Raw genomic sequence first — 57,671 nt, forward strand, 5'->3', positions numbered from 1 at the left:
CGAAACCCGTCAGGTGCAGGAAATCTCCGCCAAGGACATCGTCACGCTGACGCCGGGCACCAATCCGCTGAAAGCGATTGAAAAGCTGCCCAGCGTCAATTTCCAGTCGGCCGACCCGTTCGGCAATTATGAATGGTCGCAGCGCGTGACCATCCGCAGCTTCAACCAGAACCAGCTCGGCTTCACCTTCGACGGCATTCCGCTGGGCGACATGAGCTATGGCAACCATAACGGCCTGCACATCACCCGCGCCATCAGCAGCGAGAATATCGGCAGCGTGCGCGTGTCGCAGGGCGCCGGCTCGCTTGGTACGCAGGCCACCGGCAATCTGGGCGGCACGGTCGAAACGTTCTCGATGGACCCCACCGGCGAGTTCGGCGCGCAGGGCAACCTGACCTATGGCAGCGACGACACCTGGCGCGCCTTTGGCCGCGTCAATCTGGGCAGTGCAGACGGCATCCGCGGCTATGTGTCCTATGGCTATGGCTCGACCGACAAATATAAGGGTGAGGGCGTCCAGGACCAGCATATGGGCAACGCCAAGGTCGTGATCCCGGTCGGCGACGCCAAGATTGACGGCTGGCTGAGCTATTCGGACCGGCGCGAGCAGGATTATCAGGACATGTCGATGGGCATGATCCGCCGCCTCGGTTGGGACTGGGACAACACCTATCCCGACTATGCCCGCGCGATCGACTATGCCGACCGCCTGAACGACGTCGACAAGGTCAGCAACAGCGGGGGCTCGCCCTTTCCCGACGGCCTGTACGACTATAGCGGCGCGCCCGTCGCCACCGGCCAGACCTATCCGGGCAATGTCACCAGCGCCGACGACGCTTATTATGACGCCGCCGGCTTGCGCAAGGACTGGCTGGGTGCGGTGGGGCTGACCACGCCGATCGGCGATGCCGCGACCTTCAAGGTCAAGGGCTATTATCACAATAATAGCGGCATGGGCCTGTGGGCGACCCCCTATACGCCAAGCCCCAACGGCGTGCCGATGTCGGTGCGCACCACCGAATATGACATGGACCGGATCGGCGCGTTCGGCAGTGTCGACTACACGCTCGGCATCCAGAATTTCAGCGTCGGCGCCTGGTATGAAAATAACCAGTTCCATCAGGCGCGGCGCTTCTACGCCTTCGCCAGCCGCACCGAGCCGGGCCTGTCGTTCCGCGACTATCCCAAGAACCCGTTCGCGACCCAGTGGGAATTCGACTTCACCACCAATACCTTCCAATATCATGTCCAGGACAAGATCGACCTCGGCATGGTGACGATCAACCTGGGCTGGAAGGGCTTCAAGGTCACCAACAAGGCCGAGGCCATCGTCCAGGCGAGCTTCCCGCAGGGCAAGATCAAGGTCGAGGACTGGTTTCAGCCTCATGCCGGCTTCGCGGTGGAGCTAAGCCCCGAAGCGGAAATCTTCGGTGGCTTCACCCAGGTGACCCGCGCCTTCGCCAGCGCCACGACCACTGGTCCCTTCTCCACCAACCAGGCCGGTTTCGACGCGATCAAGGATGATCTGAAGCCGGAGACGTCGGACACGTTCGAACTGGGCCTGCGCTACAATACGCCGGTCTTCAACGGCACGCTCGGCGCCTATCTGGTCAACTTCAAGAACCGCTTGCTCGCGGTGCAGGTGGGCAGTCCGATCCAGGGTCTGGCCTCCGCCCTCCAGAATGTCGGCGGCGTGCGCGCGGTCGGTGTCGAGGCGGCGGGCGACCTGAAGCTCGGCCATGGCTTCGGCGTCTATGCCAGCTACAGCTACACCGACGCCACCTATCGCGACAATGTGTTCAACAGCAGCGACGGCACGCTGGTCGCCGCGATCAAGGACAAGACCGTGGTCGACAGCCCCAAACATATGCTGCGCGGGGAGGTGAATTACGACCAGGGCCCGATCTTCGGCCGGATCGGCGCCAATTACATGTCGCGCCGCTATTACAGCTACACCAACGACGTGTCGGTCCCCGGCCGGTTGATCGTGGACGCCTCGCTGGGCTATCGCTTCACCGACAAGATCGAATTGCAGCTCAACGCCACCAACCTGTTCGACAAGAAATATGTAGGCACGATCGGGTCGGGCGGCTTCGGCAACAGCGGCGACGCGCAGACTTTGCTGGTCGGCGCGCCGCAGCAATTCTTCATCACCGCCAAGGCGGGGTTCTAAGCACTGGTTCACCCCTCCCCTTCAGGGGAGGGGCCGGGGGTGGGGGATGTCGATCAGGCGCAGCCACAGGGGCAAGCCCCCACCCCAACCTCTCCCCTGAAGGGGCGGGGCTTAGGAAAGACAAACGATCCTCATGAAAAAGACCGCGCTCTTCACCACCGCTCTCGCCATCCTCCTCCCCTCAACGGCGCTGGCGGAACCGCTGCTCCTGATCTCGATCGACGGGTTGCGCCCCGGCGACGTGCTGGAGGCGCAAAAGCGCGGCCTTTCCCTACCCAATCTGCGCCGCTTCCTGACCGAGGGCGCCCATGCGTCGGGCGTCACCGGGGTTGCGCCGACATTGACCTATCCCAGCCACACGACGCTGATGACCGGCGTGTCGCCGGCCAAACATGGCGTCGTCGCCAATAACAGTTTCGATCCGACCGGAATCAACCAGGGCGGCTGGTACTGGTATGCACAGGATATCAAGGTGCCGACCCTGTGGGAGGCGGCCACGAAAGCGGGCCTGTCCACCGGCAATATCCATTGGCCCGTCAGCGTCGCTGCCAAGGGCGTGACCTGGAACCTGCCGCAAATCTGGCGCACCGGCCATGCCGATGATGCCAAGCTTCTGGATGCGCTGGCGACGCCGGGGCTGAAGGCCGATCTGGAGGCGAAGGTCGGCCATCCCTACGCCATGGGCATCGATGAAAGCCTGTCCGGCGACCAGAATAGGGGGCGTTTCGCCACCGCGCTGATCGCCGCGCACAAGCCGGATTTCATGACCGTCTATCTTACTGCGCTCGACCATGAGCAGCATGAAAAGGGGCCGGACACGCCTGCCGCCAAGGCAGTGCTGGAAAAGATCGACGCGATCGTCGGCGACCTCATCGCCGCCGAGCGCAGGGCGCATCCCGATGCGGCGATCGCACTGGTCAGCGACCATGGGTTCGAAGCGACGCACACCGGCCTCAACCTCTTCCGCGCCTTCATCGACGAAGGCCTCATCACGCTGGATAAGGACGGCAAGGTCGCGTCCTGGCAGGCGATGCCCTGGATAGCGGGCGGGTCGGCCGCGATCATGCTCGCGCGGCCGGAGGACGCCGCCATCGCCGACCGCACGAAACAACTGCTCGACCGGCTCGCCGCCAACCCGGCGAACGGCATTGCGGCGGTGCTGGACAAGGCGGCGATCGCCAGGGTCGGCGGCAATCCGCAAGCGGCCTATTATGTCAATCTGAAGCCCGGTTTCGTCACCGACATCTTCCGCGGCGCGGGTGCGCCGCTGGTGGCGCGCACGCCGGTCAAGGGGATGCACGGCTATCTGCCCGGCCCCGCCCATCTGGAGGCGACCTTCATGGCTATGGGCAAAGGCATCGCCGCGGGCAAGGATCTGGGCCGGATCGACATGCGTGCGATCGCGCCGACGCTAGCCACGATCATGGGCGGCACGCTGCCCGATGCGGAAACGCCGCCGATCGACCTGCGGTAACAAAACTGCGCACAAAGCGTCATCGGATTGACCGGTGGCCTTCATGTCGCTGCAACCGCGCCGTAAGCGGCGCGTCATTTGCCGGCTGTAATCTGGCGCAATGACAGCGATACATCCCCGCCAGATCCGCATCCCGGCTGCCGACAAGGCGCGGTTGCATATCCTCTTCCTCGCCAAGCATGCCCGCGCCGGCGGCCGGCCCGATGCGCAGGACGGCAATCATGCCGTCTATCATCATGAGATGCGCACGACGCTGGAGGCGATCGGCCTGCATGTCGATGTCGCCGACAGTTACGACGCGCTGTTCGATCGGCCCGACGCCGACTTCGTCGTCACCCTGCTGAACCGCGGCGGCTTCCAGAATAGCGAGATGCTGGCGCCACTGCTGCTGAGCCGGCACGCCATGCCTCATCTGGGCGCCAGTCCGATCGTGCGCGGCCTGTCCGACGACAAATATCTCAGCAAGCTGATCGCGCGGGCGCGCGGCGTGCCGACGATGAACGCGCAACTCTTCCGCCGCGGCGGCCTGTTCGACGCCCCCGCTTTCCACGCCGACCGGTTGGTGGTGAAGCCTAATGCCTCCTCCGCCTCCTGGGGCGTGAAGATGGTTGATGACTGGGCGGCGGCGCAGGATCATGCCGACAGCCTGTTCGCGCTGGGCCATGACGTCCTGGTGGAACAATGGGCGCCGCTGCTGGACGTTGCGGTGCCGGTGGTCGGCGGCAGCGGCGGCCAGCCCTGGATCTTGCCGCCCATGATGTATGTGCCCGCCGATCCCCATCGCGAGCGCAGCTATGAGGAAAAGCGCGGCCTGATCGACGCGGGCGACGATCCGCTGGTGCTGGTCGAGGACGTGGACCTGCGCGCCCGGCTGGAGGCGATGACCGCCGCGCTGCTGCCCGAACTCTGGCCGTTCGATTATGGCCGGTTCGAATTTCGTTACGACCCGGCGAGTGGGCAATTGCTGTTCATGGAAGTGAACCTGTCATGCAACCTGTGGTCGAAAAAGACGATCTCGCGCTCCGCCGCCTCGATCGGCGTCGATCATGCGGCGCTGGTCGAAACGATCGTCGGCCATAGCCTGGCGCGGCAGGGGTTGCTGAGCGACGCCATCGTGCGGGTGGCGGCATGAGGACCGGCGGCACGACGGCGATCCTGCTCGCCGGGCGGCGCGATGGCACGACCGATCCGCTGGCGCAGGCGGCCGGTGTCACCCATAAATGCCTGGTGCCGGTCGCGGGCCAGCCGATGCTGCTCCATGTGATCGAGGCGCTGGTCGCCAATCGCCGGATCGGGCAAGTGCGCGTGGTGATCGAAGATCCGGCGTTGCTGGCCGGCCTGCCGCCGATCCGCGGCTTGCTGCATAGCGGCCGGGTGGTTGGCGTGGCAGCGCAGCCCAATCTGGTCGATAGCGTGCTGGCGGGTGCGGACGGCGCGGCCTTCCCGCTGCTCATCACTACCGCCGACAATGTGATGCTGACGCCGGAGGCGGTGGACGAGATGCTGGATGGGTGCGCGGCGCAGGGGTCGGACGCCGCCGTCGCCTTCACCCGCCGTACCTCCGTCCTGGCCGCCCATCCGCAAGGGCAGCGCAAATTCTACAATTTTGCCGATGACAGCTATTCCAACTGCAACACTTACTGGTTGCGGGACCGCGCCGCATTGAAAGCGGCGGAGACGTTCCGGTCGGGCGGCCAGTTCGTGAAGCATCCCGCGCGCATCATCGGCGCCTTCGGCCTGCTTAACCTCCTCCGCTTCCGTTTCGGCATCGGCACGCTGGACCAGGCCTTCGCCCGCTTTTCGCGCCGCTTCCGTCTGACCATCAGCCCTGTGATCCTGACCGATGGCGCTGTGGCGATCGACGTCGACCATGCGCGTTCGCACGCCGTGGCGGAACAGATGCTGGCCGGGCGCAGCACGCTGGCCGTGGCGGCGGAGTAAGGCTTGCTCACGCTCCGGGCGCTGCCGGTCCGGCGGGACGGCGGCAACAGCCTGATCGCCGCCTATCATGATGGGCTGGCGCGCCACTGGTCGCCGGCGCGGCGGCTGGCGGGGTACGGCCTGTCGGCGATCGGTTGCGGCGGCTGGTCGCCCGCCGAGCGGCTTTATCTGGGCGAAGCCGTACGGATGCAGGGCCTGAGCATGAAGGATCGCAAGGGCCTGCATCGCCTGCTCAACCCCGGCGCCTTCCCGCTGTCAAATAACATATTGAAAAATAAGCAATTATTTGCAATAATGGCCGCCGGCCTGCCGCTGCCGGATGCCTGTGATCCCGATGCGACGGATCTCGAAGCCTGGCTGGTCGGGCAAGACGACGTCATCGCAAAGCCCAGCTATCGTTCCAAGGGGCAGGGGGTGGCGCGTTTCGTCCGCCACGGCGACGGTTGGCGCAACGGCGATTCGGCCCTCACAACTGTCCAACTCGCTGTTTTGCTGCGCGCACTGTGGCGCAAGGGCGGCGTCATTCAGCAACGCCTGCCGACCCATTCGGCGCTGGCCGATCTCTCGCCGGGGGCGCTGCCGACGTTGCGCATCGTCACCTGCCTGAACGAGTCGGGCGTGCCGGAAATCTGCGACACGGCGCTGCGCCTGTCGGCGGGCGGCCCGCGGCCGGTCGATAATTTCAACGCGGGCAATCTGGTGCTGGCGGTCGATGCGGGGGGGCGTTGCGGCGCGGCCTGGCGCAGCGGCGGCAAGCGTGCGCCGTCCCGCCACAGCCGTCACCCCGTCACCGGCATGGCGATCGAAGGCATGGTGCTGCACGACCATGATGCGGCGTGCGCGCTCGCCCTTCAGGCGCATGAGCGGTTCCGGCAGGGCTTCACCCTGATTGGATGGGACATCGGCCTGACGACGCGAGGACCGGTGCTGATCGAAGGCAACTGGAATCCCGGCACTGACATCGTGCAACTGGTGAACGGCCGGGGCGTGGCGGACAGTCGGCTGGGCGCGCTGTATCGCCACGCGCTCGATCGATTGACGGACGCCGACTGGCGTGCAGCGCGGGCGGTGCAGCGGGACCGGCGGTGAAGATCGCGCTTTATGTCCATGCGCTCGCTGCGACCGGCGTCGTCCGCAACGTGCGCCTGCTGGCCAGTGACTTCCGCGCGCGGGGTCATGACGTGACGCTGGTGACGGCGCTGCCCGGCGGGGAAGGTGTGGCGGGCGTGCCGCATCATGCGCTGCTGGCGGGAGCGGGTGGATCGCGGATGCTGCAGAAATGGCGGGCAATGCCGCGGCTCCAGGCCTATCTGCGCCGGACGCGACCCGATCTACTGCTGTCGGCCGGCAATCACGGCCATTTGACGGCGCTGCTGGGCAGCCGGTGGGTGCCGGGACTGCGACGGATCTATCGGGTCAGCAACGACCTGCGCCGTGCCGCGGCCGGCGCGCCCGGAGGCATGGCCGGGGCGGTGGGGCGATGCCTGATGGTGCGCCTGCTGGCGGCGGATGCCGACCGGCTGGTGCTGGTATCGCCAACGCTGGCAGTCGGCGGCTTCGCCCGCGCGCTTGCCGAAGGCCGGGCGCAGGTGATCGAAAATGCGATCGATCCCGCCATTGCTTGCGCCCGCGCGGCAGGGCCTTCGCCCCATGGCTGTTATGACGGTGGCGTGCCGGTCATCGTCGCGATCGGCCGACTGGCGCCGCAGAAGAATTTCGGCACCCTGCTGGCGGCCTTTGCGGAATTGCGTCGGGCCGGCATAGCGGCACGGCTCGTCATATTGGGCGAAAGCCGCGACCGTTCCCGGCAGGCATTGCGAGACCGTGCCGACGCGCTCGGCGTCGGCACGGACCTGTTGCTGCCCGGCGCGGTCGACAATGTCTTCCCCTGGCTCGCACGCGCCGGGGCCTTCGTGCTGCCGTCCTGGTGGGAGGGATCGGCCAATGTGCTGTTGGAGGCAATGGCGCTGGACGTGCCGGTCGTCGCCTCGCGCAGCGCCGGCAATGCAGCGTCGCTCTTGGGGCAGGGAAGCCATGGGCTGCTGGTCGATCCGTCGGACCCGGCAGCCATGGCGCAGGCGATGGCGCGCCAGATCGATCCGGGGCGCGCCGTGCGGCCGGGCGATCGGATCGAAGCCTATCGGCTGGACGCGATGCTGGAACGGTGGGCCGGGCTGCTTGCGTCCGTCGCGCCGTCCCGTAAGACAGGCTGACCGTTTTTCTTCGACGCAGCCCGATAACTGGATTCATGCCGATGAACCCGTCCGCCAGTCCCGAACTCCATCCCATCACCCATGCGCGGTTCCTTGCCGACGTGGCGTTGCTCGGCCGCCGGATCGAGGCGGATGCATGGATGCCCGATATCCTTGTCGGAATCGGGCGGGGCGGCCTCGTTCCGGCGGTCTATCTGTCGCATCGTCTGAACCGACCGATGCTGTCGATCGACTATAGCAGCAACCTGCTCGCCCTCGCCGACCCCGCGCTCGCCGGCATCGCGGCCAAAAGCGCGGCCGGTGTCCGCTGCCTGCTCATCGACGACATCAACGACAGCGGCGGGACGATCGGCCAGCTTCGCCGCCTTCTGCGCGACCAGGGCAGTGATCTGCGTCATGTGCGCTTTGCGGTGTTGCTCAATAATGACAGTTCCGGCGAGACGGTCGATTATTGCGCGGATAATATCGACCGCAAAATCGACAAGCGCTGGTTCGTCTTTCCCTGGGAAGCACTTGCGGCGGAAGAGGCGATCGTGGAGGAAGCGCTGTCCTTGCCAGATCGACTGGCCTGAACCAACTCGTCGGGATGACAGGATAAAGATCAAGGCCGGGATAGGGGTAACGATATCGAGATGGTTGACGGCAAATTTATTTGGCAGACCATCCTATCGCATTGAATTGATCGGGCGTTCATTTCGTCGAACATTACAATCTATGTAAGTTGCCTGCGCACCCGTTCTCGGGCATGTTGAGAATCGCCAGATGGCCGCAAAACTTTTGTTGAGTATTGCGGAGATTTGGAGGGGGTATACGCGCGGCCGGGGCACTGTGCTTTGTTACATCGCAGGATAGGAAGAGGGGGGGCAGACCTCCGCGCCGCCGGGTGCGCCGCAATCGCGTTCGGCATGGCCTTGTGCATTCAGGGCCAGGATGCGCACGCCGCCAATGCGACGCGCAAGCTCCTTCAGGCGCCCAATCCCCGGCCCTTCAGCGCGCCGACAGAATCTGACCCGCTGCTCGAACTGGCTAAACCGGCCGTCGCCGACCCGCTGTTCCGATCGGAAATCGAAACGGCCATCCGTAACAATCCGCTGCTCGACGAAGCGCGGGCGAGTGAACGTGAGGCACGCGCGGCGCGGACACAGGCCCGATCGCTGCTCTTTCCTTCGATAGACCTGTCGATTGATGCCAATCGATCGGTCGCCCGCAATTTCTCCAACGATCCCGGTAACATCATCGAACGGTCGCGACCCGAAGGACGGACCGACGCGACGGCCTCCGTGCGACAGCGGTTGCTCGATTTCGGCGCCGCTTCGAACCGGATCGACGCGGGCAACGCGCGCGTGGATGCAGCGCAGCAGGGCATATTGGGCTATGGCGAGGAAGTGGGGCTGCGAACCATCACCGCCTGGTATTCGGTGTTCTCGCAGCGGTTGATGGCGCAGGCAGCACAGGAATATATAGTGCGCCAGCTGCAGTTGCGCGAGGGTTTGCAACGCCGCATCGATCAGGGCTTTTCGGCACAGGGCGATCTGCCGCGGGTCGACAGTTCGATCGCCAATGTCCGGTCCCGGCTTGCCGGCATCCGTCGTGACCTGGCGGGTGCGGAGGCGCAATATCGTGCGCTGACCGGCCACGAGCCGCCGCCTGCGCTGACCCGAGCCGTCCTGCCGCCCGAAGCGGTCGATGACATGGAAATGCTGGATGCGATCGTGCTGCGATCGCCGGTTGTCCGCAAGGCGGAGGCGGAGGCGCGGGCAGCGCGGCAGGAAGCGCGTGCGACCCGATCGGAGAGATTGCCTACCATCGCCGCAGGCGTGGATGCGGGGCGCTACGGCGTGTTCGAAAGCCCCGGCGACTATGATGTGCGCGGCCGCATCATCGTGCGAGCGCAGCTTGGCGCCGGTTTCAACGCCAAGGCCGACCAGGCGACCGCGCGTGCGGACGCTGCGGACGCCTATGCCGACCGCGTCCGGCAGGAAGCGGTGCGTGACGCACAGATCGCGCTCACCGATATCAGGGCGCTGGACGATCAACTCGCCGCGGCGGAGGCGAGCTATATCGCCAATCGCAATACCCGCGACGTCATCGCCACGCGCTTCGAAGCCTCACAGGGTACGCTTTACGACCTGCTCTATGTCGAGGACAACTACTTCTATTCCATTGCAAGCTATGTGCAGACCCTGGCCGAACGGGATGTGTCGCGCTTTGCCCTGCTGGGCCGGACAGGGCGATTATTGCCCAGCCTCTCGATCGCAGTCACTCCTTCGGACCGGATGGAAACGCCATGACCGACCAGCCCCTGATCGCCGCCGCCCGGCAACGCTTCGCACCCTGGCTGATCGAACCCATGCTGCGCAATCGCGGCACCTACATCAAGGTCGCGGCCGCCGCTGCCATGATCAATCTGTTTGCGATGGTCTCTTCCCTGTTCACGATGACCGTCTATGATCGGGTCATACCCAATGATGCGTCCTCCTCGCTGGTGGGACTGAGCATCGGGCTTGCCATCGTGGTCATATTCGATTTCGTGTTGCGGCTGCTGCGCGTCTATTTCGTCGACATCGCCGGTGCCAATATCGACTATGAGGTGGGCGATACGCTGTTCGCCAAGCTGCTGTCGATGCGACTCGACCGCCGCCCCGGGTCCACCGGCACGCTCACCGGCCTGATGCGTGAACTGGAGACTCTGCGGGACTTCTTCGCGTCCGCCACGCTGACGGCGATCATCGACGTGCCCTTCATCATCATCACGCTGGCGGTCATGGCGATGCTGGGCGGGATATTGGTGCTGCCGCCGCTGGCGATGATCCCCGTCGTGGTCGTCGCCGGCTTGATAACCAACCCGGCGCTCGACCGCTTGTCGGCGGCCAGTCTGGGCGACGGATTGCGCAAACAGTCGGTGCTGGTGGAAACCGTCGGCAGCCTGGAAACGGTGAAGGCGATCGGCGCGGGCGGGATGCTGGGCGCGCGGTGGCGGTCGGCGCTCAAAAGCCATGCGCAAAGTTCGCTGAGCCAGCGACTGACGGCATCGATCGCGATGACGGTGGCCAATAGCGCGAACATCATCGCCTATTGCGGCATCATCATTCTGGGCGTGGGGCTGATCCGCGACAATAGCATCACGACCGGTGCGCTGCTGGCCTGCTCCATCCTGTGCGGACGCGCGATCGCTCCGCTCGCGCAGATCGCCAACCTGCTGGCGCGCCTGTCCGCCACCCGCATCGCCTGCCGCCAGATCAACACCTTGATGGACACGCCCAGCGAAGGGCCGGCGGGCGAGCCGCTGCAACCCGCGCAGCTGCTGGGTGCGATCGAGTTGCGCAATGTCGCCTTCCGCTACCCGCGCGCCGCCGAAAAGGCGCTGGATCAGATCAGCCTGTCTATCGCGCCGGGCGAGCGCGTCGGTTTTCTGGGCCGCGTGGGGTCGGGCAAGTCGACCCTGGCGCGGCTGATCCTGGGCCTGTACGAACCACAGGAGGGCGTGGTCATGATTGACGGCACCGACGTGCGTCAGTTCGATCCCGGTCGATTGCGCCGGTTCATCGGCGCTGCGATGCAGGATAATGTGCTGATCGCCGGATCGGTGCGGGACAATATCTGTCTCGACCGTACGGATATCGACCATGACGAGATGATCCGCGTCGCGTCGCTGAGCGGCACCCATGGTTTCATGGGCAAGATCGTCAATGGCTATGACCTGAAGCTGACGGATCGCGGCGAAGGCCTGTCGGGCGGGCAACGGCAGTCCATTTCGCTGGCGCGCGCCCTGGCAGGACGACCGCCCATCATGGTCTTCGACGAGCCAAGCAGCGCGATGGACATCCAGACCGAAACCGACCTGATCGACCGCCTGCAACCGGAAGTGGAGGGGCGCACCATATTGCTGATCACCCATCGGCCCTCGCTGCTACGGCTGGTCGATCGGATCGTCGTGATGGAACAGGGGCGGATCGCCGCCGACGGGCCGCGCGATGTCATCCTGCAGCGGCTGACGCGGGGCAAGGCGGCATGAGCGGCGAGGCGCAATTGCCGGGTGACGCGCATATCCGGCCCGCCGTCCCCGCGAACATCTTTTTATGGGCGATCGCGGCTTTCCTGCTGATCTTCCTGCTATGGGCGGGATTGACCGAAATCGACCGGACCGTGCGCGCCAATGGCCGGGTCATTCCCAGTTCGCAGTTGCAGGTGATTTCCAACCTGGAAGGCGGCGTGGTGGACACGATCCTCGTGCGGACCGGACAGGACGTGAAAGCTGGCGCCCCTTTGATTCGCCTCAGCCCGATCCAGCCTGGCGCCGAGTTGGCGAGCAATCGGGCCAGCGGCGATGCGTTGAGCCTGAAGATATTGCGGCTGGAGGCGGAGATTTCGGGGCGCAACCCGGTCTTTCCGGCCGCCCGCAATGCCAGCATGGCCAGCCAGATCGCGGTGGAGCAGAGCCTGTATCGCGCGCGCATGGCCGAATTGGCCAGCCTGGCCAATGTCGGGTCCGCCCGCGTCACCCAGGCACAACGCGGGATCGGTGAGGCCGCTGCGGTTCAGGCCGCCCGCATTTCCGCGCGCGATACGGCGCGTACCGACCTCGACCTGATGCGTCCGCTGGTGCGCGAAGGGATAGAGCCACGCCGGTCGCTGCTACAGGCGGAAAATGCCTATAGCGTCGCGACCAGCGAAGCGGCCGGGTCCGGGGCCGCGCTCAGCCGCGCCCATTATATCCTGGCGGAGGCGCAGGCCAGCGCGATGCAGCAGAGGCGCGACTGGATCGCGCGTGCGGGGGATGAACTCACTGCCGCGCGCGCCGAAATGTCCGTGCGCGACGCGACGATGCCGGCCTATGAATATAAGCTCGACCGCACCATCGTGCGCGCGCCGCTGGACGGCCGCGTCAACCGCGTCTTCGTGACGACGGTGGGCGGCAGCGTGCGTGCGGGCGATCCTTTGCTGGAAATGGTGCCGGCGCGCGACAACCTGCTGGTCGAGGCGATGGTGGCCGCCAAGGATATCGCATCGGTCCGGCTGGGCCAGCGGGCCAAGGTCGAAATATCGGCCTATGACAGCGCGATCTATGGGTCGATGCAGGGACAGGTCGTCGCCCTTTCTCCCGATGCGGTTGTGAATGAACGGACCGGCGAGAGCCATTATCTGGTCCGGGTGCGCACGAGTAGCGATGCCATCCTGGACAAGGAAGGACATCGGCTTCGCATCGGGCCGGGCATGGGGGCCAATGTCAGCTTGCTTGGCGATAAGCGCACGATACTGGCCTATATTCTGACCCCGCTGACGCGCCTCAAGGAAACGGCCTTCCGCGAATGAGCGGGCTTCCTGGCGATCCAGCGGCGGAGACACAGGTGCCGGTCTATCATATATCCATCGCATGATTCGCCGCTTGTTACCCGTGGATTGGCCATTCGCTGACCGGTTCGGCCTCATCACCCGTGCTTTCTCATGGCGCATTCCTTTCGCGCGATAGCAGTGATTGCCGCGGATGACGTTCCGCCCTGATCTTACCGCCGCAACATCGCCAATTGGGTTCGATCCAAAAAAAAAGGGCCACCCGACAGGATCGGGTGGCCCTATTCACAATATCTGGGTCACGTTTACACGATGACGAATTCGGACGCGACCATGCTCAATCCCGTGCCGATCGTCGCGAATTGAACCGCCGCGATCGCTCCGGTGCCATCCGCGTCGAACAACAGCGCGCCGGTTGCACTGTTGTAGATGATCCGGTCCGCAGCATCATTGGCGGCCGATCCGATCTGGAACTGAGCAGCCGACAGCGTACCCAGCGCCAACCCGGTAAATATGGCGTCGTCCAACTGGATCGTATCATCGGCCACGACATAGCTGGCCATCGTATCGACATTGCCGCCGCCCAACGTGGAGTTGAACAGGAAGATGTCGGCGCCGGTGCCGCCCATCAGCGTGTCCGCACCAAGTCCGCCGTTGAGCACATCGTTGCCGCCAAGGCCGCTCAAAATGTTATTGCCGCTATTGCCGGTAATGGTCTGGCCCAGGTCATTGCCGGTGGCGTTGATGTTGGCCGCCCCGGTCAGGATCAGTTTTTCAATGTGGCGACCGGCCAGCGAATAGGTAACCGACGAGAAAATCTGGTCGTCCGTACCGCCGGACGAGAAGCTTTCCACGACATTATCGCCGACATTGTCGACATAATAGATGTCGCTGGACGTGCCACCGTCCATGGTGTCGGCGCCAGCGCCACCGTTGATGGTGTCGCTGCCCGACCCGCCAGTAATCACATTGGCGGCGCCATTGCCGGTCAATATGTCATTGAAGGTTGTGCCGGACAGGTTTTCGATACCGACCAGCGTGTCGGTGCCGGCGTTTACCGTATTCTGCGCACCGGCGATCGCCAGACTGACGGTCACGCCGGCTGCCGCACCGGCATAGTTGGCGGTGTCGACACCTGCGCCGCCGTCGATCATATCGTTACCCAGGCCGCCGTTGAGTATGTCGTTGCCGCCAAGGCCGCTCAAGCTGTTATTGCCGCTGTTGCCGGTAATGGTCTGGGCTAGGTCATTGCCAGTGCCGTCGATGTTGGCCGATCCGAGCAGGGTCAGTCGTTCGATATGGCGCCCGGCCAGCGAATAGGTCACTGACGAGAAGATTTGATCGTCCGTGCCGCCGGAGGAGAAGCTTTCCACGACATTGTCGCCGACATTATCGACATAATAGAGGTCGTTGGATGTGCCGCCATCCATGATGTCTGCGCCCGCGCCGCCGTCGAGGATGTCGAGGCCAGCGCCACCGATCAACACATTGGCGCCGCCATTGCCGATCAGCCCGTCATCAAAGGATGTTCCGGTCAGGTTTTCGATGCCGACCAGCGTATCGGTGCCGGCGCTGACCGTATCCTGCGCGCCCGCGATCGCTAGGCTGACGATCACTCCCTCTGCTATGCCGGCATAGGAAGCGGTGTCGTTGCCGGCGCCGCCGTCTATCATATCGTTGCCCAGGCCGCCGTTGAGCACGTCTTTGCCGCCAAGGCCGCTCAGGCTGTTATTGCCGCTGTTGCCGGTGATCGTCTGGGCCAGGTCATTGCCGGTGGCGTTGATGTTGGCCGATCCCGTCAAGGTCAGTTTTTCGATATGGCGCCCCGACAGCGAATAGGTCACGGACGAGAAAATCTGATCGTCCGTGCCGCCGGTGGAGAAGCTTTCCACGACATTGTCGCCGACATTGTCGACATAATAGATGTCGCTGGACGTGCCGCCATCCATGGTGTCGGCGCCAGCACCGCCATCAAGCGTATCGCTGCCAGCACCGCCGGTAAGCACATTGGCGCCGCCATTGCCGGTGAGCACGTCGTTGAAGGATGTGCCGGCCAGATTTTCGATACCGACCAGCGTGTCTGTGCCGGCGCCGATCGTGTTCTGCGCGCCTGCGATCGCGAGGCTGACGGTTACGCCGGCAGCCATGCCGGCATAGGTGACAGTGTCGACATCCGCACCGCCATCAAGCGTATCATCGCCCAGGCCGCCATTCAGCCGGTCGTTACCCGTCCCGCCTTGCAGCACATCATTGCCGTCCAGACCATTCAGCGTATCGGTACCGGCATTGCCGATCAGCCGATTGGCCTCCGCCGAACCGGTCAGCGTATCGTTGCCCGACCCGGTCGTCGCATTTTCCACGCTGGCGAGCGCGATCAGGCCAGAACCGCCGCTGATCGCGAATTCGCCGTCGGAAAGATTGACCACATAGTCGGAGGACAGCGCGGAGCCGTCGATCGTATCGACGCCGGCGCCGCCAGAGAACAACTCTCCATAGCCGCCATTCCAGCCAGCAATGACCTTGTAGATATCGTCGCCCGCTTCGCCATAGGCAGTGTCGACGCCCGATCCGCCATCGAATATGTCATTGCCGGTGCCGCCGATCATCTGGTCGTCGCCGCTGCCACCACTGATGGTGTCGTTGCCGGCGCCCCCGCTGAGGACGTCGTCGCCGCCATTGCCGTTCAGCACATTATTGGCGCTGTTGCCGGTCAGGGTGTCGGCGAGTTGGGTGCCGTCGACATCCTCGACCCCGGTGATGGTGTAGGGGCCGCCGAAGCTCGGATTGAAGTCCCAACTTCCCGCTGCCAGATCTACCGTGGCGCCATAGGTCGCAGTATAGTCACTCAGGTCGAGCCGATCCGTGCCGCTGCCGCCGTCGACATTGTCGCCAAACTCGCCCTGCAGCACCTGGAAGACATCGTTGCCCGCTTCACCATAGACAAAATCGGTCCCGAAGCCGCCCTGGATGATGTCGTTGCCGTCACCGCCATAGATGGTGTCCTGACCGATGCCGCCCTTCAGCGTGTCGTTACCGCCATTGCCGTCGATGACATTGTTGTTGCCGTCGCCGATGATGGTGTCGGCAAGCTGGGTGCCGTCGACATTTTCGACCCCGGTGATGGTGTAGGGGCCGCCGAAGCTGGGATTGAAGTCCCAGGTGCCAGCGCTGAGATCAACGGTTGCCCCATAAGTGGCGGTGTAATCGCTCAGGTCGAGCCGGTCGGTGCCGATGCCCCCGTTGATATTGTCGCCAAACTCGCCCTGCAGCACCTGGAAGACGTCGTCGCCAGCCTCGCCATAAACGGTGTCGGCCCCGAAGCCGCCCTGGATGATGTCGTTGCCGTCACCGCCATAGATGGTGTCCTGACCGATGCCGCCCTTCAGCGTGTCGTTACCGCCATTGCCATTGAGGACATTGTTGTTGCTGTCGCCGGTGATGGTGTCGGCAAGCTGGGTGCCGTCGACATTTTCAACCCCGGTAATGGTGTAGGGGCCGCCGAAGCTGGGATTGAAGTCCCAGGTGCCAGCGCTGAGATCGACGGTTGCGCCGTAGGTTGTGGTATAGTTGCTGAGATCCAGTCGATCCGTGCCGATACCACCATCGATATTGTCGCCAAATTCGCCTTGCAGTACCTGGAAGACGTCGTCGCCAGCCTCGCCATAGACGAAGTCTGCATTGAAGCCGCCCTGGATGACGTCGTTGCCGTCACCGCCATAGATGGTGTCGGTGCCACCGCCGCCCTTGAGCAGGTTGCCTACGGCATTGCCGGTAATCGTGTCGCCGCCCGACCCGCCCGTGGCGTTCTCGATCAGCGAAGCGTTGCTGCCACCGAAGGTGAGGGCGTTGAAGATGTTGCCGCGGGCGTAATTGCCTCCGCCCAGATAGGCCTGCTGCGTTCCGCTGAACAGCGAATAGCCGCCGGGCGTCAGATCGATGGTGACGCCGCTGCTATAGGCCGACAGGTCATATGTATCGACGCCGCCGCCGTCCCAGATGGTTGCGAAAATACGGTTGTCGCCGGGCTGGATGGCGATGTCGCCATTGATATAGGTGATGCCGGTAGACGGATTCCAACTATAGGTCGTGTTTTCCGCATGAACCGTATAATCCGCACCATACATTGTCTGGAGCGCGGCGATGTCGAGCATCATATATGTTTGCGGCGCGCCGAACTCTTCATAGCTGTACCCGCTGAGCGGCGCCCCGACATAGCTGCGATAGGTCATGACCGAAAATTCGATCGAGTCCCAGGCGGTAGGGAGCGCCACGTTGCTGACGCCGCCCGTTTCCTGCCCATGTTTCAGGCCGAGCGAATGGCCTAGTTCATGGAGCATCGTATGCCAGGCATAGTTGCCTGCCACGGGGTTCTTCAGGGAATTGGACGTGCCGTCATAGGCGTTGCCGAAGAAGGTATCGCCGCCATAGATGTTGTTGGCCGGATAATAGGCATAGGCGGTCGGCGCATCGCTGGAATTGGCGCCGCGGATGGTGGCGGTGCCGAGCCCTGCACCGGCATAGTCGATGGTCAGGTTAGTGAATCCCTCGATCGAAAAGCCGTAGGCGCCGGCAAGCTGGGTATAGGTCGCCGCGTTGAGCGCGGAATGCATCGCCAGCAATTGCTGCGCCGTGAATTGGGAAAAGCCCTCATTCTGCGCGCTGGTGCCGTCGCCGTCGCTATCGGAAAAATAGCCAGACTGATAGTCGGCTGTCGAGTCCACGTCCGAATAGGTGATGCCTCCGGACCAGGCGACTCCGCGCAGGATGCCATCAATGCGGGCGTCGCCCGTGGCGCCCACCGTTACCGTCGTGGAAGCACTGCCATTTTCCGCCAGATCACCGGAACTGGGCGTGGTGGCAGGGGGTGTCGGTGCATCCATCGGATAGAGCAGCCGGACTTCGCTGCGCACCTGCGCTTCGCGCGCCAGCGACCATGTGCCGGTAAATTCCGGCCTCGATCCGCTAGCATCCGAAGTCGAGGGAAGGGAATAATCGGGAGTTAACTTGACCTTGACGGGCCCAGAGCCAGTGACCTTGAACATACATCCTCCTAAAGAGAAGAGAGGCTGACACGTTCACTGTGTCGATTGGCGACCGTTTGTTGCGGGCTTTAATGGCACTATTCACTGTTCATGCCAAGCTTTACATTTGTCCTGTAAATCAACGGCATAGTCATCATCGAAAAATAGACTATTGTATTGTTTGGGTTTTTGGAAAAGCGACTCTGCGCAAAATCAGGATGGTGGATCGCATTTGCGCGAGGCGCCATTCAGACAAGGTGTCGGATCGAGGCGGCGCGGTGCTTTTGCATTCAGAGTTGCGGCGCGTCGCTTGGCTTCGCGAGCAAGAGAGTGGCCGGGATGGCGTTGCGCGAACATGTCATAGGCCGACGCCGAATCCTTTTGTTCTACCGCTGTAAATTCGGACCGGATCGCGGCTTCGGGATCGGGGGGAGGCGTCATGATGCCGCCAGTGCCGGGCAGCCTGCGAACTTTTGTCGGCGGAGGCGTGCCGTCTGCTGGCGCATCGTCCATTCCGCCGCCTGCAAGCAAACCGAGGCATATCAAAAACGCAGGATTCGTCATGAGTCCCTCACCATTGGTGTTGATGCAGGATATCGGCCGCTCCGGTTCGTCGACATACGCATATGGAAACTGGCTATAGGGCGCGTCAGCCGCGACCTTATCATGCGTGAGGAGTTCCGACAATGCGGCTGGCCTGATGCCGGCCTACCATCGTCGGGGCTTCGGCCGACGGCACATCCCGTCGTTGCGCATCCGAATGGATCGCCGCGCGTTGTGTCCGATATGACCGATAGTTTCGCGATATTGCCCCATTTGCTCGCGCTTTCGATCGCCTATGGACTGGCCCTGCCGATCGGCTGGAATCGGGAGCAGGCGGAACGCAGCGCGGGCATCAGGACGTTTCCGTTGGTCGCGGTCGCAAGCTGTGGCTTCGTACAGGCGGTCGAGACGATGATGGCGCATGATCCTGCCGCCATCGCCCGCGTATTGGAAGGCGTGATCGCTGGTATCGGCTTCCTGGGCGGGGGCGCCATTCTGCAGCAGAAGAACAGCGTTCGGGGAACGGCGACGGCGGCCAGCCTGTGGGTGACCGGGGCGGTCGGCGTGGCCGCGGGATTGGGCAGCTATGACGTCGCCGTCGTGCTGACCGCGTTCACCTTATTGACCTTCTGGGTGCTGGCGCCGCTCAAGCCGGCGGAGAATGAGCGCGACGAGGACGACGCAGGCTGACGATCAAAGGGAGCGGCGGCGGGCGAGGAAGAAGGTCGCCATCGCTCGCGATGCGTCCGGGCCTTTGGGGTCGGTGTGGCTGCCGCCTGCGTAGCCGCCTGACCAGGCATGGCCGCTGCCATGCACCGTCCATTCCTCCAGCATGACCGGCCCGCGACCATAGCGATAGAAGCTGCGGGTGAAGGCCCGTCCGCCCGGTGCGACGCCCGCTTCCGACTGGACGCTGAGTGCGCGCGTGCTCGACCGCTGCAACTGGCTGACGAAGCCGCTGGCGTTGGATGGGTGGACCACCCGGTCGCTGTCGCCGTGGAACAGGATCATCGGCAGCGGCGGCGTGGTCTTGCCGATGGGTGGAACGGCCTGCCCTCGCATCGCCGCCAACGCTTCGCCGACCGAGCCGATCGCGCCCATCGGCACGCCCGAATGGACGCCGACCGCGACATAGAGCTGGGGATAGGCGGCAGCAATGATCGCGGCCGCTGCTCCGCCGGCGGATATGCCCGCAATGTAGACGCGCCCGGCATGGCCTCTGCACCGGTCCAGGATATGGCGGGTCATGCCGGCGATGACGGCAGCCTCGCCGCTGCCGCGCTTCTGGTGCGACGGGCTGTGCCAGTTCCAGCAACGATTGGGGTTGGCGCGCGGCGATTGTTCGGGATAGAGGACGAGGAAGCCCAGTTCGTCGCCCAGTCGGTTCATCGCCGTGCCGGTCGCAAAATCGGCGGCCGACTGGGTGCAGCCGTGCAGCATGACGATCAGCGGCAGGCGGCGGCGCGTGGAGCCGACTGGCGTGTAGAGGCGATAGCGGAGCGACCCCTGCGCGCAGCTATAATCGCTTTCGATGAAGCTGCCGGGTGCGGGCCGCACGACGCGATCGACCTTTTTGGCCGCGCTTTTGCCTTTGGTCACCCGCGGCGGCTTTGGCAGCGTAGGCATCAGCGCGCGTTGCCACAACAAGGCGGCGGACAGCGGACGACCCTTGCGCGCCATGCGGGCTGCCTTGAGCACGGTCGGGAAAGGGTTCTTCACGGGCGCTCCGCGGCCGCACCATGCCGGTCGGCGTGCTGTCGGCATGACATGGGGTTCGGCATCGTGATGTCTTGCTCCCTCTTGCTGCTGTTTTTGTGATGGATGGCACCGTCGGCTGTGCCGATCCGTGCGGTGCTATAATCCCCCGGCAGCGGCATTCGATCCATAGCCTGTCCGGGCGGCGGCGGTTTGCGCGGCCCGTGCCAGCCGCTGCGCCCAGAGATGCTGGCCAGCAGCGTCGCCGATCAGATTCTGGCGTACCTCCATTTCAGCATAAGGAAGGTCGTGCGCGAAGGCGTGACGGGGGACGGTGTGGTCGGTGGCGTCCATCCGATAGGGTTGGTTGTCGCCGACGGCCAGCGCGGCGTCAGTGCGCAGCGCGTTGAGCATCGCCTGCGCGAAATCCGTGCGGCCTAGCCAGTGCAGCACGCCGACTTCCCATGGGCGGGCGACGCCGTCCATCACCGGGGTGAAACTGTGCAGCGATAGCAGGATGGTGGCGCGCCCCGCTGCCTGCCGCGCGGCGATGGTCGCGGTTATGGCCGCCTGATAGGGGGCATGGATCGCCGCGACGCGCGCGGCGCGGGCGGTGGCGTCCAGCCCTTCATTGCCGCTGATCCGGCTGCCGTCCGACACGGCTGGTATCGCCGCCAATTGTTCCGGGTCGCGATTGCAGTCGATGACGAGGCGCGAATAATATTGATGCAGGAACGGCGCGTCGAGCAGTGTGGCGAGGGCATGGCCGAGGCCATGGACGCCGATGTCGATGGCGATGTGGCGGCCGCGATCCGCGGCGGCGAGGCCGAGGTCGCCGAGCGCAGCCGGCACTCCCGATCCGGCATGGTCGCCGATCAGCAGGAACGGCGAGGGGCCTGCTGCGTTGAACAGCCCGACCGGCGCCGGATCGTCCGCACCCAACAACCCATCCGCCGTGCGCCCGGCCATCAGGACTTTCTCCCATGCCGTTGCTGACGATCCATCATGTGACCAGCTATCGCTATCAGCAGCCGGTGTCGCTGGGTGAACATCGCATCATGATGCGCCCGCGCGAGGCGTTTGACCAGCGGTTGCTGTCCGCCCGGCTCGACATCGATCCGGAGCCGAGCGAACTGCGCTGGCTGCACGACGTGTTCGGCAATTCGGTGGCGATCGCATCGTTCAAGCGGCGGGCCTCGCATCTGGTGGTGACGAGCGAGGCGACGCTGGAACATGCGCCGCTGGCGCAAAGGCAGGTGGATGTGGAGCCTTATGCCCGGCTGTTCCCCTTCACCTACGCCTCGGAAGACATGCCCGACCTGCTGCGGTCGATCGAGCGGCAATATTATGATCCTGAACGGATCGTCGACAATTGGGCGCGCGCCTTCGTCAGCAATCATGGCGATACCGGCACGGTCGACCTGCTGACCCGAATGGCGACCGGCATTCAATGCGACTTCACCTATGTCCCGCGCCACGAGAAGGGCACCCAGTCGCCGATCGAGACGTTGCGCAAGCGACAGGGCACTTGCCGCGACTTCGCAGTGCTGATGATCGAGGCGGTGCGGGCGCTGGGTTTCGCCGCGCGCTTCGTGTCGGGCTATGTGTACAACCCGTCGCGCGCAGAAGATGTCGTGGGCGGCGGCAATACCCATGCCTGGGTGCGCATTTTCCTTCCCGGATCGGGCTGGGTCGAATTCGATCCCACCAACGGTATCATCGGCAATCGTGGGCTGATCCGCGTCGCTGTCGCGCGCGATCCTTATCAGGCGCTACCCTTGTCGGGCACATGGTTCGGCCTGCCGGCCAGCTTCCTGGGGATGGACGTCACCGTCGATGTACGGCGCGCCGATCCCCGCAAATTTCCCGTGTCAGACCATGGGGCCATCAACAGCCGAGCCATCGGCGCTTCAGGAAAGTCACCTTAAGATGCTGATCCGATGCGGATATGACATAAGATTCGAGACCGACAACAGGACCGCGATGATGGCGATGCTGAGCCTGCATCCATCGCGCCATCACGACCTGCGCACGCCGCAGAGGCTGATGGCGGCTCCCGACATCCCGCTCTATCATTTCGAGGACGGGTTCGGGAACGTCGCGACCCGCCTGACCATCCCCGCAGGTGGCGTTACCCTGTCCTGTGACTTCGTGATCGAGGATAGCGGATTGCCTGATGCGCAAGCGCCCGACGGGCCACAGATGGCGGTCGAGGATCTGCCCGATGCGGTCATGCCCTTCCTGCTGGGCAGCCGCTATTGTGAGACGGATAGGCTGATGGCGGTCGCCTGGGCGAATTTTGCGCATTATGGATCGGCGCGGGCGCGGGTGGATGCCATCGTGGATTTCGTCCACAACCATATCGAGTTCGGTTATCATCATGCGCGGCCGGACAAAACTGCCTGGAACGCCTATCAGGAACGGCAGGGCGTGTGCCGCGATTTCGCCCATCTCGCCGTCACCCTTTGCCGCTGCATGAACATCCCCGCGCGTTACTGCACGGGTTATCTGGGCGATATCGGCATTCCGCCGGTGGACGCGCCGATGGATTTCAGCGCCTGGTTCGACGTCTATATCGACGGCGGATGGTATACCCATGACGCCCGCCACAACAGACCGCGGATCGGCCGCATCTTGATGGCGCGCGGGCGCGACGCCACTGATGTCGCCTTGACCACCGCCTTTGGTCCGGCGAATCTGGTGCGGTTCGAAGTCCATACCGACGAGGTCCAATCCATTGACTGATCCACATGCCAATCCCCTGCTGCAATCCTGGGACGGGCCGCTGGGCGCGCCGCCGTTCGACAAGGTGCGGGACGAGGATTTCCTGCCCGCGTTCGAGACCGCGATGGCTTTGCACCGGGACGAGATTTCCGCGATCGCAGGAGATGATGCGCCTGCGACATTCGACACGGTGGTCGCCGCGCTGGAGCGGTCGGGCGAGCCGCTGGCGCGGGTGCGCCGGCTTTTCTGGACCTTGTCCTCGGCGCAGGGGACGCCTGCTATCCGTGCGATCGAGGGGCAGGTTTCGGCGATGCTGAGCGCGCATGGAACGGCGATCAGCCATAATGCCATGCTCGCCGCGAAAGTCGCCACGGTCCATGCCGCACGGCACGATGCTGGATTGACACCCGCACAGATAAGGCTGGTGGAAAGCAGTCATGCCGGCTTCCGGCGCGGTGGGGCGGCGCTGACCCCGGTGCAGAAGGACCGGTTTGCCGCGATCGACGCGCGATTGTCGGCGTTGGCGGTGAAGTTCGGTCATCATGTGCTGGCCGCGACCGCCGACTGGGTTCTGGACCTTGGCCCGGACGATCTTGCGGGTCTGCCGTCGGGTCTGTGCGATGCGGCCGCCGGGCGCGCCGCGGCCAAGGGGCAGGTGGGGCGCTATCATGTGACGCTCGACCGTACCGATTACGAGAGTTTCCTGACTTTTTCGGCGCGACGCGATCTGCGCGAGGCGCTGTGGCGGGCCTTTACCGATCGCTGCGGCGGCGGGGCGCATGACAATTGGCTGGTGATCGCGGAGACGCTGGCGCTCCGGCAGGAGCGGGCGGGACTGCTGGGTTACGCTGACCATGCCCATTATGCGCTGGAAGACAGTATGGCGCATGATCCCGCCGCCGCCGCCGACCTGCTCGCCCAGTTGTGGGAGCCGGGCAAGCGTCGCGCCGCCGAAGAAGCGGCCGAATTACAGGCGCTGATCGATGCGGACGGCGGCGGTTTCGCGCTCGCGCCCTGGGACTGGCGCTTCTATGCCGAAAAGGTGCGCCGCGATCGCTATGCGCTGGACGGCGGGGCGGTGGCTGAACATCTGCGGCTGGACGCTGTGCGGCAGGCGGCGTTCGACAGCGCCGCGCGTCTCTATGGCCTGACCTTCACGCGCCGGGCCGATATCGCCGGCTATCATCCCGATGTCTGGGCGTGGGAAGTCGGCGACGCGACCGGTGCGCCGGTCGGCCTGCTCTTCACCGACTATCTGGCGCGGCCGGAAAAGCATGGCGGCGCCTGGATGGGCAGCCTGCGCGTGCAGGAGGCGATGGACGGCGACGTGCGTCCGGTCGTCTATCTGGTGGCCAATTTCGCCGCCGCGCCACCGCCCGACACCGCCGCCACGCGGCTGTCGATCGACGAGGCACGCACCCTGTTCCACGAGTTCGGCCATGCGCTGCACGGCCTGCTGTCGCGCGTCACCTATCCCAGCCAGTCCGGGACGGCGGTCGCGCGGGATTTCGTGGAATTTCCCAGCAAGTTCATGGAAAACTGGATCGTCAGCCGGGACGTGCTGTCGGGCTTCGGCGTACCCGACGCGCTGATCGATGCGATCCGCCAGGCCGAAGCCTATGGCCAGGGTTTCGCCACGGTGGAACTGATCGGCTGTGCGCTGGTCGACCTGGCCATGCACCGGTCGGTGGGTGCGGCCGCCAATCCGCGCGCTTTTGTCGCGGCGGAACTGGAGCGGCTGGGTATGCCGCCGGAAATCGGGCTTCGGCATCGCATCCCCTATTTCACCCACATCTTCGACGGCGGCTATGCCAGCGCCTATTATAGCTATGCCTGGTCAGAGGCGCTGGATGCCGACGCGTTCGAAGCGTTTCTGGCGACAGGCGACATTTTCGATTCCGCGCTCGCCGCCCGCTTCCGGGCGGAGATATTGGCGGCGGGGGACAGTCGCGATCCGATGGAATCGTTCAGGGCTTTTCTAGGCCGCGCGCCCGACCCGAGCGCCTTGATGCGCGCGCGCCATTTGGTCGATGCCTGACGCTGCCGCGGTTCAGCCGACCAGCGTGCGGACGCTGCCGGCCAAGGTCAGCGGATTGAACGGTTTCAGGATCACGCCCCTGGCGCCCGCTGCATGATAGCTCTGCACGTCCGCTTCGCGGGCGCGGGCGGTAACGAAGACGAAGGGTATGTCCGCAAAGCCTGCCAGCTCGCGCAGCGCGACCATCAGCGTGGGACCATCCATGCGGGGCATCATCACGTCAAGCATGACAAGGTCGGGTCGCCATGCACCGGTCGCGGCGACCTCCAGCGCTTCGGCACCATCGGCGCACAGCCGCAATTCGATCAAGGGGTCGAGGGCGAGCGACAGTTTGACGATGTGGCGGATGTCCTTGTCGTCATCGACATAAAGGATGCGCAAACGGTCGGCTTCGCTCATGCGCCTTCTTCCTCCCCGCCTTCTGCCCGGCCGTGACGGGTCGCCACGACCCGTCGCACCGTCGCCTTGAGATCGGGCAGCGACGTGCGCGATTTGACCAGCACCGCGTCGATCTGGCCGGCGATCTCTATATCGACATCATGCGCGGAATAGATGATGGTCGGGATGGCGACCCCTTGGTCGTCCACCAGATCGGGTAACAGGTCAAGGCCGAGGCCTTCTTCCAGATGGACGTCCAGGATCGCCAGATTAGGCGTTTCCACACGAAGCAGGGCGCGCGCTTCTGCAAGGGTCGTGGCCTTGAGGATGTAGGCGATGCCTTTGAGCGCTGCGGCGGTGATTTCAAGTGTGTCCTGGTCGTCGTCGAGATGAAGAACCGTCGGCCGTTTGATGCCCGAATGGCGGAAGGATGCCGTGATCGCCGCCTTGAGCCGGCCGGGATCGATCGGCTTGTCGATCCAGTCGATCAGGTCCAGCGACAAGGGTGTCGACGCATCGCCGCCCGCAGCGGATACCATGAGGATCGACAGTTTTTCCGGTCCTTCCAGCCGGCGCATTTCGCGCGCAAAATGAAAGGCGTCGGCATCGTCGAGCGCCATGTCGAGCAATAGAAGGCTGAAGCCATCGGCGACGATCGCCGCGCGCGCTGCGCGGGCGTCGGTGACGACGCGGCAGGCATAGCCTTCCTCCGACAATTGCGACTGAAGCAACCGTGCGACGGCGGGATTGCTCTCGCAGATGAGCACATGGGTTTCGCCATGGGGGCGTTCGCGCGGCAGGGCGACCGGCAGCATGACCGGCAGCGAAAAGGCGAAGCGGGTTCCGCCGCCGGGCCGGTCCTCGAACCACAATTCTCCGCCATGCTGCGTGACGATCTCGCGCGCGATGGCCAGCCCCAGACCCGTACCCGGCGCGCCTTCGTCATTTGCGGCGCGCTCGAACCGGCCGAAGATGCGCCCGCGAAATTCCTCGGGGATGCCGGGTCCGTCATCATCGACAAAGACGGTGGCGCGACGCCCGTCGGCGCTGCGCGTGAGGCCGACGGCGATATGATGGCCTTCTGAGGATATCTTGACGGCATTGGACAGGAGGTTGGTGATGACCTGCAACAGCCGTTCCTCGTCGCCCTGAACCATCAAGGTTTCGTCCGCCATGGTGCGGTCGAGCAACGCGCCGGCGGACCGGACCAGGCCGCCATTGTCGTCGCACGCGCGCATCACGACATGATGCAGGTCGATCGGGGCCAACGTCATGCGCAGTTTGCCCGAATCGATGCGGTCGATGTCGAGCATGTCGTTGATGAGGCGGATCAGACGCTGCGCATTATTTTCGGCGATGGTGACGAGGCCTGCTGATTCCGGGTCGAGCCGATTGCCGACATCCAGCCGGAGGAGCGCCAGCGCGCCGACGATCGATGTCAGCGGCGTGCGGAGTTCATGGCTTACGGTGGAGATCAGGTCGTCCTTCAACCGCTCGACCCGCTTGCGTTCGACAATGTCGCGCAGTGACACGACGATATGGTTGCCGTCGGGCAGCGACATGACGCCCAAGGCGATATCGACAGGCAGCAGGCGGCCGCTTTGGTGTCGAACCTGCCGGTCGGTCCAATAGGGGGTGCGTAGTTCGCCATCGACAAGACCGATGCGGTCGAGGAAGCTGCCGACGCCAGGCGCAATGTCGGAAATCAGGTCGAAATCGCGGCGCGCGAGGCTGGTCGCCTCATAGCCCAGCATTTTCGTCGCCGCCTGGTTGATGGTTTCGATGCTGCCGCTGGGATTGACGATGATGATGGGGTCGATCGTGCTGTCGAGGATGGTTTCGTTGCGCCGCGCCGCCTCGAACCCGCGCAGTTCGACAATATATTGCGACACCCGCTGGCGCCACAGGCCGAGCAGCGCGATCGCCAGCGACAGGCTGCTGAGTGCGACGAGTATCCACATGACCCGCTGCAATGTTTCGGTGCGGCTGCGATAGTCGGCGACGCGCGTTTCACCGATCCCCTGTTCTTCGCGGATGACGCGATCCAGTTGCTGCTGCAGCCGGTTCATCAGTCGCTTGCCTTCGCCTTCCGCCACACGCCGGCGCGCCGCTTCCGGCCCGCTGTTCGCATAGATTCGCAACACCGTGTCCATCTCGGCTACCTTGGTCCGGGCGATCCGGCGCAGGCCGTCGAAGCTGGTCTGGTGCGAAGGCGCTTCGCGGTAGAGTGCGTCAGCCTTTTCGAAGCTGCGCTGGATTTCGCCATGCCACTCGCCGTAGCGGGCGCGGAATTCCGGGTCGTTGGTGATAATATAACCGCGCTGGCTGGATTCTGCGGCGCGCAGTTCGGACAATATGTCGATCAGGAGGACGCGCCGCTGGAACGACTGGTCGGCATTCTCGCGCAGGCCGTTCCAGCGGCCATATTCCCCGCCCAGCCAGAAAAGCAGCGCCGCCAGCACCAGCGGAACGACCAGCGCCGCCAGCACGAAGGGTGACGCGCTGGGCGGCTCGGGGGGCGCGCCGTTCATGTTGGGCGGGCCGCCGCCACGTCTCCCAACAGCGGCTGCACCGCGAGCAGCGCCTGCGCGCGGTTGCCGACATCAAGCTTGCGGAAGATCGCCGTCAGATGGGCTTTCACCGTCGCCTCCGATACGGCGAGATCGGCGGCGATCTGTTTGTTGAGACGCCCGTCCGAAAGGGCGATCAACACCCGGAGCTGTGCGCCGGACAAGGTCGCGATGCGATCGCGCAGGTCTGCCGGATTGGCGTCGATATCCACCGCGGGGAAGCTGGTCTGCCCCTCCGCCAGCTTCTTTATGTCGCGCGCCAGGTCATCGAACGGCCGGGTCTTGTACAGGAAGCCCGCGGCGCCCAACGCGCGGGCGCTTTCGACCAGCGTCGCATTCTCATGCGCGGAGATCATCGCGATGGGCGTCCGGCCGGCTTCATGCTGCACCTGCAGGAAGCCGGAAAAGCCGCGCGCGTCGGGCAGGACGAAGTCGAGCAGGATCAGGCGATATTTGGCGTGGCGCTTCAAGGTCGCCAGGGTTTCGCCGATCGTGCCGGCGGTATCGACCGTGACGCCAGGCATCACCGCGCGCGCCGCAAGCGCCAGACCCTCACGGATCAACGGGTGGTCGTCCGCGATCAATACGCGGCCTCCGGTTACGGTCTCCACCATCCTCCAGCCTTATTGTTATCCATTTGTAGAAAATGGGCTAGTCACGGGAAAGGACGCAACAGGATGTAATGCATCTATGGACGGATCGCAAAACACTTTGGCTGTCATCAGTGTTGCCGCGTCGTTAACCTATGTGCATGTTGGCGCCGCAATGCGCCTTGCCGGATGGGAGGTGTTGGAAGCATCATGCGACGATGGCGACGCTGTCGCGGCGGCCAGCATGATCGTTGTGGACGGAATAGGCGAGGTTGCGTCGCTGCGGCGCGATCATATCGTGGCAGCGGTCATGGAAGGCGGGAGGACGCCGTCTTTTCCGGTCGATCTGGTGGTCGATCCGGATCGGGGCGTTGAACGGCTTGCCGCCATTTTCAGTCAGTGGTTGCCGCCGGATACGGCCAGTCTGGCGCGCATGGCGACGATGTTCGGCCGCGACGGCCTGCTGCCTGTGGTGGAGGGCCTTCGCGCGGAACTGGAAAGGGCTATCGAGGGAGCGGAGGGTCATAGCGCCCACCGCATCGCAGGACTGACAGGCACATTGGGCTTCACCGTCGCGAGCGAGAGCTGGCAGGCGGTCGATCTGGGAACGGGCGGGCGAGCGGCGGCATTGCGCGACAGCCGGACCGCCTTGATCGCGATTGATCGCTGGCTGGCGGCGACCGGTTGAGCGGACTCAATCCAATCCGGCGGCATCCAGCATGACGGCCAGCGCGACGCTGCTGATCGGCTGAACAAAGCGGAAGCCGCAGTGGTCGTCGCGCGTCCAGCAGATGGTTCCGGCGACTCCGTGCCGGTCGCCAAGTGTCAGGCCCAGCACGCCTTGCCGGCCGTTCGCCAGCGGTTCGGACAGGACAAGCCGCGCGCCGCCGACAGAAATATTTTCGATCGTGGCAGCGATCGGCATATCGTCGATCAACAATGGCGCGTCGCGGCGCAACGGGAAGCGCGGCTGGCGCGCGATCCGTCCCGACCGGTTGGCGCGGGCCGCGAAAATATCCGCCGGGCAGCAGCGCAGGTCGAAACTGAGGCCGGCTTCATGCCCCACCGCCCAGCGGATGCAGGCAAGGCGGGGGTCGAGACCGCGCATTTCGATCAGGACGCGGGCGCCGGGCGGCGGCGGGGCGGGCAACTGGATGCGCATTCCCCCTTCCGACAGGTCTCTCACCATGCAGGGCAGGCTGCGACCATCGAACGAAATCTTGCCGATGGTAAAGACCGTCGCCGCGCGGGTGTCCCGCCGCCGTTCCATCGCGACAGCCGATGGTCCGGCGATCGAAGGAGCGGCCATCGGCATCATCGCCGCCTGTTCCATTCCGTAGGACATGTCTGACTTCCCCCTTTGGCTAACGCAGCTTGACGCGGAAGCGGACGGTAAATGATCCGCCCGCCTTGAATGTGGTGATCGGCTTGATACGGATGGCGCGGACATTGGAGTCATAGCCGTCGGCATCCGGGATGGGCGTGTAGGCCCAATTCGCCCCGTTGCTGAATTCGATACCGTCGGTTGTGCTGCCAAGGCCGCTGAACGTGTAGGTCAGGCCGCTGTCGCCCACGCCCAGTACGATCGCGCCGTTGGTGAAGACCACCGGGCCGCTGCCGCTGGTCCCCAGATCGCTGACGCGCAGGATTACATTGGCGGGCAACTGGTCCTCGAACGCGACGCCCCGCACTGTCTTGCCCAGGTTGGCGAGCGGGTTGGCGAGGGTCGCGCTGTAGTCGACCACCGCGCCGGGGATGGCGCGCGGGATCAGGTTGCCCATGGGATCGGACACGACGCTCACCGACTTGGTCGCCGTGATCGGATCGGCCAGGGCGGGTGTGGACAGCGCCGCAAGCAGGAGGAAGGTGAACCGGCGCATCAGCGGCCCTTCCCGAGCAGGCCGGCGATGGCGTTGCGGTCGAATTTCATGCGCATCGTCACATAGGGGCCGCGACGGGTGTAGCGGTCATCCTCGAAATCGCGGTCGCGATAACCCGCGATATTATATCCGGCGCTGATCCAGACATTGGGCGCAGGGGATACGCCGGCCGACGGTCCGCCGCTGAACGCCACCGCACCGCGGCTCCAGGCGTGCTGCGCCGACGCTTGCACGCCGATGTCGAAACGCTTGCCCAGGTCCATCCTCAGGTCGACGCCGGTGACGTCGATATAGCCGGTATAGTCGTCCGCGCCATAGCTGCCGCTGACCCATTTGGCGCCATAATAGACGGTCGCCTCGACATTGTGGCGCCCGCCTTCTGCGCCGGCGCGATAGTTGACGGCAAGGTTGTTAATAAGGCGCAGGGTGCGCTGGCCGATGCCGCTGCCGGCCGGTACGCCCAGCACGTTGCCCCCGCCCACGCCCGCATCCGCGCTTTCCTTGCGCAGTTCCAGCCGCTCCAACAGCGACCAGCGGCTGTCGAGCGGTCGCCAGGCGAGCGCGACCGAGGTCGCCAGGCTCTTCGCCTGCGCGCCGCTGACCTGGCTCAGCGTGGCGTAGCGGACGGTGCCGGCAAGCGTCTTGCCCTCGCCCAGCGCGCGGACGACGTTGCTGGTGATATTGAAGCGCTTATTCTGGCCGGACTTGCGATATTCGACCCGGCCGTTCCAGGACCAGAGGTCGGCGCGGTAATTGGCGCCCAGCGTCACCGCGGCATAATCGCCGTCATTGCCATAGATGCTGCCCAGCGCGCCGCCGCCAACGCTGCCCGATCCGCTGGTCTGGAACGGCTGAACGACGCCGCCGGCCGGAATCTTGCCGCTGACGGTCGTGCTGGCGTCGAAGGTCGCGTCGATCGTCCAGCGATCGCCGATCGGCAGCGACTGAACCAGACCGTAATTGGCATAGACGCGCCCGCCATTCTCCCCTGACGTCTGGTTGTTGATGGCGGTGGTGACCTTGGCGCCGGTCCAGGGCTGGACGTCGAAGCCGATTTGCGCGGTATGGGTCGTGTAGTCCTCGCCCTGCGCCACTTCATAGCCACCGATCAGGCGGATGCCCGGCTTGACGCGCCAAGCCGCGATCAACTGGTGGCGGGCGGGGAAATCGACGCTGTCGCGGTCGCCGCCCGGCGCGAACTGGGTCTGGCCGGTAAGGGTCAGCTTGCCGCCCATCAATATCTGGGTGCCGCCCAGCGTCAGCAGGCGGGAGTCGCGATCCTTGCCGTCGATGCCGCGATCCAGCGCGAACTGCGCGCCGGCGAAGATCGTGCCATGGTCGCGCCGATATTCGATGCGCGATTCGCCAACGAAGCGGCTGCCGGCACCGATCAGCTGGTCCTGATACCAGGAGGAGGCCGTAAGCGCCCATTTGTCGGCCAGTTGCACCCGGCCGTCGAAGCCGATGCGGCGCGTGCCCGCCTCGACCAGATTCTGCTGGCCGAGGCCAAACGCGTCGTCCTGCTGTCGTGCATAAGCCAGCACATCGGCCTTCTTGCTGTGATGTTCGACTTCCGCCAGCCAGGCGCGGCCGTCGGTCAGGCCGTCGCGGCTGCCGGCGGCCATTTCGGCGCGCAACTGGGTCGTGTCGCTGATTCGCGCACTGACGTCCGCGCCCAGCAGCAGGCCGTCGCCATGGCTGTTGTCCTTGATCGCCGACACGCCGACCTCGGCCTTGCCCTTGGCGAACTTCATCGCGGCGCGGCCGCCTGCGGTCAGCTTCTTGCCCTTGCCGTAGGTTTCATAGTCGACGACGATGAAGACCGGATTGTTGGCGGCGTCGCGGCCCAGCACCGGCTCGCGGAAGCGGATGGTGCCGATGGTCGCGTCGATATCATAGTCGATATGGCGGGTGAGCGGGGTCGAGGACAGGATGCGCTCGGGGCGCAGCCGGTCGCGTGTTTCGATGCTCAGCTTGTCGCTGTTGGGAACGATGTCACGGCCCGACAGGCGATAGGGGCCGGTCAGGCCATTGCCCTGGATTTCGTCGCGGGCGTGCAGGTCGTCGCTGTTGGCGGCGAAGGCGCTGAAGCTGAGGCGATCGTCGGCATAATCCGCCTTCATGCCGTTGAGGGTCCGGCTGTAGCGGGTCAACTGGGTCTGGGTCATGCCGGTTTCGAAATCGCCGAACAGGGCACTGAAATCCTTGCGCTCCAGCCGCAGATAGAGTTTGCGCGCGGTCGCGGCGTCATGGCCCTGGCGGGTGGCGTCGCCATAGACGGTGTAGTAGCGATCCGGGTCGATCTGGCCCAGCAGGCCGCGCGAGCGGTCATATTTGCGGTCGCTGTCATAGGCGATGGTCATCAGCCAGCTGCCCTTGATCCGGCCCTTGGCATAGAGCGCCAACTGCCCGTCGGTGACCAGGCTGTTGCGGCTGGAGGCAGGCAGGGCGGACGAGCGCCGGCGCAGCGTGTCGAAGCCGATCGTACCCGACCCGAAGCCGACCACGGTCCAGTCGCGCGCCACCGCCGTCAGGCGCGCGCGCAGTTCGATGGCGCGCTGTTGCTTGTCGTCGGTCAGGGTCACGGTCGCCCGCAAGGCGCCGGCCTGGGTGGTGGGTTGCAGCGCGAGATAGGCGATGCCTTCGTCGCCGATCACCAGCGCGGTGCCGCTGGCGCGGCGGCTGGCAGGGACGGTGGTGTCGACCGCGATAGCATAGGGCTGGTCGACCGTGACGGGAACGGTCGTGCCGTCGCGCACCGGGCGGCCGCTGCGATCGGTCAGGCGGAAGGCGAGGACCGGGTTGGTCAGGCCGTCGGCTGCGAGCTTGCTGGCGTCCGGCGCGACGATGGCGTTGGCGGCGGCCCCGGCATAATGGACGGTGCCGTGCAGCGTCTGGGCGATGCTGCCGTCCGCATTCATCACGGTGGCTTCCAGCGCGTTGTCGCCGGGATCGAGGCCGAGGCCGGACCATTTGGCGATGGCGATGTCGCCGTCCGTATCGGTGGCATCATAGGCCAGCGCATCGACCAGCCCGCCGTTGAGGCGTAACGCGACCTTTTGCCCGGCATGATGTTTGATGACGACGCGGGTGGACGGGGAGCGGGGATTATAGCCCTGCATCGGGAACAGCAGGGCGATGCCGGCATCCTGCCCGTCGAACCATTCCCGGTCGCCTGCGGCCTGCGCGGCGTCGGGCGCGGCGGGTAGGGCGTCGGCGACGGCGGCAGCGGCGAGGCCGGTCAGGCGCAGCTGGAAATCGACGCGCTGGAGCAGGCCGCCTGCGCTCTCGACGAAGCGCGACGTTGCGCTGCCGCTGTTGCGCGTGTCGGCGTCGCACAGCAGCGGCGCGTGACTGGCGGGCAGGCTGGCGCCGTCGAGCTGGACGACGTGGCGACCGGGCCGTACGGCTTCGAAATGATAGAGGCCGTCCTTGTCGGTGACGACGAAACTGCCATCCTCCATCAGCAGGCGAATGCCGGCAACGCCCTTGCGCCCCTTGGCCGGGGCGTTGCAGTCGCCCTCGGTGACGCGGCCGACGACGGTGAAGCCGTCGGTGAAAAGCAGCGCGCCGATGCGGACGGAGGCGGCCGCCTCGTTACTGGTGGCGCCGGCAGAGCCGGAGGCGAGCACGCGGTTGAGCGCCTCGCCGCGCGGTGCGCCGGGCGCGACGGAGACGATATAGCGCACTTCCAGCGTCTTACCGGCGGGCAAGGCCGGGATGGTGAAGTCCAGCGTTCGGCCGTCTGTCGCGACCAAGGGTTCGTCCGCCCCTCGGGTCGATCCGCGCTCGTAACGCAGGCCGGGCGGCAGGATGTCGGTCAGATGGATGCCGCTGGCGTCGTCGTCCGAGCGGTTGTCTACGCGGACCAGATATTGGACGAAATCGCCGGGCGAGGCTTCGCGGACCGAGGCGGTCTTGGTGAGTAGCAAATGGGTATCGCCTACGCGATCGAGGGGGATGTCGGCGATGAAGGGTTCCGGATCGCTAAGGGCGAAGACGCCGCCGAACGACGCCTCGTTCAGTATGAAGGGATGGTTCATCGGGCCGCGCAGCGCCTCCAGATCAGCGCGACTGCGGGTCGAGGGCGCGACATAATGGGCCGGCGGCGTGACTTGCAGATGATAACGGCCCGGTGCGGTGAGCGGAAAACGGTAATTGCCCTGGGGAAAATCATAGAGGCGACCGCTGGCGTCGGTGGTGCTGCCCCCGCTGACGACGGTGGAGGGGTAGGCGCTGACGCCGTCGTCGCCGAACACCTTGGCGGGTTGGCCGTCCTCGCCCAGCAGCGTCACCGTCGCGCCATCGACCAGCGCGCCGGTTTCGGAATCGAAGACATAGCCGGTGGGATCGATCAGGATCGAGCTGGTCGATCCGTAGCTATAGGCATCCTCGGTGAAGCTGAGCGTCAATTGCGCGCCGCGATCCAGTGTCGGGTCGCAGGGGGAGGCGGAGCCGTCATTGCCCTGCGGCACGCCGCCGGCGAAGACGCCGGTATCGGGACCTGTCTCCATCATGGGAATGGTGCTGGTCAGATATTGGGTGTGGACGTTGATCCAGGAGGTTTCGCGTAGATTGGGATCATGATTGCCGCCCGGATTGTCCAGCACCAGAATAAGGGGGACATGGGTGTCGATGGATTCGGCCACCGGCGCGCGCGCAAGGTCGGCAGCGTCGATCGGGGCGGGGGTGAAGACGATGGAGGGCGACGTTTCGCATCGCGTGCCTTGCAAGCTGTAACCGACCGGGAGCAGGCGAAAGCTCAACCGGGTCGGGCGCTTGGCGCGGGCTTCGACGTCGAAGGTCACCGTGTTGGAATCGATGCTGACCGGGCCGGTCGGCGCCTGCCAGGTCGCGGTCGCGGTATTGGTGACGCGCGTCTGCCCCTGCGTCGCGACGGGGGTCGCGGCGGCCACGCCGCTCAGGGCGGCAATCAGGTTGGCAAGGGCGCGGACTTTGGCCATAGGGGTCCTGCCGGCGCGCGCGGGTCAAGCGCGCGCCGCCCAGTTATCCTTTGCTTTTCCAGTGATTAGTTGATCGTCACCTTGAAGGCGACGGCCACCGAACCCAGGCCTGCGACGGTGCCGACATTGGCCGTGACGGTGTGCGTACCGCTATTGTAATTGGCGGTGTAGCCGTCGGTTTCGGCTGCGTCGTCGGCATCGTCATCCTCGGTCGTGCCGGCCAGCACGCAGGTACCGCCCGGCAGGCCGACGCTGATCGAACCCGGCACATAGGTCGTGTTCGACGGCACGATGTCGGTCAGCGCCACGCCGTTCGCCCCGGTTAGCGCGGTGCCATTATGGACGAGCAGGCAATATTGCACCGTCGCGCCGGGCAGCGCCTTGGGATTGAGGGTGTTGACGCCATCGGACAGGATGAGGGCCGACTTGGTGACCGTCAGCGCGACATTCTGGGTGCCGATGACATAGGCGGCATAGGCACGGCCCTGGCCGTTGCGGGCGACGTCGCCCAGGTTGAGCGTACCGTCGCTGTCGTCGTCGGCGAACACGATATCGACGACATTGTCGGCATTGCCCAGATTGAGGTCGGTCGCGACGAGCAGGGCGCCCTTCGTTCCCGAAGTGCCGCCGGCGGCAGCGATCACATGCAGCGACACCTGCGCTTCGTGGATGCCCACGGTCGCGGGGATATTGCCGACGATGAACACGGCGACCGAGGCTTCGGGCGCCAGTTCGTCGATATAGGTCTGGGTGTCGACATCGACGTCGTACACGCCGTTGTTATTGCTATCGACATAGACCTTCATGCTCGAGATGTCGAAATCGTCGGTGCCGGTCAGGATGCCGACCGACAGGGTAGTCTGGTCCGGGTCGAGCCAGAAATCCTGGATGCCGTTGGTGTGGTTGGTCACCTTGAACTTGGTGACGGCGGCCTGCTGGCTGAGATTGACCTGGGTGGCGCCGGTCTGGTCGGTGATGACCGTGAAGTCCACCTTGCGGTCGACCACGAACTTGGCGGTGTTGGACGTGGTGGTCTGCGACGCGCCGTTGACGGTATAGGTCACGGTTGCGGTGTTGGCGACTTCCGTGCCAGCGGTGGTAGCGGTCGAGGCGGACTGGGCGTGGGCCGTGCCGGTAGCGGCGATTGCGGCGCCGCTCAGCAGCATCAGCCGCAGGGAGCGAGAGATCATCTTGTGGTTTCCTGTGGTTCGAGCAGCGGGGGTCATTTGAGGACGGCCTTGAAGGCGAGCTGGCCCTGTCCTCCGGCAGGCACGGTCGCGATGCGCCAGCGGATGTGGCGGACATCATTGGATGTGGCTGCGCGGCTGCCGCCGCTGGCCGTGGGCACGCGCAACTGGGCGAGCGCGCCATAGGTCTTGCCGTCGACCGACAGTTCCGGCGCGGCCGATCCGGCCCCGGGCGCGCGATAGGTGATCGCGCCGGGCACGGGGTTGTCGAGGACGATGTCGGACAGCGGCTGCGCGCCGGTGTTGCGATAGGCGAGCACGAAGACGACATGGTCGCCCGGCACGGCACGCGTGGCAGGCGCCAGCGAGGTACTGACCGCGCCGGCCTTGTCCAGCGCGCGCTGTTCGACGAAAATCTTGGAGGCGACCTGCAACGGTCCCTGGGAAGCGGCTGCCGGGGTGACGACGGCCGCGGCGGCGAGAAGAGCGGTGATCAATGTTCGGGCCATGGTTCCAGTCCTTGTTGAGGCACTGGTTCCCTTGGATGATTTCGCGGCTAATGAAGTCTTACCGTTCGGTCCGCAACGATCCGAAGTTCGACCATCGTCTAACGATCGCACGCAATTCGTAGCGGAATATGGATCGGCGCGCGCCGGGCGCGCAAGGCCCTTGCGAGGGAGGATAGTTCGACCCGGCGGGCCTTCAGCGGCATGGAAACAGCGCTTTTACAACAGCGCGACGAGTCAGTCGGCAAGCGCCAGGCTGGCTTTATATGCTTCTGGAACGGGGCTGGTTCAGGCCGCCATGCGATTGCCCGACAGCTTCATCAGCAGCGCGGGAACCTCGCCCGCGGGGATCGGCCGGCTGAACAGATAGCCCTGAATCTGGTTGCAGCCTTCGGATCGCAATATGTCGAGCTGCTCGCTGCTTTCCACGCCCTCGGCCGTCGTCTCGATGCCCAGCGCGTCCGCCAGCGTCGTGATGGCGCGGATGATGGCGGTGGCGCCTTCATTGGCGAGCAGGTCGACGATGAAGCTGCGATCGATCTTGAGCTTGTCGAAGGGAAAGCTGCGCAGATAGCTGAGCGAGGAATAGCCGGTGCCGAAATCGTCGAGTGCCACCCGCACGCCCAGGACTTTCAGGGAGTGCAGCGAGGCAAGCGTCGCCTCCACATTGTCGATGAACAGGCTTTCGGTGATCTCCAGTTCCAGCCGCTGCGGCTCCAGGCCGGACCGCGCCAGCGCCTGGAGCACGATGCTGTTGAGCGTCGAACTGCGGAACTGGACCGGGGACACATTCACCGCGACGCGGATGTCGTCGCCCCATGTGGTGGCGATCCGGCAGGCTTCATGCAGCGCCCATTCGCCGATCGGGATGATCAGACCGGTTTCTTCCGCCAGTGGAATGAAGTCGATCGGCGACACCATGCCGCGCACCGGATGGTTCCAGCGCATCAGCGCCTCGAATGCGGTCACGCGGTTCTGCGACAGGCCGAAGAGCGGCTGGAAATGCAGCTCCAGCTCGCCCTTGCGAAGCGCGTCGTGCAGGTCGACCTCCATCGCGCGTCGCGCCTGCGCTTCGGCATCCATGGCGTTTTCGAAGAATCGGTGGCTGCCCTTGCCGTCATGCTTGGCGCGGTAGAGGGCAAGGTCGGCGTTCTTGAGCAGCGACGTCGCATCCTGCCCGTCCTGCGGCGCCAGTGCGATGCCGACGCTGCCGCCGGTGACGATGCGATGGCCGTTGACGGTGAAGGGACGGGTCAGCGCCTGAACGATCGCGCGGCCGGTCTGGTCGGCGGCGCCATTGCCATCCTGGACGATGATCGCAAATTCGTCGCCGCCCAGCCGGGCGACGAAGCCCTGGGGGCAGGTTTCGGCGAGGCGCGTTGCGACTTCGCACAGCAGCGCGTCGCCGGTCGGATGGCCCAGCGTGTCGTTGACCGACTTGAAATTGTCGAGATCAAGGCAGAACAGCGCGAAATCCACCCCGCCATGGCGGTGCAGCGCCAGCGCGATCTGTTCGCGCAGCAGGGTGCGGTTGGCGAGGCCGGTCAGCGAATCATGAAAGGCCATATGCGCGATCTGGCGCTCGCGCTCCTCGACCGCAGTGACCATGCGGTTGAAACTGCGCGCGAGGCGACCGATCTCATCGCGGGTTTCGACCACCACCTGGGCATGTTCGCCGGCGCTGACTTTGCGCGCGGCGGCTTCCAGCGCGATGATCGGCCGCGCCAGCCGGCGCGAGGCGGCAAAGGCGCCGGCGATCGCCAGCAGCAGGCCGAGCGCGCCGAAGCCGAACAGTGCCCAGAGGATGGGCGCATAGCCCCGCAGCGCGCGGGTCAAGCTATATTCCAGTATCAGTCGTTGCGGCGCGGCCTCCACCAGCGCAGGCACAGGTTGCCCCCAACTGAGAATGCGTTCGCCGCCGCGGTCGATTTCCCGCACCTCGGTGCCCCGCGCCGCAGCGGCGGTGAGCGGCACGAGTTGCGGATGCAGATCGATCGAAGAAAGCTTGGCGAGTTGTTGCAGGTCGACCGGCCCCATGTTGCGCGCGAACACGACCCAGCCCATCAACATCGGCGCGCGCACCGGCGCGGCGGCGACCATATGACTCTGGCCGCGCCAGCGCACGATGCCCCGTTCGCGTCCGGCGTCCAGTGCGTCGAACAATTGCGTCTGCTCCGTGGCCGATAGCCCGTCGGAACCTCCCGCTATCGTGCCATCGATGCCGACGAACATGGCGTCGTCGATCTTGAACCGGCCCTGCAGGCTCTGCAATGCGGAGGCGATCGTCGCCGCGTCGTTGGTGCCGACCGCCGCGCGAAAGCCGAAGTCGCTGGCCAGGACATTGCCGGCCTGCGCCAGTTGATGGAACTGCATTGTGGCGATCCGGTCGAACAGGGCGCTGCCGACTGTCATTTCGCGGCGGATCTGGCTTTCGGCATAGGATTCGATCGCCTTGCGCGTACCGAACAGCGACAGCATCGACACCGCGACGAAAAGCGCTCCATAAAAGAGCGTCATGCGGAAGGTCAGCGTCGACTGGAAGCGCCAGACGGCGCGCCGCCAGAATCGTTTGAGGGCGAGAGCGTGGCTCATTGAGCGTTGCGGAGCGTTAGCGGGACGGTCTTGCTGGCCGCGCCGCTGCCCGGAATGGGGATGTTGACGACGATTTCATTGTCCTTCGCCTTGAGCAACGGATGCCAGATCGTCACCTGCGCTGTGCCGGTCGCCATACCGGCCAGGTGCGCGGTGCCGGCCGCATCGCTCTTGATCGCGAAGGGCGTGTCGACGACCTTGATGAAGCCGCTCATCTGGTCGTGGATGTTGCAACCCAGCGCGACTGCCCCCACCGACGTGAAAGTGTAGCTGCGTGTTTCATCCTGGCCGAACAGCTTGATCTCGAACTTGGCTGGTTTGGAAAAGGAATAGACGTGATGGCGCACCTTGTCCTTGTTGGGAAAGCGCACCGTGGTCCCGACCGGCACCACCAGCACATGCGGGGCGAAGGCGATATTCTGCTGGACCATGGTGGTAGGCCAGGGAAAGCGGATGGGGCCGGGCGGGATGCCGCCCGCTGGACGCACCGTAACGACGGCGTCGGCGACCGGGCGCCCCGCCGCATCCACCAGCTTGAGGTTGAGATCGCCCGCCAGCGCAGGCGCGGCCATGCAGGTCAGGGCGAGGGGGACGAGGCGCAGGCAATACATGATGCCTGCTCCTAATCGCTAAGGTTGAAGAAATGTTTAGTGCGAACCGGACGTATCTTTTGCCATAAAAATCCGCACGGTTGGCCAAAGCGAATATTAACCATGGCGGGCTATCAGCATGGCATGACCCGATATTCCTTCATCGCGCTCGCCGCCCTGGCGGTTGCCCTGCCATCCGGGCAAGCCACGGCCAAACCGCTCCGTAATGGCGGTAAATTGCTGCTGACCAACGGCATCAGCTCGTTGGAGGGCGCGGCTGGCGGTGGCCTGACCCCTTGGGCGGTGATCGCCGGCAATGAGACGGACGAGGGCATCGGCCTGTCCGCCCATGGCACGATCGTTGAGGTCAAGGATTATGATTATCAGAGCGCCGGCGTCGCCATCGGCTTTCGCGACCGGCTGGAACTGAGCTACACCCATCAGGATTTCAACACGAACGAGATCGGCGCCGCGCTGGGACTGGGCAAGGATTATGCCTTTTCGCAGGATATTGTCGGCGCGAAACTGCGCGTGGCGGGCGATCTGGTCTATGATTCGCTGCCGGCGATCGCGGTCGGCGTGCAGTATAAGAAGAACGGGCAGGGCGACGTCGTGCGCGCGATCGGCGCGCGCCATGACGAGGGCGTGGATTATTATGCCACGGTCAGTCGGCTGTTTCTCTCCCGCTCCATCCTGCTGTCGGCGACGGCGCGCCTGACCAAGGCGAACCAGATGGGCCTGCTGGGCTTTGGCGGCGACAAGAATGGCGACTATGGCGTGGAGTTCGAAGGATCGGCTGCGTGGCAATTGTCGCCTGGTCTGGCCATTGGCGGCGAGTTTCGCAGCAAGCCCGACAATCTGGGCATCGCGCGGGAGGATGACTGGTTCGACGCCTTCGCCGCGCTGGCGCTCAGCCGCAACCTGACCGCGACGGTCGCCTATACCGATCTGGGTTCGATCGCGACGGTGAAGGGCCAGCGCGGCGTCTTCCTCTCGCTCCAGGCCGCCTTTTAAGGACTATTGAGATGTCGCTGATCCTTTCCCTGCTCCTGCTTCAGGCAGCGCCCCATGCCATGCCCGGCGAGGCGACTGTCGATCCCTATGTCGCCAGCAACGCCAATGCCGGCGCGACGCCCTTCACGGGCGATGCAATGGCCAGAGCCTTTCACGGTCAGGATGGCATCGGCCGGGTCGTCGACCATATGGTCACGCTGGCCTATGCCGACCCGGTCATCGGTGAGATATTCGTCAGCCATGACAAGGTCCGGCTGAAGCGGACTCTGGTCGAGCAATTCTGCTACATCCTCAACGCCGGCTGTTCCTATAGCGGCCGCGACATGGCCAATGCGCACAAGGATCTGGGCGTGCAGCGCAAGGATATGAACCGCCTGGTCGAACTGCTGCAACAGGCTATGCGCGACGAGAAGATCGATTTCCAGGCGCAGAACCGCTTCCTGTCGAAACTGGCCCCGATGCACCATGATGTGGTGGGACAATAGGGGCGCGGTTCGTCATTCGAACAGAAGCACGGGCTTGATCGCGACGCCGCTTTCGGAGTCGTGGAAGGCGTCGTTGATCGCGTCGAACGGATAGAAACGGATCAGCCGGTCGAATGGGAACCGCCCGGCCTGGTGCAAGGCTATAAGCTGCGGGATGAACCGCTTGGGGTCGGCGTCGCCTTCGACAATGCCCCGGATCGTACGCCCGCCGCTCATCACATGCGAGACGTCGGCCTGAAACAGCGTACCGGGTGCCGCTGCGCCGACAATGCCGCAAGTGCCGCGCAAGCCCAGCATCGCGATCCCCTGCTGGATCACCGCGGGCAGGCCGGTGCAGTCGAGCGCATGATCGACGCCGCCCGGCAGGGTTTCCAGCACGCGCGCGACGGGATCGTCGGTGCGGCCGTCGATCGTCAGGGTCGCGCCCAGTTCCGCCGCCAGCGCCAGCCGCTCCGGGTTCAAGTCCACAGCGACGATGGTCGTCGCACCCACCGCCTTGGCCGCCATGATCGCGGATAGGCCGACCGACCCCGCGCCCAGCACGACCACGCTCTGCTCCGGACGGACCTGAAGCGCGTTCATCACCGCGCCTGCGCCGGTCAATATGCCGCAGCCCAGCGGGCCGGCGATCCGCAGGTCGAAATCCTCAGGCACGACTACCGTGTTGCGGGCGTGACAGATCGCGTGGGTCGCGAAGGAAGATTGGCCGAAGATGTTGGCGAAGACCGGGCTGCCGTCGCTCGTGGCGAGGGCGGTGCTGCCATCGGGACGGGTGCCGAAGAAATTGCGCGGGAAAAATTCATGGCAATAGCTGCTGTGGTTCGAACAGCAAGTTGGACAGCTTCCACAGCTATTATAGCTCATCACCACAGGATCGCCGGGACGGATGTCGGTCACGCCATCGCCCACCTGCTCGACGATGCCGGCGCCCTCATGCCCCAGCACGACCGGCTGGGGTACCGGCACGCCCTGCTGCCACATGGTCGCGTCGGTATGGCACACGCCGGTGGCGACCAGCCGCACCAATATTTCGCCCGCGCGGGGTGGTTCGATGGTCAGCGATCGGATGACCATGGGGCGGTTCGATGCTTCAACGACGGCGGCGCGGATGTCCATTTTCGTCCTCTTCCGATTCCTCTCTAATAGATGGGACCGATATCAAATGCTGCATCGATGGCCAAGCGCTTGATGCATCCTCTACGGATTTTCCCAGGTGGCCTCGTAGAACATGGCGATAAAAAGCCAAATATTCTGCTTACTAGCCATATTTTTGCGGGCAGGGTGAATGTCATTCTTTGGCGCCAAGGGGATTGCCTTGCATAAACATATTCGCTAATGTGACCGATATCACGATAAAGCGGATGGCAGATCCGAGAGTGTTGGGAGGATGAAAATATGAATCTTCATTTGGTGTCTCGCTTCAAATACGGGCTTCTGGGCAGTGCGGCGCTGTGCGCCTTGGCCAATGTCGCGTCGGCGCAGGACGCCGCGCCGCCGCCCCAGCCGACGGAGGTCGATGACGCGGCGGCTGCCGACATCGTCGTCACCGGATCGCGCATCGCCCGATCGGGCTTCAACGCGCCGACGCCCGTTACCGTAGTCGGCGGTGAGCGGCTGGAGCAGCGCGCCATCACCAATGTCGGCGACGCGCTCAACGAACTGCCCTCCTTCCGTCCGCTGGTGACGCCGGCGACGCAGCAGGCGGTGGGTGGGAATATCGGCGCGCGCGTACTCGACCTGCGCGGCCTTGGCGCGACCCGGACGCTGGTGCTGCTCGACGGCAAGCGCTTCGTGCCGTCGACCACGCAGGGCACCATCGACGTCAATTTGATCCCCAGTTCGCTGGTGTCGCGCACCGAAGTCGTGACCGGCGGCGCGTCGGCCGCCTATGGCTCGGACGCGGTGGCGGGTGTCGTCAACTTCATCCTCGATCGCAACCTGACCGGCCTCAAAGGATCGATCCAGGCTGGCATATCCGACCGCGGCGATTATGCCGGGCAGAATGCGCAACTCGCCTGGGGCACGAAGTTCGCGGACGACAAGGGTCATTTCATGATCGCGGGCGAATATGATCGGTCGGACGGGATGGGCGATTGCTACACCCGCGACTGGTGTCCGCGCGAGCAGTTGATCGGCAACAGCCCGGCGGGATCGGGCGGCCTGCCCGCCAGCATCCGCGGCGGCCCGGCCGGCACCGGCACCATCTCGTCCGGCGGACTGATCGTCGCCAATTCCGGGCCGTTGCGCGGGCTGGCGTTCAACCCGGATGGCACGACGCACGCTTATGATTTCGGCACCATCTATGGCACCAATCCGTCGCCGCTGTTCACCAAGGGCGGCGAGGAGTCGGTGCGCAACGGTTTTCTGGACGGCATTCTCCTGATCCCGCCGGTCAAGCGTTTCGTCGGCTACAGCCAGGCATCCTATGAATTTTCCGATGCATTGAAGGCCAGTGTCGACCTGTCCTATGCCCGGTCGCAGGGCATGGTGATCGGATCGGTCGCCCGCACGACGCAGACGATCCAACGCAACAACGCCTATCTGCCCGACGGCGTCGCGGCGATCATGGACGCGAATGCCATCACGGCCTTCACCCTAGGCCGCGCGCTGATGGATCTGGGCGGATCGGTCAATCATAGCGACAACAAGACCTATCGGGCGGTGCTGTCGCTGGAAGGCAAGATCAGCGACAACTGGCGCTGGGACGCCTATTATCAATATGGCCGCAACAAGTTCCGCCAGGATTATAGCGGCAACGTCGTCGGGTCGCGGGTCACCAACGCGGCCAATGCGGTCAATGTGAACGGCCAGGTGGTGTGCGGCATCAATGCCGACGCCAGCAGCGCCAATGACGATCCCAACTGCGTGCCGATCAACCTGTTCGGCTCCGGCAATATCTCGCCGGAGGCCGCCGCCTATATCGCGCCGTCGGGCTATCAGACCACTGACACGACCGAGCATGTGGTCGCTGCCAACATCAACGGATCGCTGTTCGCGCTGCCGGGTGGCGACTTCTCGATCGCGGCGGGTGGCGAATATCGCAGCGACAAGGCGGTCGGCGCCGCCGACGCCCTGTCCACCGCCAACGCCTTCTGGTCGTTCAACGGCAAGGCGGTCAATGGCAGCATCCGCGTCGCCGAAGCCTATCTGGAGGCGCAGGCACCGATCCTGAAGGACGCGCCTTTCGCCCAGACGCTGGAACTGAACGGCGCGGTCCGCCGCACCCATTATCGCCGCTCCAGCCCTGGCCTGGACACCACGACGGTCAATGCCACCACCTGGAAACTGGGCGGCATCTATGCGCCGATCGAGGAAGTGCGTTTCCGCGTTACCCGGTCGCGCGACATTCGGGCGCCCAACCTGACCGAATTGTTCGGGCCGGTCACGCTGGGCCGCACGACGATCGTCGATCCGCTCAACAACGGCGCGCAGATTCAGGTCAACAGCTTCTCGGGCGCCAACCAGCAATTGTCGCCGGAAAAGGCCGATACCTGGACGGCGGGCGTGGTGCTGGCGCCCAAGGGCTTTTTGCGCAACTTCCGCTTCTCGGTCGACTATTATGACATCGACCTGCAGGGTGCGATTTCGACGCTGGGCGCGCAGGTGGTGGTCGATCGCTGCGCGGGCGGGCAGACGGCACTGTGCAACTTCGTCCAGCGCGATGCGTCGGGCACGCTCACCAGCGTCAGCGACGTGCTGCAGAATGTCAGCCAGGTGCGCAATCGCGGCATCGATTTCGAGGCGACTTATCGCACCGACGTCGGGTCGCTGGGCAGCCTGGACTTCCGCCTGCTGGCGACCCGTTATCTCAAGCTGGAGATTGGCGGCATCGACCGGACGGGCCAGACCGGCTATCGTCCGGGCACTACCACCGGCGTTCCCGACTGGATCGTGGACGGCACGGTCCTATGGGATCTGGGCAGCGTCGCATTGAACCTGCACGGCAAATATATACCCAAGGGCGTGTTCGACACGACCCTGGTCGGCCCGGAGGATGATGGCTATGCGCCCGGCCTGCCCAACAGCGTCAACAGCAACCGTGTTGCCGGCCGCTTCTATCTCGACCTTGGCGCGACGGTGAAGGTGAACGACCAGTTCGAACTGTTCGGCGTGGTCAACAACCTGCTCGACAAGGACCCGCCGCTCGCCGCCAGCGCGCAGGGGGCCACCAACCAGGTCTATTTCGATCCGATCGGCCGCTACTTCAAGGTCGGCGCGCGCGTCCGCATGTAATTGGTTCAACAAAGGAAACTGGCAAGCACATGGCAAAGAAGACACTGCAACAATTGCTCGAAACCAGCGACAAGTGCATCGTCGCCCCCTGCGTCTATGACTGTGCGTCGGCGCGGGCGGTGGAGATGGTCGGCTTCGAAGCGATGATGCTGTCGGGCGGCGAAGTGTCGATCGCGATGAACGGCGTGATCGACTATGGTTTCAGCAACCTGACCGATGTGGAATGGATCACCAGCCGCATCAGCCAGACATCGCCCATTCCGCTGGCCGCCGATATCGAGGATGGCTTTGGCGGGCCGCTGGCCGTCTATCGCAGCGCCCGGCGCATGGCGATGGCGGGGGCGACCGCGCTCCAGCTGGAGGATGCCGATGATATGGAGGAATCCACCGGCCTGCTGCCGCGCGAACGCTATCTGGAAAAGGTGCGGGCGGCGCTCGCGGCGCTGGAGGGCACCAACTGCTTCCTGATCGCGCGGACCAATGCCGACCCGGAAACGCAGATGGACGAAGGCTGCGAGCGGATGCGGCTGGCGCATGAACTGGGCGCCAAGATGACCACCGTGGTTAAGATCGGTACGCTGGAACATGCCCAATATGTCTCGTCCAGGGTGCCGGGCTGGAAGATGTTCCCCGACGTGCGCAACATCAACGGCAAGCCCGCGGTGACGGTGGATGACATCTATCCGCTCGGCTTCAACATGATGACGATGCACTATACGCTGAAAGCTGCGATGGACGGGATGCTGGAACATGGCATCAGGAACTTCGCTCAGCAGGGCTGCGACTATACCTGCGAGAAGGTGGACGCGACCGGCATCATGGGCATGAGCGCCACGCCGCTGTTCGATCCGCAAAGCTATATGGAACTGGAGGGCCGTTTCTCCGGTCGCGCCAAGGAATACACGATCGTCGGCAATCAGGTCGAAAGCTTCCCAGACGGCTTCGTCCGCTCCTCGATCGACGACCGCCTTTAAGGCTTGAACCCTCTCCCCTGGAAGCCCGGTCGACTGCACGCGACCGGGCTTTTTTTGTGCGCGTCGTAGGAAGGTCGGCGCTTAACTTCGCACATTTCCCGCTGAATGCGGCATTTTGGAACAAATGTTGGACATTTTATGTGGTGGCGGGTGTGGGGCGCGGACGGTGTGAAAGAGCGGGATTCAGGATAGCAGATTGGGTGGAGGTAGGACAGGATTTCGGGTGGGGTCGTTCATCATGGCTATTTGGAGACTGCCTCTCGACGCTGATATATTACACGAGCGGGAGGGGCGGGCCACGGGAGAGGCTCTGACGTAATCAGAATGCGAATCTCAAGCTGCTCGAAGCTGCTTTGTAGCGCATCCCATTCCGTTCCGAAGTCTTCGATTTCTTCTCGATCTTCGGCATCTTCGTGGGCAAGCACGAACGATATCAGCCATAATTGACCGTTATGATCAAGTGTGACTCGTCGAAGGTTGGGTGATGGCAGGCCAAGCATGGCTTGCACAGCAGTCAGTGATTGCAGATTCCACTCTTGCAGTGCTGGCATGATCGTCATGCAAGATTCTTAGCGTCAGATCGGAGTTATATAAATAGCCGATATCTTTCACCTCCAATCGTCATGCTGAACTTGCTTCAGCATCCATCGTGCCGCCGAGTGCTTCGCTCAATTCGGAAAAATGGACCCTGAAACAAGTCCGGGGTGACGGTGCGTTCTGGCGCTGATGTAAGCGCCTTATCCTTCGATCCCCGCCTGCCTTAGCGCCCTGTACGGCTTTAGCGCCAGCAACAGCAGCACGCACATGATCGGGGCGGCGCAGCCGACGACGATGGCGAGGGAATAGCGGATGTCGGTGGGGGCGGTGAAGAGATGGTCGGTCATGAAGCCGATCACCACCGGGCCGATGCCGATCCCGACCAGCGAGATCACCATGATGTAGAGCGCCGTCACTTGGCCCCGCGCGCGGTTGGGGAGGATGAGTTGCAGCGCGGTGCCGGCGCAGGGGACGGGCATGCAGCTGAGGAACATCGCCGGCGCGATCAGCGCCAGCGCGGCCCAGGCGTTGGGCATCAATGGGGCGAGCGTGCCGAAGATGCCGCAGGCGAGGAAGCCGAAGGCTGCGACGCGCAGATGGGCGTCGACATGACCGGCGCGGGTCAGCCGGTCGCTGAGCCAACCGGCGAAATAGGTGCCGCCCGTGCCGCAGATCATCATGATGAGGCCGAAGCCGATGCCGACCTGCGCCGGGGTCCAGCCATAGACGCGGGCGAACAGCGCCGGCGTCCAGACATTGTACGCGAAGTTCACCACCGTCACCATCGAGAAGCCGGCGAACATCAGGGTGAGTGCGCGGCGGCGGGCGCGGATGACGCCCAGCACTTCGGCTATCGTGAGCGGCGTCGTGCCGCCGGGCCCACGCCGTTCCGGCTCCTTCATGAAGAGCAGCAGTGGTGCGAGCAGCAGGCCGGGTGCGCCGACGATCAGGAAGGCGGCCTGCCAGGGTTCCAGGCCAAAGGGCAGGCCGGTGCCGTGCCAGCGTTCGGTGAGCGACTGGAGCAGCTTGCCCCCGGCCATGAAGGCGAGGCCGATGCCGAACGGGGCGCTCAGGAAAAAGATGCTGACGGCGCGGCCGAGCTTTTCGGGCGGGAACAGGTCGCTGAGCAGCGAAAGGCCGCTGGGCGTGACGCTGGCTTCGCCGCAGCCGACCGCGACGCGCGAGAGGAAAAGTTGCGAGAAGTTGCGGGACAAACCCGACGCCATGGAGGCGAGGCTGAAGAAGAAGAGGCTGATGCCCAGCACGATGCGCCGTTCATAGCGGTCGGCCAGGCGGCCGAGCGGCACCGCGCCCAACGTATAGAAGATGCCGAACGCCACGCCCTGCAACAGCGCGAAGCTGGTGTCGTCCAGGCCGAATTCCGCCTTCACCGGCTCGACGGTCAGGTTGAGGACGACGCGGTCGAACTGCGACGCGATCGAGGCGAGCGACAGCAAAAGCGCGACGGTCCAGGCGCGGCGCGGGTTCGGCCATGGGCGGACATCGGCAGTATCGGGAACTGGGATGTCCGGCTGGGGCATCAGGGCCATGGTCTTCCTCTCGTCTTGCGGGCTGGCGACGGCAGCCTCTTTATGATGGGGGCAGCGCGTCTGCGATCCGGCGGACCTGCTCGGCGACGGGCAGATTGCCGTCGATGACAAGCACGCTTTCGTCCGGGCCGGGCGGCTCCAGCGTGGCAAGCTGGCTGTCGAGCAGGGAGGTCGGCATGAAATGGGCGGGCCGCTGGCTCATGCGCCGTTCCAGATCGGCGCGCGACAGATGGGGCAGGGCGAACAGCACATCGCCCACCTGCTGCCGGATCAGGTCGCGATAGTCGCGCTTGAGCGCGGAGCAGGAGGCGACGGCGCCCTGCCGCGAGGCGGTGAGGGCAGTCGCGACATTGCGCAGAAAGGGCTGGCGCGCCTCGTCGTCGAGCGGAATGCCGGCGGTCATGCGGGCGACATTTTCGGGCGGGTGGCAGAGGTCGCCCTCCACGAAGGTCCAGCCCAGATGCTGCGCCAGCGCCTCCGCCAAAGTGGACTTGCCGCAGCCCGCCACACCCATCACCACGACGGCGCGGGTCATGCCGGCTGCTCGCCGTCCATGTCGAACAGGCGCATATAGGCGACGCTGTCGGCCGGGCCGAGGCCGCCGGCGACGGCCATGCGGTGCAGATCGGCGATCAGCGAGGTGACGGGCAGCGGCGTGCGGGTGGCGAGCGCGGAAGCTTGCACCGTCTCCAGATCCTTGAGCATATTGTCGATCCGGCCGGTCGGCGAATAGTCGCGCCGGGCCATTTTCGCCATATATTCCTGGAGGATACGGCTGTCGGCGCGGCCACCGGCGAGCGCGGCGGGGATCAGGGTGGCATCCACGCCATGCGCCTCGGCAAAGCGGACGGCTTCTGCCACCGCCATGATATAATTGGCGCACAATATCTGGTTGATGAGCTTGACCGTCTGGCCCGCGCCCGGCGCGCCGAAGCGGGTTATGTTGGCGGACAGCAGGTTCAGCACCGGCCGGGCGCGATCGACATCCTCCGTCGCGCCGCCGACCATGAGGGTCAGCTTGCCCCGCGCGGCGGCGGGTGCGCCGCCCGACAGGGGGGCATCGACCCAGCCCATGCCGGTCTCGTCGCGCAGGCGTTGCGCCAGGGCGGCGGTGCGGTCTGCGGCGATGCTGGACATGTCGATCAGCAATTTGCCCACGTCCGCCGCTTGCGCGACGCCATCGGGGCCGAAGATGGCCCGTTCCACGATGGCGGCGCTGTTGAGGCTGATGATGACATGGCTGGCATGAGCTGCGGCATCGCGCGCGCTGGCGGCGGCGGTGGCGCCGCGGGCGACCAAGGGCGCCATCTGCACGGGATCGCGGTCGTAGAGGTGGAGGCCGACCCCGCTATCGAGCAGGCGACCGGCGATCGCCGATCCCATCACGCCCACGCCGATGACCGCAAGCTGCATATTATCTGTCCCTTACCGAAGCGCGCTCGACGATGCGCAGGCCGACATCGAGGGTCGATGGGGCCGGGGTGGCGTCGCTGGCGAGCAGATCGACCAGCATCTTGCCGGTGCGCAGCCCCAGCGCGTGAAAATCGACGTGGATGGTGGTGAGCGCCGGGTTGATTTCCCGGCCGATCTCGAAATCGCCGAAGCCCATGATGGAGATATCGTCGGGGATGCGCAGGTTCATCCGCTGCGCCTCCATCACCGCGCCGACGGCGGACAGGTCCGACACGGCGAAGATCGCCTCTATGTCCGGCTGCCGTTCGACCAGCGCGCGGAAGGCGGCGGCGCCGTGGTGGAAGCTGACCGGGGCGGTGCCGTGGCGCAGCACGCCGTCGGTCGAACGGCGGGCCAGGCGCAGTTCTTCCTCGAAACCGCGCATACGCTCTTCGCCGCGATGGTCGGTCACTTCGCCTTCGGGCGAGGCGGCGATCGCGCCGATCCGGGTGAAGCCGCGATCGAGCAGATAGCGCGCGGCGGTGCGGCCGACCTGATAGTTGGAAAAGCCGATCGCATGTTCGATCGGCTGGCTTGGCAGGTCGGCAATTTCCACCACCGGCACGTCGGCGGCCATCAACATGCGCGACGCATTGCGCCGGTGCATGGCGCCGGTCAGCACGATCGCTTCGGGGCGGCGGGCGAGCAGGTTGAGGAGCTGCCGCTCCTCTTCCGCCATGTCATAGTCGGTATAGGCGATCAGCAGGTGATAATTGGCCTCCCGCAGCGCTTCGGTCAGGCCGTGGGCGACCGCGGCGAAGTTGGCGTTGGTCAGCGTCGGCAGCATCAGCGCAATGAAGCCGGTGCGGCGGCTCGACAGGCTGCCGGCGGTCTTGTCAGGGACATAGCCCAGGTCCGCCACCGCCTTGAGCACCTTGTCGCGCGTGGTGGGCAGCACCAGTTCGGGATCGCTCAGCACCCGCGACACCGTCATGCGCGATACGCCCGCCAGACGCGACACGTCGCGGATGGTCGGTCGCTGCGACGCGCGCCGGCCGGGTTTCGGTTCGGCAGGGGCGGCGGTATCGCGGGGGGGACGGCTCATGAGCGGGGCTTTCCTGATGGCTGCTATCCGTGTCGCATATCAGCGTCAGGCGGTGGCGGCCACTGCGTTGCCGCCGCTGATGGCGTGGTAGAAGCGGCCCTCGAACATCTCCAGCAGCTCCAGCGTCAGGGCGCGTGCCTGGGTGCGGATGGGGGAGGCCAGCGCCTCCTCCAGCGCGGCGAGCGAGGGATAGTCGACCTGCTGCATCATCGCGATCGGCGGCGCGCCGTCATCGACCTGATCCACGAAGAAGAGGCGGACGTTGCTGCCATGGGGGAACTGGCCCCAGAGCGGGGCGAGGCGGGTGCGGACGTCCTCGCGGAAACGGTCCTCGAAACCCGGCTTGATCGTGCCCTCGAAAATGGCGGTGCGTGTGATCACAGGATATCCTCGTTGATGGCGATGTGCAGTTTGACGAAGCGCGAGCGGTCGCCGGCCTGTTCGAAGGCATCGACCGAGCGGTCGAGCGGGAAGGTGCCCGACAGGATCGGGCTGACGTCGATGGCGCCGCTGACGATCAGGTCGACGGCGAGGCGGAATTCGCCATTGGCGCGGAAGGCGCCGACAAATTCGATCTCGCGCGATTGCAGCGGGTTGACCGGGATCGGCGCGGTGCCGGGGGGCAGCATTCCGACCTGGACGATGCGGCCGCCGCGCCGGACGATGGGGAAGAGCGAGAGCAAGGCCGACGGCGCGCCGGAGGCTTCGAAGGCGACGTCGAAATGACCGGCGGGGCTGGCATAGGTGCCGAGTCCGTCCGGGTCGCGCGCGACGTTGATCGTGCCGGTCGCGCCCATATGGTCGCGCGCGACGGCAAGTGCGGCATCCTCGACATCGGTGCAGACCACTTCGATTGCGCCGGCATATAGGGCGCAGCGCGCGGTCAGCAGGCCGATCGGGCCGGAGCCGGTGACGATGACGCGCTTGCCCAGCAGTGGCCCGGCGCGGTTCACGGCGTGGAGACCGACCGACAGGGGTTCGGCGACGGACAAGGCGAGCAGGTCGGTGTCGGCCGGGACGGGAATGATCTGGTCGCCGCGCAGGATCAGCGTCTGCGCGAAGCCGCCCTGGACATGGGGGAAGCGACCCGCGCTGCCCAGGAAGACCATGTCGGTGCAGAGGTTCATGCGGCCGGCGCGGCAATAGTCGCAGGTGAGGCAGGGGCGGCTGGGGTCGAGCGCGGCCTTCATGCCCGGCGCGACATGGGTCACGGCCGATCCGGTTTCGACGACGACGCCTGAAATCTCATGCCCTAACGCCATCGGTTCGCGCACCGCGAAATCGCCCACGGCGCCACGATGATAATAGTGCATGTCCGATCCGCAGATGCCGCCATAGGCGACGCCGACGCGTACCTCGTCAGGCGCCAGGGCGCGCTCCGGGCGGGCCTCCACCCGCAGATCCTTCTTCCCATGACATATTGCAGCCAGCATAACGCTCTCCTTACATGGGACCGATATCATTTGGCACATATGATCGCAATATCCAATATTTGCGACGATATGACAATTTTCAAGATTGCAATGTGACCGGTCACGTAATAGGCAAAAAGCGTGATGGAGGTTTGTGACTATGTCTTTTTTCAGTCTTGATGGCCGCACCGCACTGGTGACCGGCGCGGCGCGTGGCATCGGTTTCGCGATCGCCGACGCGCTGGGCCAGGCGGGCGCGCGTGTCGTCCTGAACGGGCGCAGCCAGGATGCGCTGGATGCCGCAGCCGTGATCCTGCGGGACAAGGGCGTGGATGTCGCGACCAGCCTGTTCGACGTCACCGATCAAACTGCGGTCAAGGCCGGCATCGCCGCGGTGGAGCGGGATGTCGGAGCGATCGATATCCTCGTCAACAATGCCGGCATCCAGCGCCGCGCGCCGCTCGACAGATTCGATGATGATGACTGGCGCGACCTGATGGCGACCAATCTGGACAGCGTCTATTATGTCAGCAAGGCGGTCGCGCCGCACATGATCGCCCGCGGGCAAGGCAAGATCATCAATATCGGCAGCGTCCAGTGCGAACTGGCCCGTCCCGGCATCGCGCCCTATACCGCCAGCAAGGGCGCGGTGAAGAATCTGACCAAGGGCATGTGCGCGGACTGGGCGCGGCATGGATTGCAGGTCAATGCGATCGGGCCGGGCTATTTCGACACGCCGCTCAACAAGGCATTGGTGGAAGATCCGGTGTTCGACGCCTGGCTGTGCCAGCGCACGCCCGCCGGGCGGTGGGGCAAGCTGGAGGAACTGCACGGCGCGGCCGTCTTCCTTGCCTCCTCCGCCTCCAATTTCGTGAACGGCCAGACCATCTATGTCGATGGCGGCATCCTGTCGGTGATTTGAGGAGTGACTATCATGGCCGACACGATCGCATTGCAGCTTTGCCCGCTGTCCGAGTATCTGGAAGCGGAACTGGCCGCCCGCTGCCCGTCGCTGCGCTGGTTCGAGATGGACGATGCGGCGCGGACTGGCTGGCTGGAGGCGAATGCTGGCAAGGTGGCGCTGGTGGTGACCGGCGGGCATCTGGGCTGTTCCAACGATCTGATCGCGGCATTGCCGTCGCTCAAGCTGATCGCCATCAACGGCGTGGGCTATGACAAGGTCGATGTGGCCTTCGCCAATGGGCGCGGCGTCGATGTCAGCACCACGCCCGATGTGTTGACCGATGATGTCGCCGACCTGGCGGTGGGCCTGACGATCGGCCTGCTACGCCGCCTGCCCGCGGCCGATCGCTTCGTGCGCGATGGCCGCTGGATGGAGGAGGCGTTCCCGCTGGGACGTAAGGTCAGCGGCCGACGCTTCGGCATCGTCGGGCTGGGCCGGATCGGCCGGGCGATCGCCGATCGCCTGAGCGGCTTTGGCACGGTGGCCTATCATGGCCGGTCGGCCAAGGACGCGCCCTATCGCTTCGAATCCGATCTGGCGGCGCTGGCGCGCGAGAGCGACATTTTGGTGCTGGCCTGCGCCGCGACCGAGGCGACCCGCAACCTGATCGACGCCGGCATCCTGACGGCGCTGGGAGCCGAGGGCTATCTGGTCAATGTCGCGCGCGGATCGGTGGTGGACGAGGCGGCGCTGATCGCGGCGCTGCACAGCGGCGGCATCGCAGGCGCAGCGCTCGATGTGTTCGCGGAAGAGCCGTCGGCCCCGGCCGGCCTGATCGCCAGCGACCGGACGCATCTGGCCCCGCATATCGCCAGCGCGACGGTGGAGACGCGGATCGCCATGGCCGATCTGGTGCTCGCCAATGTCGATGCGCTGCTGGCCGGAAGGCGGCCGCCCACGGCGCTGGACCTGTCATGACCGGGCGCGTCGCGGTCATCACCGGCGCGGGCAGCGGCATCGGCTGCGCCGTGGCGATCGCGCTCGACCGGCGCGGCTATCGGCTGGCGCTGGCCGGGCGACGGGCCGACAGTCTGGCGGAGACGCGCGCCTTGATGGATGGGGACGGGGAGGCGCATGTGCTGGTCCCGACCGACGTCACCGATGCGGCCAGCGTGGCGGCTTTGTTCGAGGCCACGGTGGATGCGTTCGGCCGGGTCGACCTGCTGTTCAACAATGCCGGGGTCAATGTGGTGGACGTGCCGATCGACCAACTGGCGGAGGGCGACTGGCGGCGGGTGATCGACACCAACCTGACCGGGGCCTTCCTCTGCCTGCAGGCGGCCTTCCGTGCGATGAAGGCGCAACAACCGCAGGGTGGCCGGATCATCAACAACGGGTCGATTTCCGCCCATAGCCCGCGGCCCCGATCGATCGCCTATACCGCCAGCAAACATGCGATCACCGGGATTACCAAATCGGCGGCGCTGGACGGGCGGCCGTTCGGCATCAGTTGCAGCCAGATCGACATCGGCAATGCCAGCAGCGCCATGGGCCAGCGCATGTCCGCGGGCGTGCCGCAGGCCAATGGCGAATGCGCGCCCGAACCGGTGATGGACGTGGCGCAGGTGGGCGAGGCGATCGCCTATATGGACGGCCTGCCGCCAGAAGCGACGGTGCAGTTCATGACGCTGATGGCGACCAACATGCCCTTCGTCGGGCGCGGCTGAGGGCCGGGCTTACGTCCTGCAAGCCCGGTCGGTCCAGTCGGTTCAGCGGTCCGCCTTGTCCGCGGCCTGGCGCGCGGCGCGTTGCCGGGCGTCGGTCGCGGTCACGATGCCGTCCTTGTCCTTGTCCAGCACGCCGAAGCGGACATGGGTCTGGCGAATCTGGCGCTGCCGTTCCTCGACTTTCTTCTCTTCGCCGCGCCCGGATGCGGCGGGAGGAAGGGCGGGTGCAGGTCCGCTTCGTCCTCGACCGCGCCGGCATGTTGCTGGAAGGGGCGATCGTCCGGGGATCGGGCCATGCCGTGCTGGACGAGGAGGCCGAAGCGAGGCTGCGCCGCGCCTCCCCCTATCCGCGCCCGCCCGCCGAATTGCCCGGCGAGCGCAGGGAATTTACCGTGCCGATCAAGTTCATCCTGCCGGTCTGAGCGGGATGGCCGCGCCATTGCGCGCGCCGATGCCCGCCAGGCTCGCTTTGCAATCAGTCTGTCACGGACGCGATCTAGCAAGGGTTCCATTGACATTCCGCCCGACCGGGAGACGATTCGGATGAACGCGACGATCGCAATGGAAGGGCGCAGCGTCCGCCCGGACCTCGACAAGGGGCTGGGCCTCGCCGGGACTGTGGGCATCGGGGCCGCGATTGTCGTCGCGCTGCTCTACGTCGCCTACAGCATCTATGCCGACGCCAGCCTGGCAGGGGTTCAGGCCACGACCTATCTGCCGTTCATCCTGCTGTTCATCGCCCTGCTCATCGCGCTGGGCTTCGAGTTCGTGAACGGTTTCCACGACACCGCCAATGCGGTCGCGACGGTGATCTATACCAATGCGATGCCGGCCAATGTCGCGGTGGTATGGTCGGGCTTCTTCAATTTCCTCGGGGTGCTGTTGTCGAGCGGGGCGGTGGCGTTCGGGATCGTCTCGCTGCTGCCGGTGGAACTGATCCTGCAGGTGGGATCGAGCGCCGGTTTCGCCATGGTGTTCGCGCTGCTGATCGCGGCGATCCTGTGGAATCTGGCCACCTGGTGGCTGGGCATTCCTTCGTCCAGTTCGCACACGCTGATCGGATCGATCATCGGCGTGGGCGTCGCCAATGCGATGATGCACGGCAAGAGCGGGACGGCGGGCGTCGACTGGAGCAAGGCGACCGAGATCGGCCAGGCGCTGCTGCTGTCGCCGCTGATCGGGTTCGGCATGGCGGCGCTGCTGTTCATCGCGATGAAGATCCTCGTGCGCAAGGAAGAACTGTATCAGGAGCCCAAGGACGGCGTCCCGCCCCCGCCCTGGATACGCGCGCTGTTGATCTTCACCTGCACCGGCGTCAGCTTTGCCCATGGCTCCAATGACGGGCAGAAGGGCATGGGCCTCATCATGCTGATCCTGATCGGCACGGTGCCCACCGCTTATGCGCTGAACCGTGCGGTGCCGGAACGCTATGCGATCGAGTTCCATCACAATTCGATCGCCGCGGTCCAGGCGCTGGGCGTCAGGCCGGCCGCTGACGCCGATCCTGCACAGGCGCGCCAGGCCGTCACCCGCTATATCGCCGACAAGCGCGTGTCGGACGCGACCGTCCCGGCGCTGGCCGTGCTGATCCAGGATGTGGACCGTCAGGTGCTGGAATATGGATCGCTGGCGAAGGTGCCGGCCGCCGCCGTCAGCAATATCCGCAACGATATGTATCTGGCGTCCGAAGCGATCAAGCGGTTGGGCAAGGACAAGGAAGCCGCGCTGCCGCAGGCCAGCGGGACGGCGCTGACCGCCTATAAGGGGTCGCTGGATGCGGGCACGCGCTTCATCCCGACCTGGGTGAAGGTCGCGGTCGCCTTCGCGCTGGGTCTGGGCACCATGGTCGGGTGGAAACGGATCGTCGTCACCGTGGGCGAAAAGATCGGCAAGTCGCATCTCACCTATGCGCAGGGCGCGTCCGCCGAACTCGTGGCGATGGGAACGATCTTCGGCGCGGACCATCT

46 protein-coding genes (2 of these 46 only partly in view) are annotated in these 57,671 nt (G+C 64.9%); 24 read left to right on the forward strand and 22 right to left on the reverse strand.

What is annotated here, in order from left to right; translation table 11 throughout:
• The 10 genes from K9B33_RS07880 to K9B33_RS07925 form a co-directional block, all read left to right on the forward strand.
• Nucleotides 1-2,173 carry the 3' portion of a TonB-dependent receptor gene (locus K9B33_RS07880; RefSeq protein WP_224547916.1) on the forward strand. It extends 134 nt beyond the left edge of the window, so 2,173 of the gene's 2,307 nt are visible here — the last part of the coding sequence; the start codon falls outside the window, past its left edge; the stop codon is at nucleotides 2,171-2,173.
• A 133-nt stretch (nucleotides 2,174-2,306) separates the two neighbouring features.
• Nucleotides 2,307-3,647: an alkaline phosphatase family protein gene (locus tag K9B33_RS07885; protein ID WP_224547918.1), complete on the forward strand. Its 1,341-nt coding sequence runs from the start codon at nucleotides 2,307-2,309 to the stop codon at nucleotides 3,645-3,647.
• Nucleotides 3,648-3,747: 100 nt separating this feature from the next.
• Entirely contained in the window at nucleotides 3,748-4,779 is a 1,032-nt protein-coding gene (locus K9B33_RS07890; RefSeq protein WP_224547919.1) for a phosphoribosylglycinamide synthetase, read from the forward strand.
• The gene (locus tag K9B33_RS07895) at nucleotides 4,776-5,588 is read left to right on the forward strand and encodes an NTP transferase domain-containing protein (RefSeq protein WP_224547920.1); all 813 of its coding nucleotides are present in this window, start codon (nucleotides 4,776-4,778) and stop codon (nucleotides 5,586-5,588) included. The genes K9B33_RS07890 and K9B33_RS07895 overlap by 4 nt, the downstream gene beginning before the upstream one ends.
• A gap of 3 nt (nucleotides 5,589-5,591) precedes the next feature.
• Nucleotides 5,592-6,677: a sugar-transfer associated ATP-grasp domain-containing protein gene (locus K9B33_RS07900; protein ID WP_224547921.1), complete on the forward strand. Its 1,086-nt coding sequence runs from the start codon at nucleotides 5,592-5,594 to the stop codon at nucleotides 6,675-6,677.
• A complete protein-coding gene (locus tag K9B33_RS07905; protein WP_224547922.1) occupies nucleotides 6,674-7,801 on the forward strand; it encodes a glycosyltransferase in 1,128 nt (375 codons plus the stop codon). Before K9B33_RS07900 ends, K9B33_RS07905 begins: the two co-directional genes overlap by 4 nt.
• Before the next feature lie 41 nt (nucleotides 7,802-7,842).
• Nucleotides 7,843-8,373 carry a phosphoribosyltransferase gene (locus K9B33_RS07910; RefSeq protein ID WP_224547923.1) on the forward strand — a complete coding sequence of 177 codons (531 nt, stop codon included), beginning with the start codon at nucleotides 7,843-7,845 and terminating at the stop codon, nucleotides 8,371-8,373.
• 333 nt (nucleotides 8,374-8,706) lie between these two features.
• Nucleotides 8,707-10,092: a TolC family protein gene (locus K9B33_RS07915; RefSeq protein WP_224547924.1), complete on the forward strand. Its 1,386-nt coding sequence runs from the start codon at nucleotides 8,707-8,709 to the stop codon at nucleotides 10,090-10,092.
• A complete protein-coding gene (locus tag K9B33_RS07920) occupies nucleotides 10,089-11,816 on the forward strand; it encodes an ATP-binding cassette domain-containing protein (RefSeq protein WP_224547925.1) in 1,728 nt (575 codons plus the stop codon). The genes K9B33_RS07915 and K9B33_RS07920 overlap by 4 nt, the downstream gene beginning before the upstream one ends.
• On the forward strand, nucleotides 11,813-13,114 hold the full coding sequence (locus K9B33_RS07925; protein ID WP_224547926.1) for an HlyD family type I secretion periplasmic adaptor subunit: 1,302 nt from the start codon (nucleotides 11,813-11,815) through the stop codon (nucleotides 13,112-13,114). The genes K9B33_RS07920 and K9B33_RS07925 overlap by 4 nt, the downstream gene beginning before the upstream one ends.
• Nucleotides 13,115-13,398: 284 nt before the next feature.
• Here the strand turns inward: K9B33_RS07925 and K9B33_RS07930 are convergent, their stop codons facing one another.
• Entirely contained in the window at nucleotides 13,399-18,135 is a 4,737-nt protein-coding gene (locus K9B33_RS07930) for a M10 family metallopeptidase (RefSeq protein WP_224547928.1), read from the reverse strand.
• Nucleotides 18,136-18,327: 192 nt separating this feature from the next.
• Nucleotides 18,328-18,801 (reverse strand): hypothetical protein, encoded by a 474-nt coding sequence (locus tag K9B33_RS07935; protein WP_224547930.1) that lies wholly within the window; start codon nucleotides 18,799-18,801, stop codon nucleotides 18,328-18,330.
• A 99-nt stretch (nucleotides 18,802-18,900) separates the two neighbouring features.
• On the opposite strand from K9B33_RS07935, the gene K9B33_RS07940 reads away from it, so the two are divergent.
• Nucleotides 18,901-19,347 carry an MgtC/SapB family protein gene (locus K9B33_RS07940; protein ID WP_224548047.1) on the forward strand — a complete coding sequence of 149 codons (447 nt, stop codon included), beginning with the start codon at nucleotides 18,901-18,903 and terminating at the stop codon, nucleotides 19,345-19,347.
• Nucleotides 19,348-19,350: 3 nt separating this feature from the next.
• Here the strand turns inward: K9B33_RS07940 and K9B33_RS07945 are convergent, their stop codons facing one another.
• Nucleotides 19,351-20,376: an alpha/beta hydrolase family esterase gene (locus K9B33_RS07945; RefSeq protein WP_224547932.1), complete on the reverse strand. Its 1,026-nt coding sequence runs from the start codon at nucleotides 20,374-20,376 to the stop codon at nucleotides 19,351-19,353.
• 135 nt (nucleotides 20,377-20,511) lie between these two features.
• Nucleotides 20,512-21,321, reverse strand: a complete 810-nt coding sequence (locus K9B33_RS07950; RefSeq protein WP_224547934.1) for an N-formylglutamate amidohydrolase — start codon at nucleotides 21,319-21,321, stop codon at nucleotides 20,512-20,514.
• Nucleotides 21,322-21,335: 14 nt separating this feature from the next.
• Here K9B33_RS07950 and K9B33_RS07955 point away from each other — a divergent pair, with 14 nt between their 5' ends.
• Genes K9B33_RS07955 through K9B33_RS07965 form a run of 3 tightly spaced genes read left to right on the forward strand, consistent with a single transcriptional unit; the run spans nucleotide 21,336 to nucleotide 25,114 of the window.
• Entirely contained in the window at nucleotides 21,336-22,280 is a 945-nt protein-coding gene (locus K9B33_RS07955; protein WP_224547936.1) for a transglutaminase N-terminal domain-containing protein, read from the forward strand.
• A 1-nt stretch (nucleotide 22,281) separates the two neighbouring features.
• Complete coding sequence (locus tag K9B33_RS07960; protein ID WP_224547937.1) at nucleotides 22,282-23,097, forward strand: transglutaminase-like domain-containing protein; 816 nt, start codon at nucleotides 22,282-22,284, stop codon at nucleotides 23,095-23,097.
• Nucleotides 23,090-25,114 carry a M3 family metallopeptidase gene (locus K9B33_RS07965; RefSeq protein WP_224547938.1) on the forward strand — a complete coding sequence of 675 codons (2,025 nt, stop codon included), beginning with the start codon at nucleotides 23,090-23,092 and terminating at the stop codon, nucleotides 25,112-25,114. Before K9B33_RS07960 ends, K9B33_RS07965 begins: the two co-directional genes overlap by 8 nt.
• Before the next feature lie 12 nt (nucleotides 25,115-25,126).
• On the opposite strand, the gene K9B33_RS07970 is transcribed toward K9B33_RS07965, so the two are convergent.
• The 3 genes from K9B33_RS07970 to K9B33_RS07980 are packed head-to-tail and all read right to left on the reverse strand — an operon-like array spanning nucleotide 25,127 to nucleotide 28,676.
• Complete coding sequence (locus tag K9B33_RS07970) at nucleotides 25,127-25,513, reverse strand: response regulator (RefSeq protein ID WP_224547939.1); 387 nt, start codon at nucleotides 25,511-25,513, stop codon at nucleotides 25,127-25,129.
• Complete coding sequence (locus K9B33_RS07975) at nucleotides 25,510-28,023, reverse strand: ATP-binding protein (protein WP_224547940.1); 2,514 nt, start codon at nucleotides 28,021-28,023, stop codon at nucleotides 25,510-25,512. Before K9B33_RS07975 ends, K9B33_RS07970 begins: the two co-directional genes overlap by 4 nt.
• Nucleotides 28,020-28,676, reverse strand: coding sequence for a response regulator transcription factor (locus K9B33_RS07980; protein ID WP_224547941.1), 657 nt, complete (start codon nucleotides 28,674-28,676; stop codon nucleotides 28,020-28,022). Before K9B33_RS07980 ends, K9B33_RS07975 begins: the two co-directional genes overlap by 4 nt.
• Nucleotides 28,677-28,848: 172 nt before the next feature.
• Between K9B33_RS07980 and K9B33_RS07985 the strand changes: the two genes are divergently transcribed.
• Nucleotides 28,849-29,340, forward strand: a complete 492-nt coding sequence (locus tag K9B33_RS07985; protein ID WP_224547942.1) for a hypothetical protein — start codon at nucleotides 28,849-28,851, stop codon at nucleotides 29,338-29,340.
• 6 nt (nucleotides 29,341-29,346) lie between these two features.
• Here the strand turns inward: K9B33_RS07985 and K9B33_RS07990 are convergent, their stop codons facing one another.
• The 7 genes from K9B33_RS07990 to K9B33_RS08020 form a co-directional block, all read right to left on the reverse strand.
• Nucleotides 29,347-29,997, reverse strand: coding sequence for a PilZ domain-containing protein (locus K9B33_RS07990; RefSeq protein WP_224547943.1), 651 nt, complete (start codon nucleotides 29,995-29,997; stop codon nucleotides 29,347-29,349).
• Nucleotides 29,998-30,016: 19 nt separating this feature from the next.
• On the reverse strand, nucleotides 30,017-30,532 hold the full coding sequence (locus K9B33_RS07995; protein ID WP_224547944.1) for a hypothetical protein: 516 nt from the start codon (nucleotides 30,530-30,532) through the stop codon (nucleotides 30,017-30,019).
• On the reverse strand, nucleotides 30,532-35,496 hold the full coding sequence (locus K9B33_RS08000; RefSeq protein WP_224547945.1) for a DUF11 domain-containing protein: 4,965 nt from the start codon (nucleotides 35,494-35,496) through the stop codon (nucleotides 30,532-30,534). The genes K9B33_RS07995 and K9B33_RS08000 overlap by 1 nt, the downstream gene beginning before the upstream one ends.
• A 65-nt stretch (nucleotides 35,497-35,561) precedes the next feature.
• Nucleotides 35,562-36,686, reverse strand: coding sequence for a hypothetical protein (locus tag K9B33_RS08005; protein ID WP_224547947.1), 1,125 nt, complete (start codon nucleotides 36,684-36,686; stop codon nucleotides 35,562-35,564).
• Between the two features lie 32 nt (nucleotides 36,687-36,718).
• Nucleotides 36,719-37,192 (reverse strand): hypothetical protein, encoded by a 474-nt coding sequence (locus tag K9B33_RS08010; RefSeq protein WP_224547949.1) that lies wholly within the window; start codon nucleotides 37,190-37,192, stop codon nucleotides 36,719-36,721.
• A gap of 285 nt (nucleotides 37,193-37,477) precedes the next feature.
• Complete coding sequence (locus K9B33_RS08015) at nucleotides 37,478-39,781, reverse strand: putative bifunctional diguanylate cyclase/phosphodiesterase (RefSeq protein ID WP_224547951.1); 2,304 nt, start codon at nucleotides 39,779-39,781, stop codon at nucleotides 37,478-37,480.
• Nucleotides 39,778-40,392, reverse strand: coding sequence for a methylamine utilization protein (locus K9B33_RS08020; protein WP_224547953.1), 615 nt, complete (start codon nucleotides 40,390-40,392; stop codon nucleotides 39,778-39,780). Before K9B33_RS08020 ends, K9B33_RS08015 begins: the two co-directional genes overlap by 4 nt.
• 123 nt (nucleotides 40,393-40,515) lie before the next feature.
• Here K9B33_RS08020 and K9B33_RS08025 point away from each other — a divergent pair, with 123 nt between their 5' ends.
• A complete protein-coding gene (locus K9B33_RS08025) occupies nucleotides 40,516-41,385 on the forward strand; it encodes a DUF3034 family protein (RefSeq protein ID WP_224547955.1) in 870 nt (289 codons plus the stop codon).
• An 11-nt stretch (nucleotides 41,386-41,396) separates the two neighbouring features.
• Entirely contained in the window at nucleotides 41,397-41,870 is a 474-nt protein-coding gene (locus tag K9B33_RS08030; protein ID WP_224547957.1) for a group I truncated hemoglobin, read from the forward strand.
• Between the two features lie 12 nt (nucleotides 41,871-41,882).
• Here K9B33_RS08030 and K9B33_RS08035 read toward each other — a convergent pair whose 3' ends face one another.
• Entirely contained in the window at nucleotides 41,883-42,986 is a 1,104-nt protein-coding gene (locus K9B33_RS08035) for an NAD(P)-dependent alcohol dehydrogenase (protein ID WP_224547959.1), read from the reverse strand.
• A 279-nt stretch (nucleotides 42,987-43,265) separates the two neighbouring features.
• On the opposite strand from K9B33_RS08035, the gene K9B33_RS08040 reads away from it, so the two are divergent.
• Both K9B33_RS08040 and K9B33_RS08045 read left to right on the forward strand, forming a co-directional pair.
• On the forward strand, nucleotides 43,266-46,103 hold the full coding sequence (locus K9B33_RS08040; RefSeq protein ID WP_224547961.1) for a TonB-dependent receptor: 2,838 nt from the start codon (nucleotides 43,266-43,268) through the stop codon (nucleotides 46,101-46,103).
• A gap of 29 nt (nucleotides 46,104-46,132) precedes the next feature.
• Nucleotides 46,133-47,077 (forward strand): oxaloacetate decarboxylase, encoded by a 945-nt coding sequence (locus tag K9B33_RS08045; RefSeq protein WP_224547962.1) that lies wholly within the window; start codon nucleotides 46,133-46,135, stop codon nucleotides 47,075-47,077.
• A 242-nt stretch (nucleotides 47,078-47,319) separates the two neighbouring features.
• On the opposite strand, the gene K9B33_RS08050 is transcribed toward K9B33_RS08045, so the two are convergent.
• From K9B33_RS08050 to K9B33_RS08080, 7 genes are all read right to left on the reverse strand, one after another.
• Entirely contained in the window at nucleotides 47,320-47,637 is a 318-nt protein-coding gene (locus K9B33_RS08050) for a hypothetical protein (protein ID WP_224547963.1), read from the reverse strand.
• 177 nt (nucleotides 47,638-47,814) lie between these two features.
• Entirely contained in the window at nucleotides 47,815-49,164 is a 1,350-nt protein-coding gene (locus K9B33_RS08055; protein ID WP_224547964.1) for an MFS transporter, read from the reverse strand.
• Nucleotides 49,165-49,204: 40 nt separating this feature from the next.
• Nucleotides 49,205-49,699 carry a gluconokinase gene (locus K9B33_RS08060; protein ID WP_224547965.1) on the reverse strand — a complete coding sequence of 165 codons (495 nt, stop codon included), beginning with the start codon at nucleotides 49,697-49,699 and terminating at the stop codon, nucleotides 49,205-49,207.
• Nucleotides 49,696-50,577: an NAD(P)-dependent oxidoreductase gene (locus K9B33_RS08065; RefSeq protein WP_224547966.1), complete on the reverse strand. Its 882-nt coding sequence runs from the start codon at nucleotides 50,575-50,577 to the stop codon at nucleotides 49,696-49,698. The genes K9B33_RS08060 and K9B33_RS08065 overlap by 4 nt, the downstream gene beginning before the upstream one ends.
• 1 nt (nucleotide 50,578) lies before the next feature.
• The gene (locus K9B33_RS08070; protein ID WP_224547967.1) at nucleotides 50,579-51,661 is read right to left on the reverse strand and encodes a LacI family DNA-binding transcriptional regulator; all 1,083 of its coding nucleotides are present in this window, start codon (nucleotides 51,659-51,661) and stop codon (nucleotides 50,579-50,581) included.
• A gap of 45 nt (nucleotides 51,662-51,706) precedes the next feature.
• The gene (locus K9B33_RS08075; protein ID WP_224547968.1) at nucleotides 51,707-52,042 is read right to left on the reverse strand and encodes a hypothetical protein; all 336 of its coding nucleotides are present in this window, start codon (nucleotides 52,040-52,042) and stop codon (nucleotides 51,707-51,709) included.
• Nucleotides 52,039-53,094: an L-idonate 5-dehydrogenase gene (locus K9B33_RS08080; RefSeq protein ID WP_224547969.1), complete on the reverse strand. Its 1,056-nt coding sequence runs from the start codon at nucleotides 53,092-53,094 to the stop codon at nucleotides 52,039-52,041. Before K9B33_RS08080 ends, K9B33_RS08075 begins: the two co-directional genes overlap by 4 nt.
• A gap of 139 nt (nucleotides 53,095-53,233) precedes the next feature.
• Between K9B33_RS08080 and K9B33_RS08085 the strand changes: the two genes are divergently transcribed.
• The 5 genes from K9B33_RS08085 to K9B33_RS08105 form a co-directional block, all read left to right on the forward strand.
• Nucleotides 53,234-53,995, forward strand: coding sequence for an SDR family oxidoreductase (locus K9B33_RS08085; protein ID WP_224547971.1), 762 nt, complete (start codon nucleotides 53,234-53,236; stop codon nucleotides 53,993-53,995).
• 12 nt (nucleotides 53,996-54,007) lie between these two features.
• A complete protein-coding gene (locus tag K9B33_RS08090; protein ID WP_224547972.1) occupies nucleotides 54,008-54,955 on the forward strand; it encodes a 2-hydroxyacid dehydrogenase in 948 nt (315 codons plus the stop codon).
• Nucleotides 54,952-55,704 carry an SDR family oxidoreductase gene (locus K9B33_RS08095; protein WP_224547974.1) on the forward strand — a complete coding sequence of 251 codons (753 nt, stop codon included), beginning with the start codon at nucleotides 54,952-54,954 and terminating at the stop codon, nucleotides 55,702-55,704. Before K9B33_RS08090 ends, K9B33_RS08095 begins: the two co-directional genes overlap by 4 nt.
• 224 nt (nucleotides 55,705-55,928) lie before the next feature.
• A complete protein-coding gene (locus K9B33_RS08100; protein ID WP_318011094.1) occupies nucleotides 55,929-56,126 on the forward strand; it encodes an energy transducer TonB in 198 nt (65 codons plus the stop codon).
• A gap of 121 nt (nucleotides 56,127-56,247) precedes the next feature.
• Nucleotides 56,248-57,671, forward strand: the 5' portion of a protein-coding gene (locus tag K9B33_RS08105) for an inorganic phosphate transporter (RefSeq protein ID WP_224547977.1). The gene runs 181 nt beyond the window's last position; 1,424 of the gene's 1,605 nt are visible here — the first part of the coding sequence; the start codon lies at nucleotides 56,248-56,250; the stop codon falls past the right edge of the window.

Origin of the sequence: Sphingobium sp. 3R8, assembly GCF_020166615.1 — a bacterium.
GTDB lineage: Bacteria > Pseudomonadota > Alphaproteobacteria > Sphingomonadales > Sphingomonadaceae > Sphingobium > Sphingobium bisphenolicum.

Excerpts from the sequence above, each read along its gene's own strand:
- K9B33_RS07885 (WP_224547918.1), top strand. The coding sequence starts at position 2,307 with ATGAAAAAGACCGCGCTCTTCACCACCGCTCTCGCCATCCTCCTCCCC.
- K9B33_RS07890 (WP_224547919.1), top strand. The coding sequence starts at position 3,748 with ATGACAGCGATACATCCCCGCCAGATCCGCATCCCGGCTGCCGACAAG.
- K9B33_RS07895 (WP_224547920.1), top strand. The coding sequence starts at position 4,776 with ATGAGGACCGGCGGCACGACGGCGATCCTGCTCGCCGGGCGGCGCGAT.
- K9B33_RS07910 (WP_224547923.1), top strand. The coding sequence starts at position 7,843 with ATGAACCCGTCCGCCAGTCCCGAACTCCATCCCATCACCCATGCGCGG.
- K9B33_RS07915 (WP_224547924.1), top strand. The coding sequence starts at position 8,707 with ATGGCCTTGTGCATTCAGGGCCAGGATGCGCACGCCGCCAATGCGACG.
- K9B33_RS07920 (WP_224547925.1), top strand. The coding sequence starts at position 10,089 with ATGACCGACCAGCCCCTGATCGCCGCCGCCCGGCAACGCTTCGCACCC.
- K9B33_RS07925 (WP_224547926.1), top strand. The coding sequence starts at position 11,813 with ATGAGCGGCGAGGCGCAATTGCCGGGTGACGCGCATATCCGGCCCGCC.
- K9B33_RS07930 (WP_224547928.1), bottom strand. The coding sequence starts at position 18,135 with ATGTTCAAGGTCACTGGCTCTGGGCCCGTCAAGGTCAAGTTAACTCCC.
- K9B33_RS07940 (WP_224548047.1), top strand. The coding sequence starts at position 18,901 with ATGACCGATAGTTTCGCGATATTGCCCCATTTGCTCGCGCTTTCGATC.
- K9B33_RS07950 (WP_224547934.1), bottom strand. The coding sequence starts at position 21,321 with ATGGCCGGGCGCACGGCGGATGGGTTGTTGGGTGCGGACGATCCGGCG.
- K9B33_RS07955 (WP_224547936.1), top strand. The coding sequence starts at position 21,336 with ATGCCGTTGCTGACGATCCATCATGTGACCAGCTATCGCTATCAGCAG.
- K9B33_RS07960 (WP_224547937.1), top strand. The coding sequence starts at position 22,282 with ATGCTGATCCGATGCGGATATGACATAAGATTCGAGACCGACAACAGG.
- K9B33_RS07970 (WP_224547939.1), bottom strand. The coding sequence starts at position 25,513 with ATGAGCGAAGCCGACCGTTTGCGCATCCTTTATGTCGATGACGACAAG.
- K9B33_RS07975 (WP_224547940.1), bottom strand. The coding sequence starts at position 28,023 with ATGAACGGCGCGCCCCCCGAGCCGCCCAGCGCGTCACCCTTCGTGCTG.
- K9B33_RS07980 (WP_224547941.1), bottom strand. The coding sequence starts at position 28,676 with ATGGTGGAGACCGTAACCGGAGGCCGCGTATTGATCGCGGACGACCAC.
- K9B33_RS07990 (WP_224547943.1), bottom strand. The coding sequence starts at position 29,997 with ATGTCCTACGGAATGGAACAGGCGGCGATGATGCCGATGGCCGCTCCT.
- K9B33_RS07995 (WP_224547944.1), bottom strand. The coding sequence starts at position 30,532 with ATGCGCCGGTTCACCTTCCTCCTGCTTGCGGCGCTGTCCACACCCGCC.
- K9B33_RS08000 (WP_224547945.1), bottom strand. The coding sequence starts at position 35,496 with ATGGCCAAAGTCCGCGCCCTTGCCAACCTGATTGCCGCCCTGAGCGGC.
- K9B33_RS08005 (WP_224547947.1), bottom strand. The coding sequence starts at position 36,686 with ATGATCTCTCGCTCCCTGCGGCTGATGCTGCTGAGCGGCGCCGCAATC.
- K9B33_RS08010 (WP_224547949.1), bottom strand. The coding sequence starts at position 37,192 with ATGGCCCGAACATTGATCACCGCTCTTCTCGCCGCCGCGGCCGTCGTC.
- K9B33_RS08015 (WP_224547951.1), bottom strand. The coding sequence starts at position 39,781 with ATGAGCCACGCTCTCGCCCTCAAACGATTCTGGCGGCGCGCCGTCTGG.
- K9B33_RS08020 (WP_224547953.1), bottom strand. The coding sequence starts at position 40,392 with ATGTATTGCCTGCGCCTCGTCCCCCTCGCCCTGACCTGCATGGCCGCG.
- K9B33_RS08025 (WP_224547955.1), top strand. The coding sequence starts at position 40,516 with ATGACCCGATATTCCTTCATCGCGCTCGCCGCCCTGGCGGTTGCCCTG.
- K9B33_RS08030 (WP_224547957.1), top strand. The coding sequence starts at position 41,397 with ATGTCGCTGATCCTTTCCCTGCTCCTGCTTCAGGCAGCGCCCCATGCC.
- K9B33_RS08035 (WP_224547959.1), bottom strand. The coding sequence starts at position 42,986 with ATGGACATCCGCGCCGCCGTCGTTGAAGCATCGAACCGCCCCATGGTC.
- K9B33_RS08040 (WP_224547961.1), top strand. The coding sequence starts at position 43,266 with ATGAATCTTCATTTGGTGTCTCGCTTCAAATACGGGCTTCTGGGCAGT.
- K9B33_RS08045 (WP_224547962.1), top strand. The coding sequence starts at position 46,133 with ATGGCAAAGAAGACACTGCAACAATTGCTCGAAACCAGCGACAAGTGC.
- K9B33_RS08050 (WP_224547963.1), bottom strand. The coding sequence starts at position 47,637 with ATGACGATCATGCCAGCACTGCAAGAGTGGAATCTGCAATCACTGACT.
- K9B33_RS08055 (WP_224547964.1), bottom strand. The coding sequence starts at position 49,164 with ATGGCCCTGATGCCCCAGCCGGACATCCCAGTTCCCGATACTGCCGAT.
- K9B33_RS08060 (WP_224547965.1), bottom strand. The coding sequence starts at position 49,699 with ATGACCCGCGCCGTCGTGGTGATGGGTGTGGCGGGCTGCGGCAAGTCC.
- K9B33_RS08065 (WP_224547966.1), bottom strand. The coding sequence starts at position 50,577 with ATGCAGCTTGCGGTCATCGGCGTGGGCGTGATGGGATCGGCGATCGCC.
- K9B33_RS08070 (WP_224547967.1), bottom strand. The coding sequence starts at position 51,661 with ATGAGCCGTCCCCCCCGCGATACCGCCGCCCCTGCCGAACCGAAACCC.
- K9B33_RS08080 (WP_224547969.1), bottom strand. The coding sequence starts at position 53,094 with ATGCTGGCTGCAATATGTCATGGGAAGAAGGATCTGCGGGTGGAGGCC.
- K9B33_RS08085 (WP_224547971.1), top strand. The coding sequence starts at position 53,234 with ATGTCTTTTTTCAGTCTTGATGGCCGCACCGCACTGGTGACCGGCGCG.
- K9B33_RS08090 (WP_224547972.1), top strand. The coding sequence starts at position 54,008 with ATGGCCGACACGATCGCATTGCAGCTTTGCCCGCTGTCCGAGTATCTG.
- K9B33_RS08095 (WP_224547974.1), top strand. The coding sequence starts at position 54,952 with ATGACCGGGCGCGTCGCGGTCATCACCGGCGCGGGCAGCGGCATCGGC.